Consider the following 57,671-nt stretch of genomic DNA (forward strand, 5'->3'; position numbering starts at 1 on the left):
CGGTAGCCGCTGCCATCAGTCAAGGTAGCGAGTTGACCTTAACACAAGTTGGTATTAACCCGACACGTACGGGTATTATTGATATCTTAAAGCTAATGAATGCTGACATTAGCCTAAGTAATGAGACTCATGTAGGCGGTGAGCCAGTCGCTGATATTACGATTCGTAGCTCAAACTTGGTTGGTATTGAAATTCCAGAGTATCTTGTGCCACTCGCAATTGACGAGTTCCCCGTATTATTTATCGCTGCTAGCTGTGCACGCGGTCGTACAGTATTGACTGGTGCAAAAGAGTTACGCGTTAAAGAATCAGATCGCATTGCGGTTATGGCAGAAGGGCTACAAACCCTTGGCGTTGATTGTACGGTTACTGACGATGGTCTAATCATTGAAGGGCAAGGTATTCAAAGTCAAAATGGTGAAGTAAATAATAGCCAACCTGTATTTGGTGGCGGACATATCACCTCGCATCATGATCATCGTATTGCCATGAGCTTTGCCGTTGCTAGTCTACGTGCCTCTCAACAAATTACCATTGAAGGGGTTGAGACGGTCAACACCAGTTTCCCAGGATTTGCTGAGCTTGCCAATCAAATCGGTATGTCTATTCAAGTTAATCAAGGCGATGCGTAACCATCTCTAAACTTAAGGTTTTATTTTGCTATTATTAAAAGTACTTAGACATTAATTAAATGTAGCAAAATATTAAACCTACTAAGAACAAACCTAAACGAGGATTAATTTGAAATATTTTTGACCTTTATACGCTATTTTAATATGCAGTCATCGTTAGCAATGTGTTGATACCTAAATGGGTAGAACGCATTGCTTTTTACTTTTATCCTACATGTAGTGACCCTGCGCTCTTACCACTAAATCTTTATAGTTTATAAAAATAGGTGAGGTCGCGCTTTGCTCTAATAAGTTGTCTTGCCTTATGACTACCCAAAATGTTGTTAAAAAACCAGTAGTCCCGATTAAAACTACGCGAAGCGGTATCGTCACTGCACTAATCGCTTTTTGTATATGGGGCGCGTTTCCTCTATATTTTAAACAGTTAGCGGCTTATAACGCGACAGAAATCATTGGACATCGCATTGTTTGGACATTTGCCTGTTTGCTAATCGTCGTGGTTGTGACCAAGCGCTGGCAATGGATAGATACCTTAAAGCAAAATCCAAGATGGATAGCGTTGACTTTTTTGTCAGGTATTATTATTGCGACCAATTGGCTCACTTACGTGTGGGCTGTCAACCACGATCGTATCCTTGAGGCGAGTTTGGGATATTTCATCGGTCCATTAGTTGGCGTTGCTTTATCGATGATTTTATTTAAAGAGCGCTTGCGATCCTTGCAGTGGGTAGCGATTGGTTTTGCGCTATTGTCTGTGATCATTCAAGTGGTCATGCTGGGAAGCTTACCATGGCTATCACTGATTCTCGCCTTTAGTTTTAGTACTTATGGTACTATTCAGCGCCAAACGCCTTTGACTCCTGTTGATGCAATGTTCGTTGAGACCACGATGCTCGTACCTATCTTTATTTGGTGGTTTTGGCAAGCTGATGTGGTCAGTAGCCAGCTTGGCTTTTGGTTTACGTCAAATATTTGGCTATTAATGTTGGCAGGTCCGATCACTTTGATACCGCTATTACTATTTAATAGATCGACAAAGCTGGTCGCCTATAGCATTTTAAGCTTTATGAATTATCTGACACCGACCTTTATTTTCTTTTTAGCGGTGTTTTATTACAAAGAGCCTTTTGATTTGCATCGTTTAGTAGTCTTTGGCTTGATCTGGCTCGGTCTGCTATTATTCAGCATTGACCTATGGCGTCATAGGCCTAGTAAGGTACTAAAAACCGAGCGTTTACGTGAAGAAGCTTTGCAACAAGCTAAATAAAAACTGAGCGAAACGTTAGAATCAATAACCTAAACGAAAAATTAGCGAATAAGGATGAAATTATGTTTCATACCGAATCTGATGTGGTATTTGTAAAGGGTCTAAAAGTAGAAGCAGTGATTGGTGTATACGCGTGGGAGCGCGCCATTACGCAGCCCTTATTGATTGACATAGCGCTTGAGACTGATATAAGTGCTGCCGCAGTCTCTGATGATGTCAAGGATGCGCTAAACTATAAAGCGGTCTGCGATGATGTTAGCGAATGGTGTCAAGATATTAGGGCGCAATTGCTTGAGCATCTGGCTGGGCAAATCGCTGATAAACTACTAGCAAAATACATCTGTCATAAATTAACGTTAAGCATTGCTAAACCTACAGCTATCAAGCCCGCTGATGCAGTAGGGGTACAAATCACCCGTTATGCAAAAGATAATAAAAACAAGCCCGCCGTAAGCAAGGCCAATGATACATAATATGCATAAGAAATTGACTGATTTGAACTTTGAAACACTAAAGGTTTGTGCACCCAAAGCGTTGCGAGCGCAGTCCGTGACGGCAGTATTATTGGCTTTGGGTAGTAATCATCAAGCTGAGTATTATTTGCCACGTGTTTGTGAAAGTCTAGCCGCGTTAGGCGACATGCAGTTGTCTACTGCGTTTCAAAACCCTGATTTTACCGCGACTCGAGAGCAACCCAAACCTGACTACACCAATCAATGTGCTTATCTTTCGCTCAAATCTGAGATGCCTTTATCGCAGCTGCAGCAAATTTTTAAGCAGTTTGAACGTGATTGTGATCGTCAACGTTTAATAGAAGCGCAGTCGTCAATAAAAAAGGTCACCATGGATATTGATGTCTTAATGATTAAACCCGCTCTCGTTAAAAATAGCCTAAGCAGTAATATAATATTTGAATGGCCAGAGCAATGGATAATAATGGCAGACCGTTATCCATTTAAAGAGCATGAAAATATAGGAATTAAAGAGTTAACTACAAATGTTGTTTTTAGTGCTGAATAGATCGGCTGAAGTATTGTTTGATGTGAAGAATAGTTAGCGCTAATACGCTCATAACACCTTAATCTTCGTTAGCAAGACTTATGGGGGTTTTTGTGGCCATAGCAGCTCGATAGGGAAGTGTAAATATCTTGTCAAAGAGCAAAGTGAAAACAAAGGTATATACTAAAAAAGAGAGAGTAAGAGAAATCTCCATGGTAAGAGCAGTCCATATGCCAACGCCATACCAAAACATATAAAGTGGTAAACAAACTAAAGTAAGCCCACCTTCAAATAATATTGCGTGGACACTACGTATCTTAAAAGTACGAACTTTGATTTTATTGCGTCGCTCCCAATATTCGAAGAGAGTGTTATAAATGAAATTCCAGACAACAGCGGTAATAGCTATGATCACAGCAAGTATCAATGACTGCTTGGTATCACTACCGCTTAATACGACGAGAATGAATGTTGTCAACATGACAGCAAATATTTCAAAAAGTGTGACATAAAGCACACGGCGTTTGATAGGACCTAAGGTAATCAATTCAAACTCCAGTGTGCTTTTTTAGGCTTTTAGATTCGATAACAAGTTATCAGCTGCTACTATTTATCTTTTGCCTCATCCATGTCTTCTTTATCGATAACATCTATATCTTCTAAACATAGTTTGTCATATTCTTTTTGACAAAAATCAGGATCAATTTTGCACATTGCTTTTTGCAGCTGATCTAAGCGTTTTTCAGACTGCTGGATGTGATTGAGCATCTTGGCAAATGCTTCAGCGACTGGATCTTGTGAAGAGGGGTCAATACCATAAGCTTGGAAAGCAGTGGCGCGTGCCGTGCTTTGCGTTGTAGGTTTAGATTGTGCCGCCTGCGCTGCTTTTTCTTGCTGCTTTGCATCATCTACTTTAGTTGTAAGTGGATTGCCTTTTTCATCATGATGCTCTGAAATCATGCGAGCTGCGCTACCGACCATCGTTGCACCTGCTGGCACAGTCTTTACGACTACTGCATTTGAGCCAATTTTGGCATTTTTGCCAACGGTGAATGGCCCCAAAACTTTTGCTCCAGCACCAACAATAACACCATCTTCTAAGGTTGGATGGCGCTTACCATTATTCCATGATACGCCGCCCAAGGTGACGCCATGATATAAAGTGACATCGTTACCAATCTCAGCAGTCTCGCCAATGACCACACCAACACCGTGATCAATAAAGAAGCGCTTGCCAATTTTGGCTGCAGGATGTATCTCAATGCCAGTCATAATGCGTGAGCCATAGGATACCACGCGGGCCGCGAGCTTTTGCTCATTTTGCCATAAGCAGTGGGCCCCGCGATGCAAAATAAGCGCATGAATACCAGGATAAGTTAAAATAACTTCCAAGCTGTTGCGAGCAGCAGGATCGCGATTGAACACTGCATCGATATCTTCTTTTAGGTCTTGTTTGATGCTAGCGAGCGATCTGAATAAGGCAGTTGGCAATGACATAAATCGTCCTATCTATTCTTGAATGAAATATATTGAGTGAAGTACAGTCAGCGGTAAGACAGTTATGCTACTTTTTTAAAGATTCATCTATAAGCATACACTTTTAATAGTAAGGTTTTTAGCCTGTTTGCTCACTCATCTTCAAGTTATACCAGCTTTGCATCCTAAAATATAGCGTTGAGCTATAAAATATCAATAAAAAAGTAAATCAATATTTGTTTGGATTTTTTAGACAGTTTTCAATCTATTGATAGTTTGGCAATAAGTGCGCTTAACAGCTGAAATTCTTTTTGATCAAGCTGTATGCGAGAGCCAAGTCGAGACAAGCGCGAAGGCAATGATTTTAAGTTTTCACTGTCAGCCAATTTGCGTTGAACCATTAATGCAGTGGTACGCTCAGTAAGCTGTTGCAATTGCTGTTGGGTAATCGCTGGCTCATCCCATTGCTGGCGCGTATAAGTATTGAGCATAGGGTGTCTAGTCGTCTCTAAACCGTCAGTCACATCTAATTGATCATAATCGGCTTTGTTGTCAGTTTTAACATGTGTTTGTGCGTAAGCGAAGATAAAACTGGCAATCACTTGGACGGCTGATGCGACGTTAAGCACTGGATAGGCAGGATTGGCATCTATTTGAATATGGTAGTCTGCATAAGCCAACTCTTCGTTGGTTAAACCTCGATCTTCACGACCAAATAAAATAGCGATATTAGGTTTATCAGTAGAAAAAGTGGACTGTCTATCAACAAAGTCAAACATGATTTTGGCGGCTTGCGTGGGAGTGACTACAGGGCGCGGTAAGTGGCGACTACGACTACTGGCGGCGAAGACCAACTGACAATCCGCTATTGCAGATTCTAGTGTCGGCGTAATAACTGCTGATGACAATAGATCACTGCCTCCTGCTGCATGTGAAACGCTGGTCTCATCGATTGGAAGTTTAGGATCGACGACTGTCAAACGTGACAGGCCCATGGTATGCATTGCTCGTGCTGCTGAACCGATATTAGCAGGTAAAGTGGTATTAACCATGACGACTTGCAAGCAAGACAAATAGTCAGCAGCGGTGGATGTTGAAGAATGGGATGATACGGTTAAGTCAGAGATGCTCATTATGGATTTAGTCTTTTATTGATTTCTAGTTCGACATGCTGCAATGCTAATGCAATGTCTTCTATTAGGTTTGCCTGTTGGTCAATTTTACGCTCACGGCAATGCTCTTGTAGCTTGTGACTCAAAACTATAAGCTGAGTTGCTCCTATATTAGCACTAGCGCCTTTTAGTGCATGGGCGATTTCAAAGCCGTTGGCATTGTCATCCGCTTTTTGCGCTGTACGTAGCGTTACAATACGCTGTTTGCTATCAGTAATGTAAGTTCTTATCAGTAATTCAAAATCTTCTTCGAACAAGTCACGTAAATCTTCGAATTGTTCATGATCGATAATATCGTTATCTAAGTCATTGTTTATAGTATATTTTTTAAGGTGGAATTCGGTCATTACTACATATCCAATGTCAAAATAATTGTTTTTAATTTTCTATATTTATAGTATTAACTATAATGAAAATGCAGGTTGTCTTCAGTTACCATGCTCTTTAACTGCTGTAAATTGTCGTCATTAGGATAGACGCGCCAGTGTTCAGACAGCCCTATATTAGCAATAGCATAACTTTCATAAATGCTCAAGCCAAGTGGTAAGCAATTATCATTGATTGAGTCGTCGGTATTGCTCAAAGCGTTGTTGGCATAGCTGCTGCCATTTTGTTGAAGTGTGTCTTGATTCATATCATTTTCTAGCGCCAACAAGTCGTTACCATCTTCATCATATAAGCTACCACCTATAATAGGATCATAGACACTAGTGTTATTACTGTCTTGCTCGTCCTGATCATTATTATAAGTCAAGCGCGGTGCTGGGATAATGTCAGCTTGTGCTGATTTGAGCAGTGGCTGCAAACGCGTGAGTAATTGAATATCACTACCGTGTATTTTAATACTGATTTTTTTGAGCCAACGCAGGCGCGCATCGACCATACTCATGGCGTTATCTAGACGGGCAAATAGGCGTCCATCACGCTCCCGGATGCTGCCTTTGATGATGACCACTTCATCTACCTTTAGCTGGTCTTTGACGCGATTAAAGCGTTCGGCATAGCAGCTGACCTCCAGTCGTGAGGTGCCGTCATCTAAGGTAATCACATTTCGGTTGCCAAAGTTGGCAATATCGATAATAAGGCCGGCAAAGTAGCAGCTGCCGTTGTAGCCTGTGTCTGTAAGCTTATCGAGACGAGCACCGGAGGTGTAGCGCTTTAATTCATCCAAATACTCATTAATAGGATGACCCGTCAAGTACAATCCCAACGTGTTCTTTTCTGCTTTGAGGCGGTGTTTATCACCCCAAATTAGATCGGCAGTCATTTTGAGCGGTGGGGCGGCGACCACACCGTCCATCTCACCAAACAAGTCCATCATGCCAAGCTCATTGTTTTGGCGGTCTTGCTCCGCGGCCTGTACCGCGCTTGGCAACTGACTCATCAAGGCGCCGCGAATCTCATAGGCGGCATCGCTTGGCAAATCAGGGCGCAGCGTCGCGGCAAAGTCATCAAAGCAGCCAGCACTGACCAATGCCTCAAGCGTACGTTTATTGACTTTTTTGATATCGACCCGGCGGCAGAAGTCATATAAGTCCTTAAACGGCCCACCGCGGCGGCGCGCATCGACGATAGACTCCACCGCACCTTCACCCACGCCTTTAATCGCGCCAAGTCCATAAATGATATTGGTTGGCGTATCAGCGACAAAGTGCCACTCACTGCGGTTTACCGATGGATTGTCTACAGTTAATCCAAAGTTTTCACGGCAGTCATTGATAAAGAACACCACGTTGTCAGTGTTGTTCATATCGGATGTCAGTACTGCGGCCATAAATTCGGCAGGATAATACTGCTTGAGATAAGCGGTCTGATAAGCGAGTACACCATAAGCGGCGGAGTGCGAGCGGTTGAAACCGTAACCGGCAAACTTCTCCATCAAGTCAAAGACGCCGCCTGAAGTCGCTTCATCGATGCCTTGCGCGGTAGCACCAGTGACAAAGATATCGCGCTGTTTGGCCATCTCTTCAGGTTTTTTCTTACCCATGGCGCGGCGTAACATGTCCGCGCCACCCAAGCTATAGCCCGCCATGACCTGCGAGATTTGCATGACCTGTTCTTGATAGACAATAACGCCGTTGGTGTTCTCGAGGATCGGCTCAAGATTGGGATGGTCATAGATGACTTCTTCGCGGCCATGTTTTCGGTCGATATACATCTCTACCATACCAGCATCGAGCGGGCCTGGACGATAGAGCGCACACATGGCGATGACGTCTTCGATATTAGTTGGTTGTAGTTTGGCCAAGTATTTTTTCATACCCATACTTTCTAGCTGAAAGACGGCTGTGGTTTTGGCATCTTGCAAGAGCTTGTAAGCCTTTTTATCATCTAAAGGTAAATCTTCTAAGACTAAGGCGTCTTTACCTTCTTTAGCACGGCGCAGGTTGATGTTTTCCACCGCAGCGTTAATAACCGTTAAGTTACGTAGACCTAAGAAGTCAAACTTTACCAGACCCACATCTTCGACATCATCTTTGTCAAATTGGCTGACACGGTGACCATCATCATCGCAGTAAATGGCGCTAAAGTCAGTGATTTTATGCGGGGCAATAAGGACGCCACCGGCGTGCTTGCCGACGTTACGGCACACGCCCTCTAATTTGACGGCCATCTCCCAAATTTCGATGGCATCTTCATAATCCATGTTGTCAGGGTTGGAGATTAAGTCTTTGAGCTGCGGCTCTTGTTCGAGCGCTTGAGACAGGGTGATGCCAGGCGTTTTCGGAATCAGTTTAGAGATTTTATTGGCCAAAAAGTACGACTTGCTTTGTACCCGCGCCACATCACGCACCACCGCTTTTGCCGCCATCGTACCAAAGGTGATGATTTGTGAGACCGCTTCACGGCCATAGGTTTGGGCGACATAATCGATGACACGGTCGCGGCCTTCAATACAAAAGTCAATATCGAAATCAGGCATGGAGACACGTTCAGGGTTTAAGAAGCGCTCAAATAATAGGTCGTAATGAATGGGGTCGAGATCGGTAATGTTGAGCGCATAAGCGACTAGTGAGCCGGCACCAGAGCCGCGACCTGGCCCCACAGGGACGCCATTGGCCTTGGCCCAGCGGATAAAGTCCATAACGATTAAGAAGTAACCGGGGAAACCCATGGATAAGATGATATCGAGCTCATACTCTAGGCGCTCATCGTACTGCTTACGAAAGTCGCTCCAGCTCTCGTCGCGCGCTTCTACAGGAAAGAGCTTGTCTAAGCGATGATTAAGACCGCGCTGCGACTCTGCCCGAAAAAAAGACTCAATGGTCTCGCCCTCTGGCACAGGAAAATCAGGCAATACATTAATGCCAAGGGTCAAGGTCACATTGCAGCGGGTTGCTAAGCGTAAAGTGTTGTCAACTACCTGCGGAATATCGGCAAACAGTTGCGCCATCTGTTCTTGAGTCTTCAAATATTGCTCATCTGAATACAGACGCGGACGATTTGGGTCAGCCAGTACATAAGAGCCTGCAATACAAACGCGGGCTTCATGAGCATCGAAGTCTTCTTGCTCTAAAAAACGCACATCGTTGTGCGCGACAAGGGGTAGATGATGCTTAGCGCCAGCGTGGATAGCGGCTTTGATAAAAGCATCTTCGCCTGAGCGATTGGTGCGCTTGATCGCAAAGTACAAGCGATCAGCAAAATGCGCCTGCCACTCAGCGATCAGCACATCGGCATTTTCTGGCATAGAGCTGACTAGCGCCTGTCCGACGTCTGATTTTTCACCGAATAAGACAATAACACCAGCAGCATGCTCTAGGATGTGATGACGCTTGATAACAGGCATGCCGTGATTATCAGGGTCGGCGCGGCCTTCGGTAAAGCCAAGCGAGACAATACGGGTGATGTTTTGATAGCCTTCGTTGTCCATGGCCAGCAGTGTCAGTCTGGTGTCTTCATCATCCATGATAACTTCGCTGCCGATGATAGGCTTGATACCAGCACCTAGGCAGGCACGATAGAACTTCACTGTAGCATAAAGGTTGGATAAATCAGTTAACGCCAGTGCACATTGAATATCGGCAGCAGCGGCTTTAATAAGCGGCTTGATGCGCACGATAGAATCAGTGATGGAGTATTCGCTGTGAATGCCAAGGTGTACAAATGCCATAGAGGACTCTTACTAATACAATCGAAAGGAGGTGAGCTGCTAAGAAAATAAATTTATTATTATCAATGCTTTGAGTGGATTTTTAAAAGTAATTAGAAGTAAATAAGACGTCGATAGCCATATTTATTCATTTTAAATTTAGCTGCTAATAATAGCATTATTTGGCACAGACAACCACTGATTCAGCTACTAGGTGTTATATGAGACAGAATGAAATCGGTTTCCAGATTTGCGTAAACTCTATGATATGATCATGATATAAAGACGTTTTCTAGGTCAGCAAAGACTATATTAAAGGTTTAATATTTTGCTTAGTCTTTGTCCATTTTATCATGTTTTAGCAACCTACCTAACTGAATCGAGCGAGCTGATAAGGTTTGGGATCAATAATATGACTTTCATCAAAATAGTATTCGGCAATCATTTTTGCACTTGTAACAGCTTGTGTTAAGCCTAAATGCTGATGACCAAAGTTTAAAAACACACGCTCAATCTTATCTATAACAGGTAGAGAGTCAGAGGTTGATGGCCGAAAGCCCATCCATGGCACATTATCGTTGGAATTTAGGGGAGTCTTTAGCATAGGCTGCGCATGCTGTAAGAATATGTGCGCTCGCTGCATATTGGCAGGAGCTTCAAGTCCTGCATATTCTACTGTGCCCGCCAAACGTAAACCCTCCTGCATCGGTGTCATCACAATGCGCCGATCTAAACTGGTTACGGGAGTCTGTATGCGTTTGCTTTCATGAGGTAACATCAAATGATAACCACGTTCGGTATCTAAAGGAACATTGACCCCCGTTAATTGTTTAGCCAAAGCTTTTGAATGAGCACCTGCTGATAACATCACTTTGGAGGCGGTGATATCCCCTTGATTGGTCTTCAAGCGAATGCCATCTACATCAGTGTGTGCTTCAAAAACCCGGCAATGTTCAACAATCTCACCACCAAGGTGTCTAAAAGTACTGCTAAGCTGAGTGATTACCGCTGTTAAATTGGTGATATGTCCTGTGTTTGGGAAAAACAACGCTGCTAATTGATTATTTTGTAAGGCGGGTTCATTTTCTAATAGCATCTCTTTGGTCAGTAGTTCATTGTTCACGCCAACATCGTTAAGACGCTGGCCTTGGGTCATGAGCAGATCAATGCCACTTGTTTTTTCAGTGGTCAATAACGAACCTTTTACTTCTATCCAATCGTCTAATTGCCACTGTTTGGCAAAGTCTAACCATGCTTGAAGGCAGTTAGTATTTAAGCTTAATAACGCTTGATGAATGCGCTCAAATGGTTCAGGACGCATATTCAGTAGTAACTGAATGGCCCAAGGCATCAAACGAGGTAAGTAACGCCAGTCTATGCGTAGCGGTCCTGTTGGATTCAATAACATGGCTGGAATATGACGGAGCATGCTGGCATCAGCTATGGGAAATACATGCTCCGGCGCGATATGTCCGGCATTGCCAAATGACGCGCCTTGTCCAACTTCATTTGCCTCCAGCAATGCTACCTTTACTCCTCGTGCTTGTAATGTCACTGCAGTCGCAAGCCCAATAATACCGCCACCAATAATGTGTAAGTCAAAATTTGAAGTAATCATAAAGACTCTCGATAGTGCTCATGTGCTCAGTTTAAAGAAGCCTGATTGGTTGATGTCATAAATGTTAACTGACTAAAACCAATATACTAAGTTCAGAAAATGTCCAAAGAATTCAGCTACTTTTATCTTCATTTATAAATAAGGATATTCAACTTAATTACCTATTGTCGTAAATCTAACTACTGCGGATCCAACAGTTCAATCCAGTGCTTCACTGGTATGCTTGCTCGGCTACTTAAGTGTAGTTGACAACCTATATTAGCGGTCACTATCTGCTCTGGATGACCAATCGTCAAGTCCGCAAGCTTATTGGTTAGTAACTGCTGGCTAAGCTCAGGCTGCAGTATCGAGTAGGTCCCAGCAGAGCCGCAGCATAAATGCTTGTCTTTAGTAGGCGTGAGCTCAACGCCGGCTTGCTGCAAAATTTGTTCAACTAAGCCGCTGAGCTTCTGAGCATGTTGTAATGAGCAAGGGCAGTGTACGGCTGTTCTGCGCCCTTTATCTTGCAATTGCAGCTGACTCAAATCCTCTTTAATCAACACCTCTCCTAAATCACGAGCAAGCTCGCTAACCCGCTGGGCTTTGGCAGAATAAGCACTATCGTGGCGTAGTTTTTTACCATAGTCTTTGACCATCGAGCCGCAGCCTGAGGCGCTAATAACAATAGCTTCTACGCCGTCTTCAATATAAGGCCACCAAGCATCGATATTGCGGCGCATGAATGCCAACCCTTCTTCATGGGCTGGCATGTGATAACTGACGGCACCGCAGCAACCGGCTTCGGGCGCAGTAAATAAGCTAATACCTAATTTGTCGAGCACGCGAGCGGTCACAATATTGGTATTTGGAGTCGCTGAGGGCTGCGCGCATCCTGCCAATACTAACATTCGGCGTGTATGCTGCTGGGTCGGCAAAGCGCGCTTGATTTGTTTGATGGGTACTTGTTGCTTTAAATCATGAGGTAAAAAGGATCGAAACAGTTGTCCTAAGCGTAATAAAAGCCCGAAGCGCTTCGGATAGGGCAAGATTTGGCGTATCAACCAGCGCAACATTTTTTGTTGTAGTGGTCTCTCTAGTTGCTCTTCCATGATGCCGCGGCCTATCTCAGCCAAGCGGCCATATTTTACGCCAGAAGGGCAGGTGGTTTCGCAACTACGACAGGTTAGGCAACGGTCTAGATGCGTTTGTGATTTTTCGCTAATGTCACCGGTCTCAAGCAGCTGTTTGACTAAATAAATACGTCCACGTGGACCATCTCTCTCGTCGCCCAATTCCTGATAAGTGGGACAGGTGGCATTGCAAAATCCACAGTGTACGCAGCTGCGTAAGATAGCATCCGCTTCTTTGATTTCTGGATGATCCAGATACTTTACATTAATTTGGGTACGCATAATATTTTCCTATTGCATTCAGCTATCATGTAAAGCTATTACGCTCAGATAGGGTATGCAGCCATTACATCCAACTATAGAGACGACCCGGATTAAAAATGCCTATGGGATCAAAAGCATGTTTGAGCCGTTGATGTAGCCTACGCAGCGGCTCGGGTTGAGTATGAAAAACATCCAGCTGCCGATCGCCTCCACGGTAACGGCTCACTTGACCGCCCATACTCTTGGCGAGTGCCTCTAGTGATTCAGTATCTAAATCACCGCGCAGCCAACGTTGGCTACCGCCCCAATCTAGCAGCCACTCTTTATCTGACAATACATGTTCAGCACTACTATTGACTGAGAACCGCCACAAAGGCGTATGACCTGAAAAATAATCTAGCTGCTGCTCGCGTAGCTGCGTCCATAGATTATCACCGTCTTCTAATACCACACCTTGCCACTGCTTAACGGTGCTGTCGACTGCACTACGCGCGCCTTCTAGACGTAGATAAAGCTGATTCTCAAACCAACAAGCAGCCGTCAATGGATTTGGCAGTCCTGCCAAGCGATTCATCTCCTCTATTGCCTGCGTTGCATCCATCTCGCGTTTGAGGGTGGTAGTAGCGGTAGGTTTGGGCATGACCTTTAGGCTGATCTCACTAATAACACCTAAAGTCCCCATCGCTCCAGCCTGCATTCTTGAGACATCGTAGCCGGCTACGTTTTTCATCACCTGACCACCAAAGCGTAGTGCTTCGCCTCGACCATTAATCAGGCGAATACCGAGGACGTAATCCCGGACTGAGCCATTCCAAGGACGTCCGGGTCCCGATAGATGACACGCTAGCGTACCCCCTAAAGTCGCTTGTCCATTAAATAGCGGCGGCTCAAACGCTAATCTTTGGTTGTGTTCACTCAAAGCGTTATTAATCTCGGTCAACGGCGTGCCAGCGCGTGCGGTCAACACCAGCTCAATCGGCTCGTAACTCACAATACCACTGTGCTCAGCAATATTAAGCGGGACACCCTCGGGCGTGCGACCCATAAACGCCTTGCTGCCACCGCCAACTATTTGTAATTTGCTACCATCAACACCCGCCTGTTTAACTCGCTCAATTATCTCAGCACTGATATCTTTCATGCTGGTGCTCCCTGCTGTAGTGGCTGACTCACTGAATCGTCCATTACCTTGTTAAGTGCTCGGTATTCCTGACAATTTTTTAGGACAGGAATACCTTTACCTGGATTGAGCGTACCAACAGGATCAAAAGCGGACTTAATAGCATGAAATTGGCGTAATTCCTGCTCATTAAATTGCACACGCATTTGGCGTATTTTTTCTATACCGACGCCATGTTCACCAGTAATACAACCGCCTACTTTGACACAAAGCTCTAAGATACGAGCGCCAAACTCCTCAGTTTTTTCAAGCTGACCTGGTATATTGGCATCGAATAATATCAGTGGATGCAAGTTACCATCACCGGCATGAAAGACATTGGCCACGCGTAAGTTATAGTGCTCCGAAAGTTTTTGCATTTTAGTCAATACATAAGCCAGCTGGCCACGAGGAATAGTGCCATCCATGCAATAGTAGTCGGGTGAGATGCGGCCTACTGCTGGAAAGGCGGACTTGCGACCTTTCCATAACAAAGCACGTTCCGCCTCGCTTTGAGAAACTCGAGTTGAGGTGGCTCCTAGTTGGGTTAAGAGCTGCTCAACTTCGATGATTTGCTCTTGAACTTCCGCCGCCGTACCATCTAATTCACATAAAAGTAGCGCTTCTGCATCGGTAGGATAACCTGCTTGAGCAAAAGCTTCGGCCGCTATAATAGCGTGGCTATCCATCATCTCAAGCCCAGCTGGGATGATGCCTTTAGCAATGATGCCGCCTACCGCATCACCAGCTGTCTGTACGTTATCAAAACCGGCCATGATGACCTGTGCCTTTTCGGGACTGGGCAGTAATTTGACCGTCACTTCGGTGACTACGCCAAGCAAACCCTCAGAGCCAGTTATCAAGGCCATAAGATCAATACCGTTACTGTCCAGCCCCTCATTACCAAGGCTAATCAAGTCTCCTTCGACTGTGACCATTTCTACTTTTAACAAGTTATGTACCGTCAGCCCGTATTTGAGGCAATGTACACCGCCTGAGTTTTCGGCGACGTTGCCGCCTATCGTACAAGCAATTTGGGAGGAGGGATCTGGACCATAATATAAGCCATGTACGGAAGCCGCCTCACTGATGGCTAAGTTACGTACGCCGGGTTGCAAGCGTGCCGTGCGTGCTAAAGGGTCTATCTCGAGGATATGCTTAAAACGCGACAGTACTAACAGCACGCCATCAGGATTAGGCATGGCTCCGGCACAAAGCCCGGTACCTGCTCCGCGAGCGACCACCGGAATCTGATAACGATGACAAATACGCATGACTTCTTGTATCTGCTCGACCGTATCTGGCAAGACGACTAGCAGCGGCATATCACAGTAAACAGACAGACCATCACACTCAAAAGGCTTTTGGGTCTCCTCATCACTGATTACGTATTCGGGCTCGATAAAATCGCGAAACATGCTCGCTAACGTGGCTTTATCAGGTCTTTTACTCTCAATCATATGGCCCTCCTTAGCTTAGGATCTGCTGAACACCCACTTTGTTACCCGATTTAATATCCCACCACTGCCGCATCGACAATGCGCGGATCAGAAGAACCATATACACCATTTGGCGTCAACATAATGGACTGCGTTGAGCCCATTGTGGCTTTTGGACTGACCGTATGTCCCATTGATTCGAGTTTTTTAACCGTGTCAATATTTAGTGCCTTTTCAGTGCGTATCTCATCAGGCAGCCATTGATCATGAATACGCGGTGCATGCGTGGCCTCTGCGATATTCATATCATGGTCGATGACATTGGAGATGATTTGGGTGACGGTAGTAATGATACGGCTACCGCCGGGGCTGCCAGTCACGATATAGGGTTTGCTGTCTTTGAATACTAAAGTTGGACTCATCGAGGATAGCGGACGTTTATTGGCTTCTACAGCATTTGCCTCACCGCCTAATAAACCATAGCCATTAGGCGTGCCTGGCTTCGCAGAAAAGTCGTCCATCTCGTTATTAAGTAATATACCGGTACCTTCAGCGACAAGTCCCGTACCGTATGAGAAGTTCAGCGTATAGGTATTGGAGATCGCATTGCCGTCTTTATCCACGATAGAGAAATGCGTGGTTTGATCGCTCTCGTAGGGCAGTGGATTGTTGGCTTTAATTGTGGCTGCTGGCGTGGCCTTGTCTGGATTAATCAAGGTGCGCAGCTTATCTGCATATGCTTGAGCGGTGAGACCGCTGGCAGGCACATCGATAAAGTCTGAATCCCCTAAATACTCAGCTCGATCAGCGTAAGCCAGCTGCATCGCTTCCGCCATTAAATGAATGGTTTGTGCGCTATTTTGTCCATAGTCTTTAAGCGGATAGCCTTCTAAGATATTTAAAATCTGCACGATGTGAATACCACCAGAAGAGGGTGGCGGCATCGAGACAATTTCATAGCCACGATAGTCCCCTTTGACTGGCTCGCGAGCGATGGCTTCGTAATTAGCCAAATCCTGCAAGCTCATGCTACCGCCAGCGTCATTAACGGCTTTGACTAATTTATTCGCGGTCTCACCTTTATAAAAGCCATCAGCACCTTGCGCAGCAATTAATTTCAGCGAGCGAGCAAGTTCGGGCTGTTTTAAGCGTTCCCCAGGCTGATAGGCGCTACCATTAGGTTTAAAGAATATCTTCTTGGTGCTGGGCCATTTTTGCAATCGATCGCTTAAGGCTTCTAGCGATTCCGACAAGCCCGCAGTGACTTCTATACCGTCCTCAGCTAGTGCAATTGCTGGCGCCATTACTTGTTCGCGGCTCATGGTGCCATGAGCTTCTAACGCTTTTAAAAGCCCTGCGACTGTCCCCGGCACACCAATAGCTAAACCATGAAAGCGCGATAAGTCGCTGACGGCGTTGCCTTCTTCATCGAGATACATATCACGCGAGGCACTACTCGGTGCTTTTTCACGGTAATCGAGCGCCACCGTTTTGCCCTTCTCGGCATCATAAATCATCATAAAGCCGCCGCCACCGATGTTCCCAGCGCGCGGTAAGGTAACGGCTAAGGCAAAGCCAACAGCGACGCCAGCATCAACGGCATTGCCACCGTCTTTTAGAATCTGTAAGCCAATGTCAGAGGCCAATGCTTCTTGAGTGGCGACCATGCCGTTCTTTGCCCAGACCGGATGATGGATAGCATCTTCAGAGTAGATGGCTTGATCGGCTTTGGCATTGCTAGTCGTTGAGGTAAGCGTATTGGTTTTCGCTCGGGTGATGCGCTGAGTCTCAAGTACGACCGTTGGGTTGTCCGTCATGATGGCGAGATTGATGGCGCTAGTATTGATCGAGGTATCATTTATCACATTGGCATCAGTTGGTGCAACGGGTTCAAGCGCATGAGCAGATACAGACAGCAAGATTGTACTGCTAATCAATAGCATCGCAGATTTTAATGTCGTTTTTAATACTATTTTACTTTGATAATTTTGGTGGTTGTGAGAGGAAGTAATATCGTTATGAGGTTGAGAAGGTATTTTTTGCATCGCAAATTCCTTTTTACGAGTAGGTGGGAAATCACACAAGAGTGATAAAAAAAACGGTTAGATATTTATCTATATATAGCAAGTTATATAGATAGTAACGAATATACAAGCTAGGTCAAAGCAGTTTATCAACTTTTATATTTTAATATTACTAGAGCGTGTCCTCAATCTGAACGAGTGAACTTCTAATGGGCTAAAAATGGCTATATTTCCGTACCATTCTCAGAGAAAGAATTTTTAAAGTTAATTAAAATATCAGATTGATTTGAATGTAAATGTGGAGAACTAAAAAGCGCACCGTTCATACGATGCGCTTTTTTGTGTCTGAACTAATACTTAGACTAACGAGATAGTCAGTATTGCCATAACGTTATAACGACTGACATATTTTAGTTCTGCATTTTTTGGCGCTCTGAGCCTTTATGACCTTTAGCCATTCTATCAGCCTTAATTGCTTCTAGCTTTTGGCGCTGCTCAGCGGTGAGTACTTGCATTATCGCGCTGTGGTTTTGCATACGATTGCCAGAATTGTTTTGTCTAATAGTAGCGATCTGCGCTTGCTGCGTTGCTGTTAGATTCAATTCTGATAAAGGACTGTTTTTACCGCCTTTATTATGCGAGCGGCGATGTCCTTTAGCTTGTCTTTCTGACTTTAAGGTTTCAAGTTGAGCGCGCTGCTCTGCTGTAAGTATCGCTAGCATTGCTTCACGATTTTGCATACGCTCACCGCGATTGTTTTGTTTAAGTGCTTGTAGTTGCGCCTGCTGCGTGGCTGTCAAATCTAGCTGCGACATTGGACCTCTCATGCCGCCTTTTTTCATACCATCTTTATGCTGCATTTTGCTGGTCGTTGGTGCTGTATCAGTGGTTGCGTTGACACTTGTACAAGCGGTAACTGCAAATACGCTAGACATTGCTAGTACTGAACCCATTAATAATTTTTTCATAAAAATATCCTGTATTTAATTCGGTTTGGTTAAATGAACATTAAGTTTTTATCTTGCAAGCATGATGTTTAGGGAGTTATAGATAAGTACTGTCAGCCAATCTATAAGCACGCTGTATAAAAGCAGTACTTGCTGTTGATAGGAGCTATCTTACGACAGTTAAAGGTTGCGAACATTTATGAAGTATTAAGAAAGGTAACGTTTATAGCGTATTGATAAGCACTTGCCTGATAATATGGGTGATAACGCTATTAAGGCTCAAGGAGACAGATGTGCCAAATATATTGTTAGGTGATGATGACGAAGAGTTGACCCAGTTATTACAAGAATACTTGCACAATCACGGTATTCAATGCGATTGCGTTCATGATGGTGAGGCGGTCTTACAGAAACTTAAAACCGCATCTAATGGTACTTCCGTTTATGATTTGCTGGTGCTTGATATTATGATGCCAAAAATCGATGGGCTTAGTGTGCTGCGTCAATTGCCGAATATTAGTGATATTCCAGTCATTATGTTGACGGCAAAAGGTGAAGAGATCGATCGTATCATTGGGCTTGAGCTTGGTGCTGATGATTACATTACTAAACCCTGCAATCCGCGTGAGTTGCTGGCACGCATCAATGCCGTCATCAAGCGCACTAATGCGGCAGCATCAGAGCATACGCCGCTACCAGAGAGTCGTTTGCATCTGGATCAAAATCAGCGGCTTTGTCAGATAGATGGTGTAGAGCTACAAGTGACGGGGACAGAATTTGATTTGTTGGTCGCGCTACTCAAACAAAAAGGCGAGGTGGTGAGTAAGGCGTGGCTATCAGAGCATGTGTTGCAGCGTGAACTGCAGCCGTTCGATCGTAGCCTTGATGTACATGTCTCGCGCCTACGCAAAAAACTCCAACCTTTCCACGATGAGCCTATCAAAGCTATCCGTGGTAAAGGCTATCAGCTGGTGCTGTAATGACGGACTCATCGATGAAACCTGCCAAGAAAGCTATTAACAATCAAAGTCTTAATCAAGCGCCTAAATTTAAGGTACGAATCACGCTGTTTTGGCGTTTGTTTCTAAGCCTGTTATTAACGATTCTGATCACCTCTATTTTATCTATCGTGGTGGAGCGCTGGCTGGTCGAAAAAGCACTGAATGCTCGCATGGATGTACAAATTGATAGTTTATTAATTAAGCGTCAAGAGATGGTTGAAGCCTTACAAGTGGGTGATTTAACTACCGTTAGGCAGATGTATCGTGAAGACCGATGGCTTATGAATCAAATCAGAGTCTACGACGAGCAAGGCGCCATTATATTTCCGCGTTATCGAGATAGAGAGGAGCGTAGGCAAGAACATAGGCAGGAACGGATGCCAGATGAAAGGCAGGTAATGAGGCCTTCATCAATGCCACCGATTCGAGCAAATATAGTTAATCCCGATAGTCGTCCTGAGTTGGCTGACGTGACGGTCGTCTTACCAGATGAGCAGGCAGTCATTGTACAATTGCGTCCGCATCTGCGTTTTGCCGACGTTGTAGCGCTGCAACGCGGTAATTTTCCGATACGTTTATTACTGATTATTGTTTTTAGCGTCTTAGTTTGTATTTTGCTGAGTCGTACGCTGACCCAGCGTATTCGCCGTGTACAAAACACAGTGCACCGTATGATTGACGGCGATTATCAGGCTAATCCAAATTTATCCAAAATGGGAGACGATGAGCTTGGTTTACTCGCGAAAGACGTGGCCAAGCTCTCAACACGACTGGCAGAGAGTGAGCTGGCACGCAAGCAGATGCTCAGTGACATCTCGCATGAGCTGCGCTCGCCATTGGCACGGCTTGACGTTGCGACTGAGCTGACGCGAGACTTTGCGCCGAATGCCAATCGTTACCTTGATCGTATTGATAAAGAATCTGCGCGGATGAATGAGCTGATTGAGCAAATCATTCATATTCAGTCCCTGCAAATGCAGCAATATACGATCGACAATCTAGAAAATGAAGTGGTTGATATTGCTGAGATTATCAGTGAGATTGGACAAGATGTCTGCTTTGAGTTTCAACAGAAAAACGTGCGCTGGCAATGGCAGCCGGATGAGTTATCATTGACAGATTCTTTATTAGCTACGCCTTTATCAACGACTTCTCCAGAAACTCCTTGGACAGTGCTGGGCAATCAAGAACAGCTACACAGTGCACTTGAAAACGTCATTCGTAATGCTTTTATGCACACTGCCGCTGATTCAACGGTTATTGCTGAGATTAAACAAGCAGAGATGGATGGTAAAAGACCTGCTATTCAAATCAGCATTATAGACGAAGGCGGCGGTGTTGCGGATAAAGATTTGGAGCGTATTTTTCAGCCGTTTGTAAGGCTTGATTCTGCCCGTCATCGCGAAACTGGCGGCTATGGATTAGGATTAGCGATCGTCCATGCAGTTGTGATGGCACACAAGGGTCAGATTCATGTCTATAATCGCCAAGATAATATCCAAGGGTTGGTGGTACAGATTGTGTTGCCTGCCTATTCTAGGTAACTTGCACAGCAGTTACCTGCACAGCAATATAAATTGTCTTAATAGCAGAACTTATGGTCATTTAATTGAATGGCCGTTTTAGATAAGCTATTTTGAAAAAGCTATTTAAGTGCAATCGTATAGCTCTGTGGCTTGTCTTGCAAATTGTAAGCTTCAATAGCTTGTAATTTGAATTCATTACGATCGTAAAGGCTAGGATCCTCAGCAGCTCTCGACTCGAGCAGATCCATGGTGGAGTAATAGTTTTCATCTGAGAAATCACCAAAAAGATTTTTGGCGATATAGTTTAAGTACTTTTTATTGTAGCCCCGTATCTCAAACTCCGTATAGTAGCTGTCTTTTTCACGACTGATGACGAGATTATCGGTTATCTCTAGACGTGATGGACAGTTAAAACATCCTGGAACAAACTGCACATCTTTTATATCGACTTGACTGAGTAAATCCTGTGTTTTGGTTGTTTGACTATTATAATTTACATTGGACTTAGTCGTATATTTGCAGGCCTCATTATCTATTATTCTAATTCGGTTAATCTGATTCTTCTTATCTGTTTCTACATGAAGGCTGCAATCCGCAGATTGTTGGTTGCTATAACCACCTAAACTCTGCTTTTTTAATCCCAAGTTATATTTCTTATTTAGGGTGTTTATGCTTTTACCCAAAGAGCTTGGTTTGATAAAGTTTTGATAGTCTGCTGCATGGACAGGTATAGAGATAGTAGCGATTAAGCTGGATATTAATAACGTTTTCTTCATAACTTATACCTAAATTTCGAGAGCATTAGTTCACTTAATACAACCATCAAAGACGGGCTCTAAGTCAACTTTGTAAGCTTAACGCAATTATAGTCAACTTGTTATCTGAATGCTATCACCATAAAAAAGCCCCAATACGGGGTTTTTGATTAATTATGGGGTTAGAGAAAGGGTTAAGACAATGATTAAAAACATAATAATCTCGCTTGTCATTAACGATACGGACTAGTCATTAGCAAAGTTAATGACCTAGTAGTTCATGAGCTTTGGTTTGGCAGTCATTGTATAAACAAGTATAGTAAATAATCAAACTACCTACAGTCAGTTCGAAATAAATTCGATACGTTAATAGCCAAGTGCTGCTGGGGTAAATTTTTTGCAGCCTCTGTCACGCTTGCGAACAGCACGCAAGAAAAATTTACCCCAGCAGCACTGTATCAGTTTTAAAGTGAACCAACTATAGCAACCTAAAACCAAGGATGGATCAATGACTATTGCATGCTTTAAGCCAAAATGGATGGATGAAGAGATTGAAATGCTGCATGAGAGTGCGCTCAAAGTATTTAGAGATTGGGAAGCACACGATGAGAAGTGGCGTGAAAACGGTATGCTCGATCGGGAGGCTTGGCTAGAAGCGGGCGAGATGGGGTTTTTATGTGCCTCAATGCCAGAAGAATACGGCGGGGCAGGTGGTGATTTTCGCCATGAAGCCGCGCTGATTTATGCGCAATCTGAAGCCAATCAAGCGGGCTTCGGTGGCTTTTTGCATTCAGGCATCGTCGCCCCTTATATTTTGCATCATGGTACTGAAGCGCAAAAGCAGGCGTGGCTACCCAAAATGGCAACGGGTGAGTTAATCGGCGCGATTGCTATGACTGAGCCGGGCACAGGCTCAGATTTGCAAAACATCAAAACCTACGCAGTCAAAGAAGGTGATGATTATATTATCAATGGCTCAAAGACCTTTATCACTAACGGTCAACTGGGTAATTTAATCATTGTTGCCTGCAAAACTGACCGATCTCTTGGCGCTAAAGGCGTATCGCTTATCGTTGTTGAAACCGATAATGCTCCGGGGTTTGAGCGTGGCAAAAAGCTCAAAAAACTTGGTATGGCATCACAAGATACTTCTGAGTTGTTTTTTAATAATATGCGTGTGCCGCAAGCCAATTTATTGGGTACGGCTGAAGGATTAGGTTTTACGCAATTAATGCAAGAATTACCGCAGGAGCGCCTAATCGTAGCGTTGGCAGCGATTGGGGCGATGAAGTTGGCTCTGGACTTAACTATCGACTATACCAAAGAGCGCACGGCTTTTGGCAAGCCAGTATGGAGCTTTCAAAATACCCGCTTTAAGCTGGCAGAATGTAACAGCCATTATATTGCCTCAAGTGCCTTGTGTGATGCCGCTATTGAAGCATTGGTCGAAGATAAGCTCACGGTACAGCATGCCGCTTTAATCAAATATTGGGTGACCGAAAAACAGTGCATCGTAATGGATGAGTGTGTGCAGTTATTTGGTGGTTATGGCTATATGATGGAATATCCGATTGCGCGTTTGTACGCTGATGCACGGGTTCAGAAAATCTATGGCGGTACTAATGAGATTATGAAAGAGCTGGCGTCACGCTTTATGTAAGCGACTTGTTTTAAATAATCGAAAATTTTATTAAGACTATTTCATTAAGACTATAAGGACATAGCATGATTCAGACGGCTTATATTTACGACGCCATTCGTACTCCTCGCGGTAAAGGCAAAGCAGGTGGCAGCTTAAATCAAGCGACCCCCATTTGGCTAGTACGCACCTTACTTAATGCCATGCAACAGCGCAATGATTTAGACACTAGCTTGGTCGATGATGTGGTGCTCGGCTGTGTGACCCCAATCGGCGAACAGGGTGCAGATATTGCCCGTATTGCGGTGCTTGATGCGGGCTGGCATGAAACGGTCGCTGGCGTGACGTTATCGCGGTTTTGCGCCTCTGGCCTTGAATCAATTAACTTGGCGGCGAGTAAAATCATGTCAGGTATGGAGGATATGGTCGTTGCAGGCGGTGTGGAATCAATGAGCCGTGTAAAAATGGGCGCAGATGGCGGTGCTTGGTTTATGGATCCGCGGATAAATTCAGTGACTGGCTTTGCTCCGCAAGGTGTTGGTGCCGATACCATTGCCACCCTCGAAGGGTTTAGTCGTACAGATGTTGATGCCTTTGCTACCGAGTCGCATCACCGTGCTGCTAACGCATGGGCTGCTGGTTACTATGACAATGCGGTGATACCTGTGCATGATTTAAATGGTCGCTTGCTTTTAGATAAAGATGAGACCATTCGTCCCGATACGACAGTCAATACCTTAGCAGGGCTCAAGCCTTCGTTTGCATCGCTTGGTGCGATGGGTTTTGATAGCGTCTTGTTGGATAAATATACCAGTATCGAGCGCATCAATCATGTGCATCATGCCGGTAATTCCTCTGGTATCGTTGATGGCTCTGCGCTTTGCCTTTTGGGGAGCGAAGCTGCGGGTAAAAAAGCAGGATTGCGCCCGCGTGCAAGAGTCATTATGGCGTCGGTTATTGGCTCTGAGCCCTCTATTATGCTGACCGGTCCGACACCTGCTTGCCAGAAAGCTCTCAAAAGAGCCGGTATGACGGCAGCCGATATTGATCTATGGGAGATTAACGAAGCGTTCGCTGCGATACCGATGAAGACGGCGAAAGATTTGGGTGTCTCACTGGACAAAGTCAATGTTAATGGTGGCGCTATTGCCATGGGACATCCGCTAGGAGCCACTGGAGCCATGCTGCTCACCACTGTGCTTGAGGAATTAGAGCGTCGTGATCTAAAAACGGCCATGATTACGCTTTGTGTCGGTGGCGGTATGGGTATCGCCACTATCATTGAGCGTGTATAAGCTATCTGTAAGACGATGGTTAAATAATAAGTTTGAATTTAAAAAAAGGAATAGTAATGAGCATGGATTGCACCCAAACGATTAATGAGGTGGCAGATTTTTCTGCTGAGCGTGACGATGACAATATCGTAACAGTCACTATCAACCAAACCGCGCGTCAGATGAATGTGATTGATGATACTTTTAATCAATCGTTTGCAGTATTGGTCGATGCTTTTATAAACGATGAGACGGCTAAAGGGCTTATCTTAACGTCAGGTAAAGACAGTTTTATCGTTGGCGCTGATATTGACCAGCTTGCGAGTATTCAAACCCACGAGCAAGCGTTTGAATTGGCGGAGTCGCTCAAGGCAAGCCTACGTAAGCTTGAAAAATCTGGCAAACCGGTCGTGGCAGCGATGACAGGTTCAGCGCTTGGTGGCGGGCTAGAGGTTGCGTTGGGCTGTCATTACCGACTCGCTATTGATTCAGCTAAAACCAAACTTGGATTGCCCGAGGTAAAATTAGGCTTGCTACCTGGCGGCGGTGGTACTCAGCGTCTGATGCGCCTACTCGGTATGCAAAAGTCGCTTGAGATGATGACCCAAGGTAAAATGGTTAGTGCTACCGCTGCCAAAGAGATTGGGTTTATTGATGCGATAGCCAGTGACACAGACGACATGTTAAACCAAGCTAAAGCGTGGATTAAAGCCAACCCCGATGCGCAGCAACCGTGGGACAAAAAAGGCTTTAGCATCCCTGGTGGCAATGCCAATCATCCAAAGAACGCGCAAATGCTATCTGTTGCCCCAGCTATGGCGTACCAAAAATCTCACGGTAATTATCCTGCCATTACCCATATTATGTCTTGCGTATTTGAAGGCAGCTTACTTGATATCGATGCTGCCCTTGAGGTCGAATCGAGCTACTTTGCCGCTTGTGTGCTCTCGCCTGAATCTAACAATTTAATCACTTCTATGTGGACGCAATTAAACCAAATTAAAAAAGGACAATCACGTCCTAACAGCTTTGATCGTGAAGAAGTAAATAAGGTTGCGGTACTTGGTGCAGGCATGATGGGTGCTGGGATTGCGTATGTCGCTGCCAAAGCGGGCATCAATGTGGTGCTATTAGATACCAGTATTGAAAATGCTAATAAGGGTAAACAGTATTCAGAAAAATTATTAGACAAAGCTATCAATCGCGGACGCTCAAACGAGACCAAAAAAGCAGCGTTATTAAGTAAAATTCAAACCACCATATCTTATGATGATATAGAAGGTTGTGATTTAGTCATCGAAGCGGTGTTTGAGGATCGCGATATCAAAGCCAAGTGTACTGAGCAAGCAGAAGCCGTCATCGCTGAAACGGTTGTCTATGCGTCTAATACGTCGACCATTCCCATTACGAGCTTAGCCACTGCAAGTAAACGTCCTTCTCAATTCATCGGGCTACACTTTTTCTCACCAGTCGATAAGATGCCTTTGGTTGAGATTATCATGGGTGAGCAGACGGATGATGCAACCTTAGCAAAAGCTTTTGATTTCGTCTTACAAATTGGCAAAACGCCTATCGTTGTCAACGACAGTCGCGGCTTTTATACCTCGCGCGTATTTGGTACGTATGTGTCAGAAGGTATTGCGATGTTAGGTGAGGGCGTGCATCCTCGTCGAATTGAAGTCGCTGGTCTCAAAGCTGGTATGCCGATGCCACCGCTTGCGCTGCAAGATGAGGTGTCGCTCGATTTATCGTTTCGTATCAAAGAGCAATCCAAAAAAGATACGCTCAGCGAGGGTAAAGAATGGGTCAGTCATCCGGCAGAAGCGGTGCTCAAAGTGATTGCAAAAGACCACGAGCGCTTAGGTAAAAAGGTCGGCAAAGGGTTTTATGACTATTCGAAAAACACAGAGGGCAAGGATGGTAAACAGTTGTGGCCAAAACTTGCTGAGCTATTTCCGCCTGTTGATGAGCAGCCAGATATGCAAGAGCTGATAGATCGGCTGCTCTATATCCAAGCCAACGAGTCAGCGCGCTGTTATGAGGAAAACGTCTTGCGCTCTGTCGCTGAAGGTAATGTAGGCTCAATCTTTGGTTGGGGTTTCGCCCCGCATCAAGGGGGTACGCTACAGTTTATCAATGCGACAGGTATGGAAAGTTTCGTTGCGCGTAGTCATGAGCTGGCCGCTAAGTTTGGTGCGCGTTTTAAGCCTGCACAAATTTTGATAGAGATGGCGAAAAAAGGCGAGGTGTTTTCAGATGGCTAATACAGATGTAGTATCGAATAACTCAATACCCAGTACAATGACAGACATGATGGCTGACTGTTTAAATGGTCTTAAAGTTGTCGATCTCACGCGTAATTTACCTGGTCCATTCGCGACGCGCTTACTTGCCGATCTAGGCGCAGAAATCGTTAAAATTGAACCAGAAAATGGCGATCCAGGACGTGCATTTGGTGAGTTATTCAAAGCGTTAAATCATGGCAAACATTGCGAAAAGGTGGATTTTCGTAGCGAAGCAGGCATTGAAGCAATAAAAGCACACATCAAAGATGCAGACGTGATGCTTGATAGTTTTCGCCCTGAGGTCCTCGTTGGCATGGGTTTAGACGCGGCTACCCTACATGCTATCAACCCAAAACTGGTGATGGTTTCTATCACAGGCTACGGTATTCCAGAGGCGCTTGATGCTACAGGTAAGTCTTGGGCAGCGAAGGCTGGGCATGACATCAACTTTATGGCAATGAGTGGCACCCTCTATCAGCTAAAAACAGAAACAGGCAATCAAGCCATGCCCAATATGCAATTTGCAGATTTGGCTGGTGGTAGCGATACCGCAGTGATTGCCTTATTAGCAGCGGTATTTGCCGCTAAAAATACTGGTCGCGGTCGACACATAGCCGTGAGTATGACGCATAGCTTGTATCATCATCTGGTTATGCCAAAAGCGACAGCTGATATGATGAAAAATATAAATGGACAACGCCCAGAGCCTCAGAATGACTTCTTGGGTGGATGGCTGCCGTGCTATCGGCTGTACAAAACACAAGATGGTCGCCATATGGCAGTCGGCTCATTAGAATTTAAATTTTGGCGATTATTATGCGAGACGTTAGATTTGTCTGAACATATCGATGCTCATTGGCAGCGTGGATCAATGCCAAATACAGCTGAGAGTAAACAAGCTGAGCAAGCAATGATAGACAAGTTTGCTAGTCAAACGATGACGTATTGGGAAGAATTGTTCGCAGAGGTTGATGCTTGCGTAACCCCTGTACTTAATTTGATAGAAGCTCAAAGCCATCCACTATTTGCGCATCAAGATGAGCATCAAGCGACTGCCAGCTGGCAGGTTACTGCTGGTGCATAAACTCAGTGGAACCCTGTAGCAAGGAGTCAACTATAAAAAGCCCCGCTAAGGGGCTTTTTCGCATCTTTAACAAAATTTCATGAAGTCATATCTTTGACTCCTATAAGAAAGCATAACTAACTTTTGATAGTCCAGATAAAAATAGAGTTATTTAAGCTTTCGGAATAACTTTGTTTTCCTCCATATAGTCTGATATTTATAAAAAATCATCTATAGGTATTAGCTGTACTTATACATAGTATTATTTTATATCGTTTGACTGCATCTATATGGGCCCATATATTAAGTATTAACCAGAAACAACTAATTTAAGAATTATAGTTAATATTTTATATAGATATTTATCGCTTTTTTATTAGTATTTTTAATATAAAAATAGCCATTAATCTAGATTAATGGCTAATAACTATTGTTTGTATAGAAATTATTTATAACAAAGGACTGTTTAAAATGAAAATATATAGCCATGAAAACCAAATGCTTCATCATCCAAAAACGTATTTTTCTCGTGGACAAATGCGAGAGCCACAAGAGAAGCCTGAGCGTTTAACGGAGTTGTTAAAAGCGCCAAAAGCGTTGGGGTTAGAAGTTATTACTGCCAAAGATAAGGGCATTGAACCGATATTGGCTGTACATGATTTTGATTACGTCGAGTTTTTGAAGTATGGGCATGATGCATGGATGGCTGTAGATGAAGATATGGGGGAGGAGATTCAAACCACTGTTTATATTCCAAATAATTCTGGACTTGGTATCTTGGCTAAAGCCGCTAAATATCAAGCCGATGGTAGCGCACCTATTGGTAAGCATTCGTGGACATCCATCTACTGGTCTGCCCAAACTGCACTCAATGCTGCAGATTCATTATTGGAAAATGCGACAAGTCAAAATGCTATTCAAGTCTGTATTACTAGACCTGCAGGCCATCATGCACGTAAAAGTGCCGCTGGTGGTTTTTGTTATCTAAATAATGCGGCGATAGTTGCTGAGCATCTTCGTCAAAAATACCAAAAAATAGCCATCATAGATACTGATATGCATCATGGTCAGGGTATTCAAGAGATATTCTATGATCGTAAAGATGTACTCTATACCTCAGTACATGGTAGTCCTATTAATTTTTATCCGGTTGTTGCAGGTCATGAGCATGAAAGAGGTGAGGGAGAAGGATACGGGTATAACATCAATTTTCCCATGCCTCATGGTACCGATGAAGCTGGATTTTTTGAATATGTTGATCAATCAATAGCATCTTTAAAATTGTTCAATCCTGATGTAATCGTCCATGTCTTAGGATTCGATGTTTACAAAGATGACCCTCAAGCCAAATGTGAAGTTAGTACGCAGGGCTTTAAAGTTTTAGCGCAAAAGCTCAAAGCATTAAACAAACCAGTCATTGTCTTAGTAGAGGGCGGTTACTGTATAGAAAAGCTGAACGAAAACCTACAGGCATTTTTGTCTGGACTCAGTGAATAAAAAAGTTATGTTTAATAAGTAAGTAAGAAACTACTGTTGAAAGGACTTCAACAAGCAAAATATGCAAGAAAGTACAGGGAGCGTTAAATATGTATGATTCGCAGGAACGTTTAATTTTAGGCTTTTTGATTGTTATATATTTCTTTTTCTTATTTGGCGTCTCGCTTTATATCAACAAAAAGAGCATTAAAACCTACGATGACTTCAACGTTGCAGGAAGATCGGTATCCCTATTTCCACTTATTTTGACCTTTGTGGGCACTGCGGTTGGTGGTGCCACTCTGCTAGGTTTTATGGAAAATGGCTTTTTATTTGGAATGGGTCAACAGTGGTTAAATTTTTCAATTTTCCTTGCTGGTGTGGTAATGCTCGCGTTTTTCTTAAAAAGAATTCGTGCGCTTGGTGAAAAGTATGAAATGGTCACTATTGCAGATTTTACGGTATTGAGGTTTGGCGAAGGTGCTAGGATTCCCACGGTAGCCAGTACCATGGTTGCCTATAGTGCGATAACAGGATTACAGTTCGTAGCCATCGCCACTATCATCAATTTAACCATGGGACTGAATTTAACCACGGGTATACTAATCAGTTGGGCAATGCTGACATTGAAGACCTATTTTGGTGGTATGAAATCAGTCATTTGGCAAGATGCATTCCATGGCACGATACAGACAGTTGGCGTTTTTATTCTATTTGTCGTCGTTATCATCGCTTCAGGTGGCTTAGAAGCAGTGCAGCTTAATGTAGCAGCGTCTGATCAACCTGATTTTTTAAATATTATGGGTATACCTCCTTCTGAGGTGTTCGTTTATCTGCTAACTATTGGTGCTTACCAGATGGTTAGACAGGACTTATGGCAAAGATTTTGGGCTGCTGGAAGTGCTAAAACAGCTAGAATTGGATATTGGATAGCGATTATCTTAGGGGCTGTCACTGCTTTTATGATTATTGCCATTGGCGTTATGGCCCGCTTCGGACTCAATTTGGGAGACATTGATTCAAACTTGACTTACTACGCAGTGATCGGTGATGTCTTTAGTTTTCCAATGGTGGTAGTAATGATTATTGCCTTATTTGCCACAGTTATTTCAACAGCCGATTCGTTCTTCATGGCCGGTGCCTCTTCAATTGCAAACGATATTATTAGACCCAAGCTCAAAGAGACACCAGATCTTGATAAGCGTTTATTAAAATATAGCCGTATATCTGTCATAGCAGTTTCTATCCTCTCACTTCTACTTGCTCTTTACATCCCTCAATTGGTTAACTTATTTGTGACAGGCGCTGCTATGTTAGTGTCGAGTCTATTAGCACCCGTTATCGCTGGTCTCTTTTGGAAAAGAGCCACTCGATTAGGTGGAACGGTGGCAATGTGGATTGGTCTAATTGTGGCCGTTATTTGGCAAGTGCTTGGTCATCCATATGGCCTACACCCTGTATTCATAGGTTTACCAATTTCGATGCTATTGGTTGTTTTTGTATCATTAGCGACCAGTGACACAAGTAGTGAGATTTAGATTTTCTAATTAAGTAAAGTTAGTTAAATTTTGTTTAATTAAAACAAGGATGTTTGGTATGAAAGTTTCGATTCTAAAAGTGTTCGGTTATGGCGACATCTATTTCAATGTAGCGAGTGCAGTCGTAAATGTGATTAATAGTCAGGTTCAATGCTCTATTATCAATGTGAGGTTTCTATGTCTAAACAATTAACTTCTACTCTAGATAATAGTGATGTAGAGAAAAGCTTTAGCTGGCGGACGCTCGGCCCTGGTATCTTATTAGCATCGGCAGCTATTGGCGGCTCACACTTAATATCCTCTACTCAAGCTGGAGCAACTTATGGTTGGCAATTGGCAGGTCTGATAATCATAACCAATCTATTGAAGTATCCGTTTTTTCGTTTTGGTACTGATTATGTTTATGGCACTGGTGAGTCTTTGATCGCAGGTTACTATAAAAAATCAAAAATTTATCTGGGTATTTATCTATTCTTATCAATGTTTGCATCGGTAGTAGGGACAGGTGCTGTTGCCTTGCTTTGTGCCGCTATTTTAGGATTTATGCTCCCTGCCAGCCTCGGGCTGTCGACCATTACACTATCTATTATTGTGATGGTTATCTCCTGGGTGTTTTTGGTTGCAGGACATTATAAACTGCTTGATAGTGTGAATAAGTGGATTATTATTGCTCTGACATTTGGCTCCCTTATTGCTGTTATTATCGCTGCGGGTAAGCCTACAGTGATGACAGCAGATTTTGTAGCAACGTCACCTTGGAGTTTAGCGACTTTAGGCTTTCTTGTAGCGCTAATGGGATGGATGCCTGCTCCCATGGAGTTTTCAGCCATCAACTCGATGTGGATATCAGCAAAAATCAAAGCTGAAAATACCACATATCGCCAAGGCTTGACTGATTTTAACGTGGGGTACTCTGTCTCTACAATTTTAGCCTTGGTATTCTTGGGATTGGGAGTGTTTGTTCAATACGGTTCTGGCCAAGAGATTCAAACAGCAGGCAGTGATTATGTAGGTCAATTGATCAATATGTATACCGCCACTATCGGTGAATGGTCCAGATTCCTTGTCGCTTTTGTGGCATTCATGTGCATGTTCGGGACAACGCTTACCAGCGCAGATGGTACCGCGCGTGCAAATTCTGAATGTTTGCGACTTTTTAAAGGTAATAAAGAGATTACCAATGGACAAATATTCTTTTGGACGAGCTATGCCATATTTGGCGGACTTATAATCATCCTTTTCTTTACTGGTCAACTTGGCTCAATGCTCAAATTCGCTATGATTGCCGCTTTTATTGCAGCGCCTATTGTTGGTGGTCTGAACTATGTATTGATTAAAGATCACAAAAAATTATCCACGCTCATGAATGTATGGGCAATTTTGGGATTAATATTCTTAACTGGGATTGCTCTGTTGTTCATCGCTAATTTATTAGGATTTTTTAGCTGAACAAATACATTTAGTTAACAGTATGCTTATGTGCAGTAAAGAGTAAAAATTAAGAAAATAGAAGTTAAGGAAATAAGAATGAAAAATACAAATCATGGTGGTCAAGCGATCGTAGATAGCCTGCAATTGCACGGAGTAAATCGTGCTTATGTCGTTCCAGGGGAGAGTTATCTTTCGGTATTGGATGGTTTATATAATGCTGATATCCAGACAGTGGTATGTCGTCATGAGGCTGCCTGTACTTATATGGCAGACGCCCATGGTAAGTTTACTGGTCAGCCAGGCATTGCTATGGTGACACGCGGACCAGGAGCGGCGCAAGCCTATACTGGCATCCATACGGCGTGGCAAGATGGGGTGCCACTCATATTATTTATCGGTTTAGTACCAGTAGCGGATAGGCAACGTGAGTCATTTCAAGAATTTGATCCTAATCAATGGTTCTCTAGCCAATGTAAGCGGGTCTTTATATTAGACGAAGTATCAAGGGCGTCTGAAATTGTAGCGAAGGCTTTTCATGCGGCATTAGAAGGACGCCCTGGTCCTGTTGTCGTAGGATTACCTGAAGATATTATTCAGCAAGAGTTCCATGGTCAAATGCATCCGGTGATACCAGTGGCTGAGGGCTGTATCAGTGCTGACAAGCTTGATATTATCAAAGATGCTTTGGCAAAATCTGTGCAGCCATTGATTTTTGCTGGCGGTCAGAATTGGTCTGATGACGCTACCAAGCAACTAACAACGTTTGCAGAAGACAATTATATTCCAGTGATACATGATTGGCGCGCCTCAGATCGAGTTACCTTTGATTCTCCGGCTCATGCAGGCTACCTGGGTTATGGACGTTCTGACGACTGTGCAGCATTAATTGAAAACGCCGATGTACTGCTTACGATAGGGACGGTGTTGGGTGACGTTGCAAGTGATGGGTATCGATTGCGTCAGTCTTTTGATAAGCCCAATTATATTGTCAATTTAGATACCAGCTTACGCGGTCATAGTGGTGCAGTGACTGAACATATTGTCGCTAGCCCCATTAGTTTCTCTAAAGCTATTAGTAAGTTAGAAATAGGAGGCTCAGATTCTCGTAAAGACTGGTTTAACTATTGTCATGAGCAGCAAAGAAAAGACTGCGCGTTTCCGAAAGTGCAGGCTGAGCAAGATGGTACTGCTTCGTCTTATGCCAGTATGACAGAAGTTATTCGAGAGCTTACCAAGCGCTTACCAAGAAATGCTGTGTATAGTTTTGGCGCGGGCAATCATTGTATATGGGCTCAGCGTTATCTACCCACTCATACCTTTCCAAGTCAGCTTAGTACCAGAAACGGTGCGATGGGTTATAGCCTGCCGGCAGGTATTGTCGCGGCGTTAGAGACGCCAGAGCGTCTGTCAGTCGTAGTAACTGGAGATGGTGAATTCATGATGAATGAAGCAGAGCTATCAACCTCCATACGATATAACGCACCTGTTTTAATTATTCTCATGGACAATCAGCAGTTTGGCACCATTCGCCAGCATCAAGAAGCACATTACCCTGATAGAGTATCGGGGACGCAGCTACAAAACCCTGACTTTGCAGCATTAGCAAATGCCTTTGGTGCGCATGGTATACGAATCGATAATAATAAGAATATTAAGTCCAGTGTAGATGAAGCAATGCGAGCAGTCTTAAAAGACAAAAAAACAGTGTTACTGCATGTGCTTACTGACCCTGAGGATCTTACGCCCTAAGTTTAATGTAGGATATTCCAGCAAAGACACAGGAGTTTTTTAGAAGATACTAGGATTACTTTCACTATCCAGCAGCTTATATTGTATTATGATTTGGACGTTATAATTAAAAGCTGACTATCTATATCTAGATAGCCAGCTTTTAACTCATATGATTACTGATATAGGCTGCAAAAGGTCATGATGCAGAAAAAATTAGCAGATAGTTTAAATTGGGCGCTACTTCATGTATTGATTATCATATATGAAGAGGGAAGTATTAGTGCTGCTGCCGATCGATTAAACATTACCCAGTCAGCTGTTAGTCAAAATCTCAAAAAACTTGAAGAACAGCTCGAAAGCCAGCTTGTTATCCGCAATACAAAGCCTCTAGAGTTGACACCTATTGGTCGTTATTGCCTTCAAGTCGCCCAGATGATGTTCACAGAAATTACCTCTATTGAGGCAATGAGGGGCAGTAATTCTCATCTTTTAGAAGGTGTGGTCAAACTATTGGTAGTCAGTCGCATACACAATCCTAAATATAATCAGTTTTTAGTGTATTTTAAAAAAAAGTATCCCAATATTACGCTAGATTTAACGGTCAAATCTAGTATGGATATATTAAATAACTTAAACCAAAAAACGCCTGCCATTGGTATTTGTTTGGCTAGACGTATTCCTGAAAACCTCAATAAAGAACTACTATTCAATCAACGTTATTATCTATACTGTGGCTACCATCATCCTTTATTTTTAGAAAAAGAATTGAGCTTTGATAGTTTATTAAAAGAAGACTTCATTGCTTTTAATAGTGAAGATATTGGCGATGTTCTCTCACCAATTACTGTGTTTAAAGAAAGTCACGATCTCACAGGCCGTGTTAGCGCCTATACTAATAATCTAGACGAGGCAGTTCGTCTGATTTATACAGGGTATGGTATTGGTGCTTTACCTGATCAATTTATTGCGGCTACTCACTTAGAGTCTAAGCTTAGACGTCTGCCACCTAAGAAGGGGATTGCCGATGTTCCAGTGTATATTTTTTGGCATGAACATCGGCCTTTATCCCTTCTTGAAGCAAAGTTTATCGAAGAGATTGTAGCGTTTGATATTTCTCTTTAGACGTCGCTTTAAACTAATTACTATTCTTAAATACCTCAAACATACTTACAAAGTGTGAGAGGTTTTGATACGACATTGGAATTAAGCGAGTTGATGCTTCTCCATGCTAACGATATTCCAGCGTATTTTCAGTGAGACTTGTTTCCAGCGAGACCTGCTTTGCAAAACAGGATGATATTATGAAAGACTTTCATTACCAAGCTCTACCGCTCGACGTTCATTTTGGGAACGGCAAATCAGCTGAAGCCAAAGATATTCTAATACAGCATGGTTATCGTAACGTTTTAATAATAACGACACCGGGCCAAAAACAAGCGGGTCAGAAGTTATCGCAGCAACTACAAGAGATCTCAGCAAGCGTGTATCCGCACGCTGTCATGCATGTTCCGGTAGAGGTCGCGAATAAGGCGGTAGAGTTTGTCCAATCTAACAACATTGATTGTTGTCTTGCTTTAGGCGGTGGCTCTACGGTTGGGCTTGCCAAAGCCATTGCCTTAAAGACGCATTTGCCGATAGTCGCTATACCTACTACCTATGCAGGTAGCGAGATGACGGCTATTTATGGCATCACTAAAAACAATCTAAAAACCACTGGTAAGGACATTCATATCCTACCCAAAGTAGTGATTTATGATCCAGAGCTAAATCTAACCTTGCCTGCGCAAATCTCGGCTTGCTCAGGTATGAACGCTATGGCACATGCGGTAGAGGCACTATATGCTGAGGATAAAAATCCAATCGTCAGTCTCATGGCGATTGAGTCTATCAAAGCATTGAAGTTTGCTTTGCCTATGATTGTAAAAGATTTGAGCGATATTTCAGCACGCCAGAAAGCAACCTATGGCGCTTGGCTTGCTGGAGTTTGTCTAGGGTCAGTTGGCATGGCCATTCATCATAAGATTTGTCATACTTTGGGTGGCACATACAATCTTCCACATGCTCAAGCACACGCCATTACGCTTGCGTATTCGGTGCATTACAACCGCAATGCTGATATTGACGCTATGGATCGATTGGCAGAGGCGTTAGGTGTTAATAGCCGTGAAGAGGTTGGTTTAGCAATCTACCATTTAAATCAATCTTTAGAGATTCCGTTGGCATTAAAAGACATTGGCTTACCCGAAGAGGGTCCATCTGAGGTGGCACAAATTATTTGTGATAGTCCTTATTATAATCCTCGTGATTATGACTATGAGGAATTAAAAGATTTATTAAATAAAGCGTATCAAGGACTGCCTCCTGCTTAGAACTTTTATAAACGACGTTTGAGTGTTTTTACAGTCAATACTTACGACCTTACCTCCTTAAAACGCAGTAAACGCAAAGCATTGAGCGTGACCAGAACCGTCGCGCCAGCGTCAGCCAGTACCGCAATCCAAAGTCCTGTAATCCCAAACACAGTAGTAATCAAGAATATGCCTTTTAGTCCGAGCGCAAACATCACATTTTGATGAATATTGGTCATCGTGGCACGCGATAGCGCAATAAGATTGGCAACGTCCATCACGCGGCTTTTTAACAGCGCAATATCAGCCGTTTCGATAGCCACATCTGTACCACTACCCATAGCAATACCGACATCTGCCGTTGCTAGCGCTGGTGCATCATTAATACCGTCACCAATCATTGCTATTTGATTGTTGTCTTTCATCTCGCTTAGCAGACGTAGCTTGTCTTCAGGTAACAGTTCAGCCTTCCACTCTATATTTAACTGACTGGCAAGCGCTTTTGCTGTACGTCTATTGTCACCTGTGAGCATGACAGAGCGCACGTTCATTGTGTTCAGCATTGCCACAGCTTGCTTCGCATCCTCTCGCAGCTCATCACGCAGCGCGATCAATCCAAGCGCCTCTCCGTGTTGCTCATCAAACAAAATCGAAACCGTTTTTCCCTCATTTTGTAGGGTCTCGATTTGCGTTTGCTGCGTCATCGGCAACGTAGTTTTCTCTGCTATGTAGACTGGGGAGCCAATGCTCAAAGAGCGCCCAGTGACCGTAGCATGTACGGCTTTACCCGCAGTAGCAGTAGTATCAGTGGCGTCAAGGATAGTTGCCTTAACGGCTTTGGCATGATCTACGATAGCTTTAGCAAGTGGATGATTAGAAGCCGAATCTACGCTTGCAAACAGTGCCAATAACTTGTCTTGACCTTTAGCGTCCGTATACGCTGAGGTAAAGCCGACAATATCGGTTACCTGTGGCTTACCTTCGGTTAGCGTACCTGTCTTATCAAAAGCGACGGTACTGACTTGGCCAATCAACTCCATGACATTACCGCCTTTGATAAGCAGTCCGTGACGTGCGCCGACTGCCAACCCTGAGGCGATAGCGGCTGGTGTCGAGAGTACCAACGCGCAAGGGCAGGCAATGAGTAATAGTGCTAGACCACGATATAGCCATGTCATCCATTCTGCGCCCATAAATAGCGGCGGAATGACAATAACCAGCGCAGCAAGTGCCATTACGATAGGCGTATAGTAGCGGCTAAAGGTCTCAATAAAGCGTGCGGTCGGGGCTTTAGATGCTTGCGCCTGCTCTACAAGCTCGATGATACGTGCAATCGTATTATCAGCTGCTGTTTTCTTCACGCGTATGTGTAGTACGCCATCGACGTTAATCGAGCCAGCAAAGACATCATCGTCTATGGTCTTAGCAACAGGAACGGATTCCCCAGTCACAGGCGATTCATCAAGGCTGGACGTCCCTTGAATAATGACGCCATCGGCAGAGACTCTATCTCCAGGACGCACCAGCACCTTATTATTTACCTGTAGTGAAGCTGCTGGTACCTGACGTTGTTGACCCTGTGCATCTAATAAAATGGCAGTCTTTGGCACAAGCGCCGATAACGCTCTAATACCAGCGCGAGCATGATCGGCCGCTACGCTCTCTAATAGCTCACCAACAGAGAACAAAAAGACCACCGCAGCCGCTTCTTCAGCTTCACCGATGATAAGGGCGCCAATAGCCGCGACGGACATCAGCATTTCAATTGAAAAAGGCGAGCCTGTCAGCGTTAATGCAAGCGCTTTGCGAGCAAATGGTATGATGCCAATAACGACAACGGCAATAAAGACCCATATGCCGTAGGCGGGAAAAACCAATGATAAGACGTAAGCTGCGCTCATTAACAGGCCAATACCAATGACTTGTTTGCCCTTTAACGTTTGCCACCAGCGCTGATTATTTACTGTTGTTTGATGCTCATTGATGTCTGCCTCATTTTGTTGGTCAGTGAGCTCTGACACACCAAACCCAAGACGCTTGATGTTTTTTTCGATATCTTTGTCTTTGGTTGCCGCATTAGGCGCTAAGGTTAGCGCAAGCTTTTGGGTGGCAAAGTTTAGCTGAACGTCAGAGACACCAGGCATACGGGTTAATGCTGTTTCAATCTTGCCCACGCAACTGGCACAGTCCATACCTTCAATATGATATTGCATAATATTTTATCCTCTTATTAAAGGTATTATGAACCCTATAGTGGCTTTAGGGTCAAGGCCTTGATTAACCAGTTTGTTTGATTTTTCGCTTACTGAACCTTATAGTTACTTTATGGTCTAAATTTTAGAATCACTATTGATGACTATAGCTATTTAAGGAGACAAACGTGCTTATCAAAATTGGCGAGCTGGCCAAACGTACAGGGGCAACGGTAGAAACCATTCGCTATTACGAAAAAGAAAATTTATTACCAGAGCCTACGCGCAGTCAAGGGAATTATCGTTTGTACCGTGAGGAGCATATTGAACGTCTGCAATTTATCCTACATTGCCGTACGCTCGATATGACTTTGGAGGAAGTACGAGTTTTGCTGCAGTATTGGGATACGCCTGATAAAAACTGCGGAGAGGTAAATATACTATTAGATGAGCATATCAATGCGGTAGAGACACGTATGAAAGAGTTGGTGCAATTAAAGCAGCATCTGTTGGATTTGCGGCAAAAATGTGCCAAAGAAGCACCAGCTGAATCATGCGGGATACTACATGCGTTGGCGGACAATTCTTGTCATCTCTCTTCAGGCTAGCTCAAATCATAGGGTTGCTAGATCTATAAAGGCTAAATCGCTGGTATCAAAATGAATACTATTGCTGGCATGCTCTTTATTTGCTGAATTAACGCTTTTCGTCTAAATGTTTGATGTCGTCCGGGCTGGCGGCGTAGATAGCGTCAAGCTCGTGCTGCGTTAAATATTTTTCGACAATAGGAAAGAGCTCTCGCTCTTCGAAACGTAAATGATCATACAATAAGTTACCAAGTTGTTTGACTTGTCCAACAGTGATTATAGTCTCTTCACAAGTTTGAGTAGTTTGGATTTCCGTCTTCATATTGTTCAACAGTCTATGCTGTTCTTTCATTGTATTAAGTACAGAAGCAACCTCAGGTTGATTAGCTTGATGAGGTAGTAATGCCTTTGTGATTAAATTGTCCTCGATACTAAAATGAGCGTGCATATCATCAATATAAGAGGACAGCGCTTGCCAATGTGCAGTAATTGCTTGCGGATTGTCGGCACACTCTTTAGCATGACGTCCTATGTGTAAACCAAGATGATGCTGGCGTGATAATGGCTGTAATTGAGGGGCGCGTTTCATTAGTAATCTCCATTTCATAAAATCTGTAAATTTAATGGACGATCTATTATATAATTAATGATAATCATTCTCATAATATAACAACTTATAGGCTATTTTACTATCGTCATATGACTTCAAGTATTAATCAATATACAGTCATCACCTAGATAAAATTGGTGATTAAACTTTTTAGGTTATAAAATATAGGGTTTGAAAGGCTTTATTATATTTTACGGTTGATAAAACACTTCTATATTTAAAATTAACTTTAAGACTCTTAAAATCTCATTAAGGAGAGGTTATGCATATCACTGCCAATTTTGATGCAGGTAATATCGACATTATTAACATGGAAAATAAAAAAGATATCCAATTGGCTATTCGTCCAGATGTTGGTGACGAGTTTTTCCAATGGTTTAACTTTCGTCTATCAGGTGAGATTGGCGAGCAATATGTTCTTAATGTTGTCAATGCAGGGGAGGCGTCATACGTTGCAGGGTGGGAGAATTACCAAGCAGTTGCTTCCTACGATCGGGAGTATTGGTTCCGTCTGCCTACCACTTATAAAGACGGCAAATTAACTATAGTGGCAGATTTAGAATGTGACACCATTCAAATTGCGTATTTTGCCCCTTATAGCTATGAGCGCCATCAAGATTTACTGGCCGCTGTACAAACGCATTCATTAGTGACACTAGAGCATTTAGGCGAAACGCTTGATAAGCGTGACTTAACCTTAGTAAAAATCGGTAATGGCGATAGCAGTAGTGAGGTAAATAAACGCAATATTTGGATCACTGCGCGTCAGCACCCCGGTGAGACGATGGCAGAGTGGTTGGTTGAAGGTCTACTATACAGCTTATTGGATGAAGACAATGCTACTGCTAAGATGTTATTAGAAAAAGCAAACTTCTACATTGTACCTAATATGAACCCAGATGGGAGTGTGCGCGGACATCTGCGTACTAACGCTGCTGGTACCAATTTGAATCGTGAATGGTCAGATCCAAGCTTAGAGAAAAGCCCTGAAGTGTTTCATGTCATTAATAAAATGGAGACGACCGGCGTTGATCTATTTTATGATGTGCACGGCGATGAAGCATTGCCTTATGTGTTTCTTGCCGGCTCTCAAGGGACACCAAGTTATAACGACCGCCTAGCACGTCTGCGTGATAGATTTTCAGACGTGTTGAAAATGGCCAGTGCCGACTTTCAGTCCGAATATGGCTATGATATTGATGCGCCAGGTAAAGCGAATATGACGGTTGCAACTAATTGGGTAGCTGAGCGCTTTGATTGCCTTGCCAATACTTTGGAGATGCCTTTTAAAGATAACAATAACCTACCTGATGCAGACATGGGCTGGTCACCAGAGCGTTCTATCAAATTAGGTGAAGCATCGTTGATGGCGATGTTGGCAGTGGTAGATGAGTTAAGTTAGTGATTAGTTTGAGCTAGCCAAGATTGTTCACGTTATCAGGTAGTTGGGTGAACCATAAATCTTGGTTTAAATGATTGATGTTTATAATTGTAAGATTTTTGACAGTTTTTATTTTATAAAATAAGGTAGAGTGGTTTTTCGGACCATTTGGAGCAAGTTGCTTAAAATCGAACACTTAAAACGGACTATCTACAATGTTAAAGGAATTTACCATGCAAACTGACTCAAGCACGAGTGTATAACATAAAAAAGTGGTTGAATGTAGGCTGATGCTTTATCTCCCATGCGGTGATGGTCGTTAAAGGTAAGGCAGCAGCTTCGAGAAATGATAGCGATTTAGGCATGTGCCCGACGATACGCTCATCGACCAGTTGGTACTCAGAATTACTACCTGAGCGAGTCAAATCCCCTGCGTAATACACACGGTCACCTACCGAAAATTGGGTGCTGCGCTTAATAAAATGCTGATGCAAAACTAGCTAGACTGTTAATATGTCCTGGGTGTGTTGTATAAGCTGTGCGATGGCGGCTTTGTTTAACGCATCGCTATGTGGTTTGCCAAACTCGCCTCGTTCATCGCCATACTCGCCTTTGATATCATTATCAAAATACTGATCAGTCTCATTCGCAAACTCATTGGCCACCGCTAAGGCTACCAAAATACCAGCCCCTTTATCAGCAGATGACCAGTGTTGTCCATAAGCTTCGTTTGCCATACGGGTATTGAGTAATGAGCCAGGGTTGACGGCAATCACGTTGATATTATGAGCAGCTACTTGCTCAACCAAAGCCATGCTCCACATGGTTAACGCCAATTTGCTTTGCGCATAGGCATCTTGTTCACTTAACCCCTTTTGTCCCGCCAAAGCTTACTGCGCCGCTATCATAGTAATAAAGTCCATTCGCTATCACCAGTAGCTACAACAGAAAACACTTTCAATATTTTTTTGAAGGTATAGGGTTTTAAAGGGATGAAATTCTGCTTTTTAGCTATACTTCTACCTATGCTTGCTCAAGTGATAGTTGTATTTGACCAAGGCGATACGATGAAAAATTTGCAGGATTTACGTATTTTTATTGAAACGGCTCGTTTGGGCAGTTTGTCGGCTTGTGCTCGGCATTTAGATTTATCATCTGCCGTGGTTAGTGCCGCAGTGAAACGACTAGAAGCTGAGATTGATACTGTGTTATTTATTTGCTCAACTCGCAGGTTGCGTCTAACCGGTAAAGATGAGCAATACTTAAAACACTGCCGAGATGCTGTCGATATTTTGGACAATGCTTATGCAGGTTTGCATGACAATGATGCTGATTTGACAGGCACAATTCGCTTATCAGCTTCTTCAGATTTGGGTCGAAACTTAGTATTACCATGGTTGGATGATTTTATGCAGATTCATCCCAATTACGCATCATACTGTCATGTAACCACTTTTTTTGGAGCCAGTTATAGTTATCAATGCCAATCTCATCATCTTTTAGGGCACCGCTTTCTTCCTGTTGCACGACACCTTTACAGCGCCATGCAGATTAAAACATCATTAATGTCTTACAAAAAAATCATTTTGGGTGGCTCGTGCATTAAGAAGTTTTGGTGAGATATATTCCAAGCGTAAGCCCCTGCTAGGGTAAAAACTAAGTAGTCGCCGATATGCAGCGCGTCAATCCACTGGTCCCTTGCCAGTATGTCTTTGGGTGTACAAAGCTGACCGACAAGGGTTGCCTTGGTGCCCGTGATGGCGGCTTGCGTTATCAGATTTTCTTGCGGTTCGGCTTTTATTGCGTGACTGGTGCGGTACGGCACGATACAAAAAGGATGGTTGTGCTGCTGGGCGGCGGGCGTTCTAAAATGATGGGTGCCGCCATGACCAATCACAAATGTCTCGCCAAGATTTTTTTTGATATCCAATACTTCCATTACATAATAACCACAGGGCGCCGTGATAAACCGTCCAATCTCAAACCTCACCATAAACTGCGGGTTTTTCGTTAAGATACTGGCAAGCTGCTGACAAAATACTTGCCACTCAAAATGCTGCGGCTGCTGATCATAGTGAATACCAATGCCGCCGCCCACGTTGATGGTCAGTTGTGAGGGCAGCGATGGATAATCCTGCTGCCACTTCTTGACCATCTCTATATAGCGCTGCATTAACAACAGGTGACGCTCGACTGATAATTGATGCGACATCAAGTGAAAATGAAACCCACGAAACTCAATAAATGGACTTGAGTCAATGATAGATAGCGCTTGCTTGAGGTGAGTTTCATCCAGCCCAAAAGGGGTAGGCTTACCGCCCATGACCAGCTTACTGCTGCCGATGTCACCAATATCAATATTCATTCGCAAAAATATACGGACGGGAAGCTGTAAGGACTGACTCAAGGTTTGGATGCGAGTCAGCTCGACCAGACTCTCTACATGAATGGTATCGATTTGCTGTTGTATGGCTTGCTGCAGATCTGAGGTCAGCTTACCCGGTCCACCAAAAATAATAGGATGGTTCGGCTGGTGGGTCTGTAGCCAGTTGAGCTCGCCTGCTGAAGCGGCCTCAAACCCATCGACATGCTCTGCCAAGGTGGATAGTATTTCAGGCTCTGCGTTGGCTTTGATGGCATAAAATAGCTGCGTGTTAGCAGGCAAGCAATGCTTCATGGTTTTTATCCGCTCTGCTAAAGCGTCTAAATCATAAATATAAGCACACAGCGGTGTCGACTGCGTACTATGTTCATAAATAATATTTATAATTTTTGCAGGTAATAGGTGGTTGTCTGCTGGTGCTGAATGGCTTGTCGTCATGTCAGTTGTCATTTTGCGAGTGCCTTTTAGTCTGGTTGTTAGTCTGATATGGAAAGATGGTGGGGTTTTATAATAGCGTCATTGTTTGGCTGGCCGTTTTGGCACCGGGCGTAGAGGGCTGCCACGGGCAAGGCAGCATGACGTAGGCAGAATGCTTATCAGCAAGCGTGAGCAATCGAGTCTTATAATTGGTCTTGCTGGGTAAGCTGCCACCGTCCAACAAATCCTGAATTTCGGGCTGAGTACCATATACCAGTTGCCAATTGATCAATATCTCTTTGACATGCTGCCAAAGTCGCGCCTCTAACGTCTTAGCTGATTGCGCGCCTCGGCATAAATAAAAGATGGCCTCACTAAGATTATTGACAAAAACGCAATAAGCGATACGTGACCATCCTGCCGCTCTAGAATAGCGGATGGACTGTTTGCAGCGCTCAGATAAACCGGTCGCGTCAGCAAGCGACCACAGGCTATCCACCAGCTTGGTGCCTTCCAAATCTCGAATCCACACGCATGTCGGCAGGCCTTGATGAAAGCCAATCACCGTGTTTTGTAAATGCGGCTCGAACACAACGCCATGGTTAAAAAAGTAATCAAACGTGCCGTCAATCAAAATATTGGCATAACGTCTGAACCATAAGCAGGCTAGGGTGTCATAGGATACGCGCTCATTATCATGCTGATCACGGCGGTTACAGCACTGCTGTAGCTGACGCTTGATGACACTGTCTCCAAACCTATCCTCGGTAAATAAGGCGGCAGCCACTTGCGGCGTTAGGTATGTAATATCATCTGTCGTAAATGACTCTCGGAACAATAAACCAAAAGACTCAGTAATAAACTGAGCCGAACTGGCATTGCCATCGGGGAATTTGGCGCTCATATCAAGGGTGGCAGCCCCTGGCTCCAACATCAGCTTAAAAGCGGGCGCAGTCAGGCGCTTGCTGCGATCAATTTTTTCTAAAATATTATTTAGATAAACGGCACTGTGTAGCTCGTACCAAGCGTTTTTGCGAATGCAATTGGTCAGACGAACATGGATGGAACACTTTATAAAATGCGTCAGCTGATCATGATATAAGGTGCGCACCGACGAGGTTGGGGACACAGCCTTACCCGTCAGACCAAGCGGTATCATATGACCTGATGTGATTGCTCGCTTAATGGTCGGATTTGCCAAGATGCCATCGGCTTCCCACGGATGACAAGGGTAGTAGACCCAGTCGGTGTCGCTATCGGTATTTAAACTATCATTATTTAAACCGCCAGTATTTAAGCTGTCAGTGTCTGAATTTACGGTCGCTAATAATTCATCAGCAAGTAAGGTGCGCGCGATATTGCGCAGTATGGCTTTGGTATCTTTGCCAATATAGCTGACGAGGGAGGGATTAACCTTAAACCAAAACAAAGCAAACTGGCTTTGGGTTTCAGGCGAGTGCGCCAACAAAGACGCCATATCGACCCCTTGCCGGCTTTTCGGCGACGGATGATATGCATGACCCCAAAGTAACGCCTGTTCGCTATCTATATAGCCATTAACGTTTGTTGTATTTTGCTGTATATCTTGCTGGTAGCTAGTGGCGTGGGTGCTCGAGGTCTGCAAAAAGGCGGTGGTTACGCTGATGCTATTATCAATCTGATGCTTTAGCTCTTGGTTGATATCGATTTGATAGCGCGTCGCAATATAACTGTGCAGATAATCGACCAATTGATGAATATCAAGGCATGTCCATGATTGACCATGCGCTTTTAGCCAAGGTGCGCCGCTCGGCTGGCACTTGCCTAAATGACTAAAGTAGGCCACAGGCAATACGATTTTTGCAGAAGCAGTCTCATGAGCGATAGGAAATCGAATCGTCAATAGTTGTGCGCTCAGGCCAGCGCGGTTATCACGTAGACAAAGTGGTAAATCGTCATCAGACTCATCAATGCTTAGGTCTTGATTGGGAATGGCGAACTCACGAAGATAACAATTGATGATGTTTGTCAGTGCATGCTGCTCAGACTTGTACTGATGGTACTGCGACAGTAGGCTTGGCACTGGGGTGTTTTTGACTGATGTACTGGGCCACAAAAAACTTGACATCGTATCGTTTGGTAGTGAATAGTTTGGTTTCATAAGTGATCTCTTCTTTTATGTTTTAAATGTTTTTAGAGTAAGTATGGTTTTGGTGCTTTCTACACCGTTTTGCTGCATGTTGCTTGATACATGCTAATGGTTATTATCGCGACGGCTGCCATCATAGCTGAGAGCATAAACGGAGAGAGCAGACCAAATATCGGTACAAACAAAGTAACTGACAGTCCTGCTAGCACGCCGCCCCATTTTGCCAGTGCATCGTATCTGGAGAATATTTTGCCGCTATGCTTGGACTGGTTGGTATTCGCCATTTGCGCATGCAGGCTTTGGTAACACATAAACATGCCTACGCCAAACAGCATTCTCGCCAGCCAAATCAAGGCAAGATAGTCTGTCAAGTGCAGCAAAACCGCGCTTGTCAATACTGCAAAACCAAGGCTTAAGGACATGGCTGGCAGGTACTGGCTGATGCGTCCATAGAGCAGGTGGCAGATCAGATATATGGCATGAGGCATGGCATATAACTGTCCTATTTCAGCGCTGCTAAGCCCAAAGGTTTTGGCAAATGGCAAAAAGTATGGAAAAGTCGCTACCATACAAAAGGCTAAGAAAAACTGCAGCAGCGATATAAACAGATAAGGATTGGCGAAAAAAGCGGCACCCGTTAGACTTTGCGCGGGGTACAAGCTCTTATTTTTATCGTTTCTGGATTTTTTACTGCTTTTGGTGTTTGCAGGCACTTTAGGCAGTTGGACAGTATTGGCGGTGGTACCGATATTACCTGCCGTAATGATGTCTTTTTTTAGCAAAAAACTAAGTAGTAATGCTAAGAGCGGCAGGATGGCAAGCACGCGATACAAACTTAACACCTCGTAATGTTGTACCAAAAATCCCAGCCCAATCGGGGCAGTAATCAAGGCAAGCCGCGCTGAAAACTGAGTAAAATTCAGCACCTGTTTTAAGGTGTTTTTATCAGTGATACTGGTGGCTAAATAAGCGTTTGAGGCTGCCATTGTCCCGCCAAACAGCCCCTGAACGCTCAGTCCTATGACAAGCTGCCATAAAGACTGAGAAAATCCGCATATCAAAAACCCCACCGCCAAGCCAAGCTCTGCCCGCAATAAGGAGGTCTTGCGGCCATACGTATCGGCAAAACGTCCCCAGTATCGGGCAGCGATGGCGGTCATGAGGGTCGGTAGTATAAACAGCAAGCCAACCCAGCCTGATTGCAATGGCGCATTTAGCTCTTGGAGCATGATTGGCAAAAACAACGGCATACCTAACGCAGAAAAGGCGGACAGGTAGTGACAACATAGGACGATTGCCACCATCATTCGATAGTTCATTACGAGTCCTGCTTGTGTCGCTGCATAAGCTTTAAGGTGTTGGGTGCTGATTTGCCATAAAACTTATTGATATCAGTCGCGCCAGACTGCTCTTTTGACAACAGACTGCCAGCAGACAGCAAGTATTTGATATACCAGTGCTGGCTCTCTAATAAGACTTGCTGTGCAAGATGAGTGTCGTAACCTTGTTTGGATAGGCTGCGTAAGGTCGTATCAATACCGTTTAGAAGAGTTTGGTAAGCCTGATGACGGTCGAGGATGGCATAGGTGCTCATCATCTCGATAATGGCGGTGATGTCGAGCTGGAGCGTGATGGTCAAAAACATCTGCGCCAACGCCAATTCATCGTCAACGACGATACGTTGGTCTTTAATGCTCTTGATGTCTATCAAGTTGTCGAGGCCAGCTTGCGCTATAGCTGCGTTAAACCTTGGTGGATAAAGGCGTGCAGAGTCATTGTCTTTCATGAGCAAGGTCATCGTGCGGCTATGGTGATCAAAGACAATGATGGCATTTTGCTGGTTGGCTTCTAACGCAATGCCGTATTTTATCCAAAGTGTCAAATGGACATGGCACAACAGGCCAATGTAGTCTTTTAACCAACGCTGACTATTGCCATCATAAAAAATATCAATTAAGTGACTGACAAAGGGGCGACCATCCGGCATGACGCTGCCAAACGCTGCTACTGGGACAGGAGTTTTACCCATTAGATTGATGTCATCATAGCGTCTGACGATAAAGGCGAGTGTTTTGTCATCGCCCATATGACCACCTAGGCTTTCGTCGCAATGAGCGTAAGACCCTTGCAGTGCGGCATCGTTTTTTTCAATCAATTGCAAGGTACGTTGAAACCAATGACCATCATAAATAGTTGAGGGTTTGATTAAGCGCACGTTTTTATTGCCCAAGGTGCGGGCGATGAGCGGTACTTTGATATGGATATTTGGTGCATCGCAGCACACCACCGTGCGCACAGATAAGGTAGGTTGTACGCTGAGCGCAGACTTGGGTGCCAATATCATTTGTAGCGACGCCTCCTTGAGAGCATGCTGTTGCAGCAGCGGCAAGGTGAGCGGATGTACTGGAAATAGGTAATGCGTCTGTTGGAGGTCAGGACTGAGACCGACGTCGGCAAAGCTTGGCCAAATATCAGGCAGCTTGGTGCTGACAGTGGCTAATGCTTTCGAGATAGCAACCCAATGTAGGCGAAAGATTGGTGCAAATTCTGGACTATATGCTGCAATATCAGACGCGTCTAAGCCAAGCTTGGCTCGGGCAGTCGGGTAATAAGGATGATCCAAATACGAGGCGACTTGATCGGCGTATAGCAACCGCTCAGACCAGTTTGGGTATTGAGTGATATTACGCGCCAGATGGCGACACTGAGACTCAAACCCTCGGCGCGCTAACGCTCGGTGTTCAGTGGCACAGTCCAGCTCAAGCAGATAGCTATCAAGCACAGCCTCAGAGGCCTTTGATAATTGTTTGAGGATGGCGACAAAATCTTGATAGTCATGCTTGATGAGGTACTCGCCTGAGTTTTTTTGTAGCCACATTGGGCTGGTAAGTTGCCAATATTGCATATAATCACTGGCTGCAACGGGCAACCAATTGGTCAGGTAAGGTTATCTCTAGCCACAATGTTTGCTGTTTTAACTCTTCTGGCAGATGAGGAAGATCAAATTCTGTTTCTATAATGGTGCTATCTGATAGCAAGCCATAGATGTCTTCACGAATACAAGTATTGATAAAGCGTTCAGTGATATATTGTTTGTTCATTATTAGCTCTCAAAATGTAACGATGTAAATAGGTAAGCGATGTAAATAGGTAGCAGGTAGATCCCATGTTTATGCGTCAAACTGCCATTGCAAACTTGCGATGGCCTCGCTTAGTACGTCATCCATGGTGTTTTTGCAATCAGAATAAGCCAGTAGGCGGCTTAAATAGTCTTTGTTAGAGTGGGTCAGCTGGATGGTTTGATGTTGTTGTTTTAGCGGCTGATGAATGATAGTCGTCTGCTGCATTTGCTTATTAAAGGGGCTGGGTGCTGTGCAAATGGTGCCAGATTGAGGGGCAACAATATAATGAATGCGTGCATGGGTGCTGATGGTAAGTGCTCCGTACTCGGCCTCTAGCTCAGCAATACTGACCCCTTGATGCAGTCGAATAATGGTATCAAACCAAGGGTAGTGCGCCATATCATCTAATAAAAACTCTCTACCATCGCCGATGCTGCGATAGTTAATTTCAACCAAATGTATCTCGCCTGTTGGAGTAATAATAAACTCACTGTGACAGACGCCAAGCCCCACACCGATATCTTGTAAAATTGATAAACAGCGCTCACGGTACTGGACGCATAAGGGCGTGTTCCACACCGCATCCAGCTCTACAAAATGTGGCGGTTCGGTCAATGTCACCTCAAAGCCGCCTACCGCCACCAAGCGCTCACCATCGCCAAGCGTCTCTAACGTCATTAAGCGTCCAGCCACATAAGACTCAACCAAAATCGGTATGGTTTTTGATTGCCAAAAATTTTGGCAATAGTCAATCAGCTCATCTTTATCCATACAAAGCTGCACATCCATGCTCGCGACGCCTTGCTTGGGTTTGGCGACTAAGGGGAAGCTGATAGCTAGATTGTCGATGGCAAAAGTGTCAAGGTGTAAATCCTTGGCGTTTAGCAGCTGATAGCCAGCTTGGTATAAATGAGCAGATTGTAGCTGTGTTCTCATTAAGTACTTGTCTTTAAAGACTAAGCAATGACGCCAGTCTTTGCTAGGCAGATGGAAGAAGTCAGCGACGATGGCGGTTGTCCCTTGTAGATGGTCGCTATTACTAAAGACCAGACTGGGCAGGATATGATGATTGTTTAAAGTATCAATGATTGCTAGCGGGTTGAATACATCGCATTCCAGAATGCTGATTTGCGCCCCTAGAGGCATTGCTATTAGTGCATCCATGTGTGCGTCTTTATCATCGGTTATGATAATTAATTGACTGTTAGGTGCGTGCCTAGATTTTAATAACGCGGGGATAAAACCTTCAATAACTGCATCATTGACCACATGAGTGATAAGAACGGTCGCATAGGACATAATGCTTTCCTTTTTTGATGAACCACAAATAAAAAATAAACAGAGAGGTTATTTTTCGTGCCCATGATATTAATGATAATGATAATCATTTGCAAGTGGTTATTAAAATATTGTTCAATTAATGGTCCAGGTTCGCTCGTTTTTTTTAGGAAGGTGGTGAGTTTGCATGACTCAGCCGTATGCTGTGGGTGACGTGCAAAGCGATGGGGTGGTGTGCTGCGTTTTGTAGTTGCTTTGATAAAAAAAGAAGCAAACCTATGACAGGTTTGCTTCTTTTGTTGCGAGGTATCGGACAATGGGGACTTATGAACCATTAAAACTGATAGTTAAAACCTAATTTATACGAGCGTCCCGGCGCAGGATAGCGACCGACAGGACTGGTATCGATACCGCGGAAATAATACTGCTCATCAAATAAGTTATTGATACCAAACTGCACAGACAGCTTTTCGTTATCGGTATCTTGCAGCGTTTTTTGTAGGCTCAAATTCCACACTTGGTAAGCAGGCGTCTCGCCGATAGCACCGTCTGCACTTTCTGCCACTGTATTGGCATTGTCGGTGTAGGCTTTGTCATAGTAGACCCCAGATAAGGTGGCGCTGTAATCTTGATGGTCGTAACTGGCATGCCAGCCCAACTGGTGCGGCGAGCTGTAGGGCAGCTGATTGCCTTTATTTGCGCCTTCTTGTAGCGTGGCATCGAGATAGTTGTAGCTCAGACCGACACTGAGATTGTCGTATTTTTTCGGGGTGTAAGTGATAGCCGTCTCTATCCCTTGGTGCAGTGTCTCTCCGACATTGTCAAAGCTTTGATCGCGGCTGTTCCATTGCAGCTGGTCTTTAAAGTCTATGCGATACAGTCCCAAGTTGGCTTGCAGATTATCGGTGGTATAGCGCGTGCCGACTTCATAGTTCCATGCAAGTTCACTGCCTTCTTCTCCATTGCCGCGAATATTGGCAATTTGCGGTGTTCTGAGCGACTTTTGCGCATTGGCGTAGACCAGCCAAAGCTTGTCATCAGACTTGGTGAGCGCATATGAGGTGGTCAGCCCAGGTAGCCATTCTGTGATGGTATTGTCTGTTTGTGTGTTATTGCCAGCGTCATTAAACGTCATTTTGGCATTCTCATAACGAATGCCAGGCGTCACCTTTAGGCGCTCATCCAAAAAGCTCAGCTCATCACTTAGATACGCCGCCCATGCATCGGTCTGTAGGTTCCAGTCGCGCGGCGTGCTTGTCGTACCATCTGCCAGCTTGGTTTGGGTGAGTTTATAATCGATGTCTTCATTGACGTAGCGCACGCCACTGATGAGGTGGTGCTTGATATTGTCATCGTCGCCAAGCTTTATAGAAAACTTTGGCTCCACGCCATATACGTCAAACTCACGCGGGGAGGTGCGTAGGCTGTCTGAGGCAACTGCTGGGTCTGCCCAGTGCACGCCGTCATTGTTAAATTGTGAGTTAAACCCCCATTCAAAGTTACGCGTGGCATGATGGCCAAAGGTAGTGAGGTCTAACACTGCTTCGTCACCGATATTTAAGTAGTTTTTGTACTTAGCATGCCAGCGTGTTGATTTGCCTTGATAGGCTTCATACGGTCGCTGGCTTTGCTCGATATCTTGCTCGTAGGCGGCGGGCGAGAGTGCGCCTGGCATTTCTGTATCGGCATCATAATATTGCAAAAACCCTTCAAGCTCTTGGTTTTCGTCGATATACCAAAGCGCTTTGGCCTGCAAGTTGGTGACTTCGGTGTCTGAGTGATCTCTAAAGCTGTCGCCTTTGATACTATTGGCTTCTAACTGTACGCCAACGTCATCATTTAACCAGCGGCTATGGCGCGCGTATAAGCTGGTCAATGGCTTACCGTTTTGTTCAAAGACGGTCAAATCAGTACCAATCTCAGTTTGTGTCTCATTGGCAATCGGTTTGGTGACGAGGTTAATCACGCCGCCGACATTGTTTGGACCGTACTGGGTCGCCGCGCCGCCGCGTACCACATCGATACGCTCAATATTGTCGAGGGTCGCTGGAAATATAGACTGACCCGTATGACCATAAGGTGCCAAGGTCAACGGAATGCCATCCATCAAAAACTGCGCCTGTCCACTGCGGCTGGCATGCAGACCACGGATAGAGATGTTAGGTAGCACGCCTGTGCCTGTTTCATCATCAATCTTAGCACCTGGGATAAACTGCAATGCACCGTCAATGGAGTTGCTCACGGTTTTTTTAATAAAATCGTTATCGATCACTGTGCGATTACCGGCAAAGGCTTTTACCTGATTGGCACTAGAGTCACCAAGCGTTTCTGCTGTGACGATGATGGGCGCTGCAGTAAAAGAGGGGGTCGCAGTTTTTGTTTTGTGATTAATAGTGCTGGCTGTAGGGGAGGCATCCAAATCTGAATTTAAGTCCGAATTTACGTCTAAGCCTGTGGGCGACTCAATACTCGCCTCCTTGTCGGCAGGCGTCAGCTGGGCATAACTTTGCTGATAAATACAAAGCATCGCCAGGCAAAGTGTCGAACGTTTAAAAAAAATAACCATATTTATTCCAAGTAGTTAGCGTGTATTTGCAGGGGTCAAGAATGAACAGTGTTGCTAAAGCGTTGCAATTATAAACAGTAATAGTTATCATTTGCAAAATTATTATCATTTAAAAGTAGGGATAGTGCAGACATAGGCAGCCACTTTTGTTTTAAATATTCCAGCATAAGATGATCAATAGGCAGTCGTTACTTTAAGAATCAGCACCTTAAACGCTGATCTTTATGAATTGGTTTTCTCACTCCTCACACACTCTATGGATCCAAATATGTCTCCTCATCAACATAAACGCCTAGTGACGGCGGTTCGCACTCAATTATTATTAACCATGATGACGACTGGTCTAACCATGGCGGTGAGTCAACAGGTTGCTGCCCAAGAGACGCCTATCCAGTCATCAACAACAGAGCCATCCGTAACGCTAGCGCCCATCATGGTCACGGCCAAAAAATATGAAGGTTATGCTGCTTATAATCCAACATCAGGCACCAAAACCAATACCGAATGGCTGGATGTGCCGCAGTCGGTATCGGTGGTCACAAAGACCGAGCTGGAGGATAGGGGCGCGGTACGGGTTTTGGACGCGGTCAAAGGCGTTGCTGGTCTCAATAACACGCTGGGTGAGGGCAGCCGAGATGAGTTTGTGCTGCGCGGGTTTAATGGCTTAAACGATGTGTATAGCGATGGCATGCGTGATGATGGCAAACTGCAGTCCTATCGCAGCCTCGCCAATGTCGAGCGCGTCGAGGTGGTCAAAGGCCCAGCAGGCGCTTTATATGGTCGCGGCAGTGCTGGTGGTATCATCAATCTTGTTAGCAAAAAGGCAGAAGGCGATGAGTTTAATAAGGTGCAAGCGCAAGTAGGTAGCGATGGCTTGGCCGTGGCGCGTGTCGATAGTTCCCATAAGCTCTCAGATACTCTCAACGCGCGACTCAATGCTGAGTATCGTCGTAGTGATTCTTTTGTCGATCATGTAGACTCAAACGATGTGTTTATTGCGCCGACAGTCCGCTGGCAGCCAGATGATCAGCAAACGCTAGATTTCTCTTTTGATTTTACGCGTCAGCATCTTGTGCCTTATCGCGGCGTGCCCGCCAAAGATGGCAAGCCTGTGGATGTGCCTGTCCATACTTTTTATGGCGGTACCAACGATTACCAAGATTCAGATACTTGGCATGCGAAGGTCAATCACGAGTTTGCGATCAATGATGATATGACATGGACCAATCGCGCCTCATACAGCCATATTACTTTAGAACAAAAAGGCACCCGTCAGTCGCCAGCGGAGGTGACTGACAACCAAGTTGGCCGAACTGTAAATAACTTTGGTTATGACCCACGCACCAGCAAGACGGTACAGTCAGAGCTGGCTTGGAATACCGGCAACCATGAACTGCTCTTTGGTGCCGATTATAATGATATCGACATTGACTTGACCCTTGCTACTGATAAAAATGTACCGCCCATATCTGCCACCAATCCAAGCGCTGGTGCGACACCCAACCCAGGGTTTCCTAAATTTCGCAAAAACAGCACCCAAAGTGTCGGCGTCTTTGCCCAAGATGTCTATCATATCGGCGACTGGTCGCTGGTCGGCAACGTCCGCTATGACAATATCCAGCTGGATCAACGCTTTCAAGGTCAAGACAGCGAGCTAAATGATGATAAGTTCAGCTACCGCGCAGGTATCGTCTATAACTTTACCGATGCCACCTCCGCTTATGTGACTGCCGCGCGCTCGTGGCAGCTGCCTTATTCAGGCATTTATATCAATCCAAAGCTTGCTGCGCTGTATCAGACTGATCTCAAAGAGATAGGCGTTAAGACGTATCTGCACAATGACGATATCATGCTCAACGCTGCCGTCTATCAGATTGATAAAGAAGACCCAAAAACCAATGACAACCGAGAAGTCATTGACAAAGATGAGTTTCGCCATCAAGGCCTAGAGCTTGAAGCGCGCGGCAAAATTCGGGACAACTGGGATATATCGGCAGGCTATAGCTATCTGGATGCAGAAGATAAAAAGACTGGCCTTGTGCCAAACGATGTGCCAAAGCAAACCTTCTCACTATGGAGCGCCTATCAGCCCACTGACCAGTGGCGCGTGGGCGGCGGTGTCAATTATGTCAGTGATCGCTATGCAGGGGATGCAGAGGCAGTAGAGCTTGATGGCTATACCACGGTGGATTTGATGGCCGCCTATAGCGCAGGTCAGCACAATGTACAGCTCAACCTAAACAATGCGTTGGATAAAAAATATGCCTTTGGGGCGACCAATGGCAGCTCAGGCAAAAACCAAATCGGCTTTGGCGCACCCAGAACGTGGCTGTTAACGTATAACTATGAGTTTTAACGCCCAACCCATTTTATGATAGTAAGACAGGTTATTTATGAATCAACGCCCAAAGCTCACGCTTATTTTGCCTTTATTGGTCATCGTATTGATTGTCGTTGGCGGTATTGTTTTTATTATCACTCAAAAAAACAATATGACGGCCACGCCATCATTGAGTGCTGATAATGACACATCGGTAGCAGCCACTCAGTCAAATGTCAGTAGCAGTAATAGCAGTCGCGACAATCATGCTGTGCAGCTGCTAACCGACACAGAGATCAAAGCGCGTTTGCCCAATCTGAGCGACTATCCGCAGAATCCAAAGCGCATTGTGGTTTTGGAATACTCATTTTTAGGGGATGCGTTAGCATTAGGTTTGCCGCCAGTGGGTATTGCTGATGATAATAAGCCTGACAGTATTATTACCGAGTTTACTCAGCAGCTATCTGATTATACCTCGGTCGGTTCACGCTATCAGCCAAGCCTTGAGGCTATTGCGGATTTACAGCCTGATCTGATCATTGCTGATGATGAGCGTCATACGGTCATCGCCGATGAGTTAAATCATATTGCACCATCGGTCGTACTAAAGAGCCGCGGTGAGAGTTATGCAGAAAATATCCAGACGGCGCAATTGGTCGGGCATATCGTTCACCAAGATAAAAAAATGGCGCAAGTTATCAATACGCATCTAAAAAAGATGGCAGATCTACAGTCGCAGTTGGCAGCCACTCCGCTTGCTAGTCACAGCGTTCAATTTGCCATTATCAGTGATAAGGGCATGTGGCTGCATGGTCCAAGCTCGTATGCTGGTAGTTTGCTTGATTATCTAAATATCAAAAGCCCCATTCCTGAGCAAACGGATGAGGCGTATATTGCAACCAGTCTTGAGCAGTTGTTGGCAGCCGATCCCGATTGGTTATTGATTGGGCGTTATAACGAGCACACCATTTATGATGAGTGGAAATCCTCGCCGCTGTTTCATCAGCTAACGGCGGTCAAAAACGATCAAGTCATCGAAGTCGATCCAAACTATTGGGCGCTCAATCGCAGTATGCAGTCTGCTGAGCACATGGCTGCTAAGCTGCTTAAGATTGCATCAAGCTCAGGCAAAGAAGGTTTAAGCCCTTCTGTAAAAGAGTCCAATTAATGCGCCATTACAAGACTGTCTGTTTAAAACAGGGCGGCTTTTATGGTTGAGACAAAACTGAGCCGCTCCTCTTCTAGATCGCCAAAACCCTCTATTGCAAAGCGTCCGATAACACGGGTGCTATTGTGGTGCGGATTGTTCATTATTTTGCTAATAGGCTGTTGGCAAGGGTTAACGGCGTATTCAAAATTCTCCCTGTCGATTTTGGATGCCTTCTCTTTATTGGCTCAGTCGAATGCTAAAGCCTCATTAGCCGCGCAATTATTAATAGAGATACGTCTGCCACGCGTGCTTGTGGCGATGATAGTCGGTGCCAATTTGGCGGTAGCTGGGCTGCTGATGCAGGTGATGACCCGTAACTCGCTGGCCTCTCCTGCGGTATTGGGTATCAATGCTGGGGCGGCCTGCGTGGTTGCTCTATCCTCCATTGGTTTAGGGTTTGCCTTTTTAACCTCGACCTTTTTACAAGCGCTGGTCGGATCAGTGTTTTCTTGTGCCCTTGTTGCAGGACTGGCAGGATATTTCTCCGGTCGTCCGGTGCATCCTGTGCGTCTGGTTTTATCAGGCGTTGCTATCAATGCGCTGCTGGTCGGTATGACGCGAGCGGCGCTGATCACCACCGATGAGCAGGCGTATGGGGTACTTTATTGGCTAGCTGGCTCTATTGCCAATACGCGCTGGGAGTCTATTCCAATGCTCGCGGTGATATCACTGCTGGCCTTGGGTTATGGCTGGTGGCTGTCGCCTAAGCTAAATGTCTTGGTGCTGGGCGATGAGGTGGCAAGTAGCCTTGGGGTAAACTTGCGAGCATTGCAGTGGTCGTGCGGGGCATTGATTACCATACTCACGGCGATCAGTGTGGCAGTCGCAGGCCCCATTGCCTTTGTGGGTTTGATTATCCCGCATGTTGCCAAGCGTCTGTTGAAACAAGTGTCCAATATGGCTTATGAGCAGCTTTTGCCCTTATGTATGCTACTTGGCAGTATCTTGATGGTATGGGCAGATGTCCTATCAAGGGCTATCGCTTATCCAGCAGAGACGCCAGTGGGGCTGTTAACCGCGCTGATTGGTACGCCAGTTTTTATTGCGCTGGCATGCAGGCGGCGGCTTGATAGCTAATTAAGACCGTGAAATCAAGCAACCCTTCATCAAGCAATAAAAGTAAGCAACAGATGACCATAAAAACCAACGCCTCTGCACCGCTCTTACACTCATTATTTGCTCGTAAATCGGCAAGTAGAGCAGTGATGCTC

At 44.5% G+C, this 57,671-nt stretch carries 45 protein-coding genes and 1 pseudogene (2 of these 46 only partly in view); 23 read left to right on the forward strand and 23 right to left on the reverse strand.

Going from position 1 to position 57,671, the window contains the following annotated elements:
- From BTV98_RS06130 to BTV98_RS06145, 4 genes are all read left to right on the forward strand, one after another.
- Nucleotides 1-632, forward strand: partial view of a bifunctional prephenate dehydrogenase/3-phosphoshikimate 1-carboxyvinyltransferase gene (locus BTV98_RS06130; RefSeq protein WP_075103170.1) — the 3' end only. It extends 1,711 nt beyond the left edge of the window; the window shows 632 of its 2,343 coding nt (coding positions 1,712-2,343); the start codon falls outside the window, past its left edge; the stop codon is at nt 630-632.
- Between the two features lie 304 nt (nt 633-936).
- Nucleotides 937-1,899 (forward strand): EamA family transporter RarD, encoded by a 963-nt coding sequence (gene rarD, locus BTV98_RS06135; protein ID WP_058368702.1) that lies wholly within the window; start codon nt 937-939, stop codon nt 1,897-1,899.
- Between the two features lie 62 nt (nt 1,900-1,961).
- Nucleotides 1,962-2,372, forward strand: coding sequence for a dihydroneopterin aldolase (gene folB / locus BTV98_RS06140; protein WP_058368703.1), 411 nt, complete (start codon nt 1,962-1,964; stop codon nt 2,370-2,372).
- A 1-nt stretch (nt 2,373) separates the two neighbouring features.
- Entirely contained in the window at nt 2,374-2,919 is a 546-nt protein-coding gene (locus tag BTV98_RS06145; RefSeq protein ID WP_058368715.1) for a 2-amino-4-hydroxy-6-hydroxymethyldihydropteridine diphosphokinase, read from the forward strand.
- A 58-nt stretch (nt 2,920-2,977) separates the two neighbouring features.
- On the opposite strand, the gene BTV98_RS06150 is transcribed toward BTV98_RS06145, so the two are convergent.
- The 11 genes from BTV98_RS06150 to BTV98_RS06200 all read right to left on the reverse strand — a co-directional run bounded on the left by BTV98_RS06150 (nt 2,978) and on the right by BTV98_RS06200 (nt 18,220).
- Nucleotides 2,978-3,445, reverse strand: coding sequence for a PACE efflux transporter (locus BTV98_RS06150; protein WP_058368704.1), 468 nt, complete (start codon nt 3,443-3,445; stop codon nt 2,978-2,980).
- A gap of 59 nt (nt 3,446-3,504) precedes the next feature.
- Entirely contained in the window at nt 3,505-4,395 is an 891-nt protein-coding gene (cysE, locus tag BTV98_RS06155; protein ID WP_058368705.1) for a serine O-acetyltransferase, read from the reverse strand.
- Between the two features lie 239 nt (nt 4,396-4,634).
- Nucleotides 4,635-5,507: an RNA methyltransferase gene (locus tag BTV98_RS06160; protein ID WP_058368706.1), complete on the reverse strand. Its 873-nt coding sequence runs from the start codon at nt 5,505-5,507 to the stop codon at nt 4,635-4,637.
- Nucleotides 5,507-5,893: an Hpt domain-containing protein gene (locus BTV98_RS06165; protein ID WP_058368707.1), complete on the reverse strand. Its 387-nt coding sequence runs from the start codon at nt 5,891-5,893 to the stop codon at nt 5,507-5,509. The genes BTV98_RS06160 and BTV98_RS06165 overlap by 1 nt, the downstream gene beginning before the upstream one ends.
- 53 nt (nt 5,894-5,946) lie before the next feature.
- The gene (dnaE, locus tag BTV98_RS06170; protein WP_075103171.1) at nt 5,947-9,660 is read right to left on the reverse strand and encodes a DNA polymerase III subunit alpha; all 3,714 of its coding nucleotides are present in this window, start codon (nt 9,658-9,660) and stop codon (nt 5,947-5,949) included.
- 349 nt (nt 9,661-10,009) lie between these two features.
- A complete protein-coding gene (locus tag BTV98_RS06175) occupies nt 10,010-11,257 on the reverse strand; it encodes an FAD-binding oxidoreductase (RefSeq protein ID WP_075103172.1) in 1,248 nt (415 codons plus the stop codon).
- Nucleotides 11,258-11,436: 179 nt separating this feature from the next.
- Complete coding sequence (glcF, locus tag BTV98_RS06180) at nt 11,437-12,648, reverse strand: glycolate oxidase subunit GlcF (RefSeq protein WP_075103173.1); 1,212 nt, start codon at nt 12,646-12,648, stop codon at nt 11,437-11,439.
- A gap of 64 nt (nt 12,649-12,712) precedes the next feature.
- The gene (gene glcE, locus BTV98_RS06185; RefSeq protein WP_075103174.1) at nt 12,713-13,771 is read right to left on the reverse strand and encodes a glycolate oxidase subunit GlcE; all 1,059 of its coding nucleotides are present in this window, start codon (nt 13,769-13,771) and stop codon (nt 12,713-12,715) included.
- Nucleotides 13,768-15,249, reverse strand: a complete 1,482-nt coding sequence (locus tag BTV98_RS06190; protein ID WP_075103175.1) for an FAD-linked oxidase C-terminal domain-containing protein — start codon at nt 15,247-15,249, stop codon at nt 13,768-13,770. The genes glcE and BTV98_RS06190 overlap by 4 nt, the downstream gene beginning before the upstream one ends.
- Before the next feature lie 50 nt (nt 15,250-15,299).
- Nucleotides 15,300-17,273, reverse strand: coding sequence for a gamma-glutamyltransferase (ggt, locus tag BTV98_RS06195; RefSeq protein WP_075103176.1), 1,974 nt, complete (start codon nt 17,271-17,273; stop codon nt 15,300-15,302).
- A gap of 389 nt (nt 17,274-17,662) precedes the next feature.
- Nucleotides 17,663-18,220 (reverse strand): hypothetical protein, encoded by a 558-nt coding sequence (locus BTV98_RS06200; protein ID WP_058368959.1) that lies wholly within the window; start codon nt 18,218-18,220, stop codon nt 17,663-17,665.
- Between the two features lie 272 nt (nt 18,221-18,492).
- Here BTV98_RS06200 and BTV98_RS06205 point away from each other — a divergent pair, with 272 nt between their 5' ends.
- Together BTV98_RS06205 and BTV98_RS06210 are read left to right on the forward strand one after the other, a co-directional pair.
- A complete protein-coding gene (locus tag BTV98_RS06205; protein ID WP_058368960.1) occupies nt 18,493-19,179 on the forward strand; it encodes a response regulator transcription factor in 687 nt (228 codons plus the stop codon).
- Between the two features lie 14 nt (nt 19,180-19,193).
- Nucleotides 19,194-20,744: a cell wall metabolism sensor histidine kinase WalK gene (locus BTV98_RS06210; protein ID WP_143505664.1), complete on the forward strand. Its 1,551-nt coding sequence runs from the start codon at nt 19,194-19,196 to the stop codon at nt 20,742-20,744.
- 101 nt (nt 20,745-20,845) lie between these two features.
- Here BTV98_RS06210 and BTV98_RS06215 read toward each other — a convergent pair whose 3' ends face one another.
- Nucleotides 20,846-21,502: a hypothetical protein gene (locus tag BTV98_RS06215; protein WP_058368962.1), complete on the reverse strand. Its 657-nt coding sequence runs from the start codon at nt 21,500-21,502 to the stop codon at nt 20,846-20,848.
- A gap of 487 nt (nt 21,503-21,989) precedes the next feature.
- Between BTV98_RS06215 and BTV98_RS06220 the strand changes: the two genes are divergently transcribed.
- The 10 genes from BTV98_RS06220 to BTV98_RS06265 all read left to right on the forward strand — a co-directional run bounded on the left by BTV98_RS06220 (nt 21,990) and on the right by BTV98_RS06265 (nt 36,287).
- The gene (locus BTV98_RS06220) at nt 21,990-23,141 is read left to right on the forward strand and encodes an acyl-CoA dehydrogenase family protein (RefSeq protein ID WP_058368963.1); all 1,152 of its coding nucleotides are present in this window, start codon (nt 21,990-21,992) and stop codon (nt 23,139-23,141) included.
- Nucleotides 23,142-23,209: 68 nt separating this feature from the next.
- The gene (locus tag BTV98_RS06225) at nt 23,210-24,415 is read left to right on the forward strand and encodes an acetyl-CoA C-acetyltransferase (RefSeq protein ID WP_256713862.1); all 1,206 of its coding nucleotides are present in this window, start codon (nt 23,210-23,212) and stop codon (nt 24,413-24,415) included.
- 56 nt (nt 24,416-24,471) lie between these two features.
- Complete coding sequence (locus BTV98_RS06230) at nt 24,472-26,658, forward strand: 3-hydroxyacyl-CoA dehydrogenase NAD-binding domain-containing protein (protein ID WP_075103177.1); 2,187 nt, start codon at nt 24,472-24,474, stop codon at nt 26,656-26,658.
- Nucleotides 26,651-27,763 (forward strand): CaiB/BaiF CoA-transferase family protein, encoded by a 1,113-nt coding sequence (locus BTV98_RS06235; RefSeq protein ID WP_218612949.1) that lies wholly within the window; start codon nt 26,651-26,653, stop codon nt 27,761-27,763. The genes BTV98_RS06230 and BTV98_RS06235 overlap by 8 nt, the downstream gene beginning before the upstream one ends.
- A 450-nt stretch (nt 27,764-28,213) precedes the next feature.
- Nucleotides 28,214-29,239, forward strand: a complete 1,026-nt coding sequence (locus BTV98_RS06240; RefSeq protein ID WP_058369845.1) for a histone deacetylase family protein — start codon at nt 28,214-28,216, stop codon at nt 29,237-29,239.
- An 89-nt stretch (nt 29,240-29,328) separates the two neighbouring features.
- Nucleotides 29,329-30,756 (forward strand): sodium:solute symporter, encoded by a 1,428-nt coding sequence (locus BTV98_RS06245; protein ID WP_058369844.1) that lies wholly within the window; start codon nt 29,329-29,331, stop codon nt 30,754-30,756.
- A gap of 177 nt (nt 30,757-30,933) precedes the next feature.
- Complete coding sequence (locus BTV98_RS06250) at nt 30,934-32,205, forward strand: NRAMP family divalent metal transporter (RefSeq protein ID WP_058369843.1); 1,272 nt, start codon at nt 30,934-30,936, stop codon at nt 32,203-32,205.
- A 78-nt stretch (nt 32,206-32,283) separates the two neighbouring features.
- Nucleotides 32,284-33,936 carry a thiamine pyrophosphate-dependent enzyme gene (locus BTV98_RS06255; protein WP_075103178.1) on the forward strand — a complete coding sequence of 551 codons (1,653 nt, stop codon included), beginning with the start codon at nt 32,284-32,286 and terminating at the stop codon, nt 33,934-33,936.
- A 180-nt stretch (nt 33,937-34,116) separates the two neighbouring features.
- Nucleotides 34,117-35,040, forward strand: a complete 924-nt coding sequence (locus tag BTV98_RS06260) for a LysR family transcriptional regulator (protein ID WP_083606117.1) — start codon at nt 34,117-34,119, stop codon at nt 35,038-35,040.
- A gap of 179 nt (nt 35,041-35,219) precedes the next feature.
- The gene (locus tag BTV98_RS06265) at nt 35,220-36,287 is read left to right on the forward strand and encodes a maleylacetate reductase (RefSeq protein WP_075103179.1); all 1,068 of its coding nucleotides are present in this window, start codon (nt 35,220-35,222) and stop codon (nt 36,285-36,287) included.
- Between the two features lie 41 nt (nt 36,288-36,328).
- Here BTV98_RS06265 and BTV98_RS06270 read toward each other — a convergent pair whose 3' ends face one another.
- The gene (locus BTV98_RS06270; protein WP_075103180.1) at nt 36,329-38,479 is read right to left on the reverse strand and encodes a heavy metal translocating P-type ATPase; all 2,151 of its coding nucleotides are present in this window, start codon (nt 38,477-38,479) and stop codon (nt 36,329-36,331) included.
- 173 nt (nt 38,480-38,652) lie between these two features.
- Between BTV98_RS06270 and cadR the strand changes: the two genes are divergently transcribed.
- The gene (gene cadR / locus BTV98_RS06275; RefSeq protein ID WP_178379365.1) at nt 38,653-39,066 is read left to right on the forward strand and encodes a Cd(II)/Pb(II)-responsive transcriptional regulator; all 414 of its coding nucleotides are present in this window, start codon (nt 38,653-38,655) and stop codon (nt 39,064-39,066) included.
- 88 nt (nt 39,067-39,154) lie between these two features.
- Here the strand turns inward: cadR and BTV98_RS06280 are convergent, their stop codons facing one another.
- A complete protein-coding gene (locus tag BTV98_RS06280) occupies nt 39,155-39,634 on the reverse strand; it encodes a hemerythrin domain-containing protein (protein ID WP_058368735.1) in 480 nt (159 codons plus the stop codon).
- Between the two features lie 283 nt (nt 39,635-39,917).
- Between BTV98_RS06280 and BTV98_RS06285 the strand changes: the two genes are divergently transcribed.
- Entirely contained in the window at nt 39,918-41,057 is a 1,140-nt protein-coding gene (locus BTV98_RS06285; protein ID WP_075103182.1) for a M14-type cytosolic carboxypeptidase, read from the forward strand.
- A gap of 278 nt (nt 41,058-41,335) precedes the next feature.
- Here BTV98_RS06285 and BTV98_RS13530 read toward each other — a convergent pair.
- Both BTV98_RS13530 and BTV98_RS06295 read right to left on the reverse strand, forming a co-directional pair.
- Nucleotides 41,336-41,509: pseudogene (locus BTV98_RS13530) on the reverse strand (zinc-binding alcohol dehydrogenase family protein); the annotation flags it as partial.
- A gap of 27 nt (nt 41,510-41,536) precedes the next feature.
- Nucleotides 41,537-41,923, reverse strand: a complete 387-nt coding sequence (locus tag BTV98_RS06295; RefSeq protein ID WP_075103184.1) for an SDR family NAD(P)-dependent oxidoreductase — start codon at nt 41,921-41,923, stop codon at nt 41,537-41,539.
- Between the two features lie 180 nt (nt 41,924-42,103).
- On the opposite strand from BTV98_RS06295, the gene BTV98_RS06300 reads away from it, so the two are divergent.
- Nucleotides 42,104-42,655 carry a LysR family transcriptional regulator gene (locus BTV98_RS06300; protein ID WP_083606136.1) on the forward strand — a complete coding sequence of 184 codons (552 nt, stop codon included), beginning with the start codon at nt 42,104-42,106 and terminating at the stop codon, nt 42,653-42,655.
- Here the strand turns inward: BTV98_RS06300 and BTV98_RS06305 are convergent.
- The 7 genes from BTV98_RS06305 to BTV98_RS06330 form a co-directional block, all read right to left on the reverse strand.
- The gene (locus BTV98_RS06305) at nt 42,607-43,869 is read right to left on the reverse strand and encodes a type III PLP-dependent enzyme (protein ID WP_075103186.1); all 1,263 of its coding nucleotides are present in this window, start codon (nt 43,867-43,869) and stop codon (nt 42,607-42,609) included. The genes BTV98_RS06300 and BTV98_RS06305 overlap by 49 nt on opposite strands.
- Before the next feature lie 55 nt (nt 43,870-43,924).
- Nucleotides 43,925-45,976, reverse strand: a complete 2,052-nt coding sequence (locus BTV98_RS06310) for an IucA/IucC family siderophore biosynthesis protein (RefSeq protein ID WP_075103187.1) — start codon at nt 45,974-45,976, stop codon at nt 43,925-43,927.
- A gap of 59 nt (nt 45,977-46,035) precedes the next feature.
- A complete protein-coding gene (locus BTV98_RS06315) occupies nt 46,036-47,283 on the reverse strand; it encodes an MFS transporter (protein ID WP_075103188.1) in 1,248 nt (415 codons plus the stop codon).
- Nucleotides 47,283-48,869: an IucA/IucC family protein gene (locus BTV98_RS06320; protein WP_256713848.1), complete on the reverse strand. Its 1,587-nt coding sequence runs from the start codon at nt 48,867-48,869 to the stop codon at nt 47,283-47,285. Before BTV98_RS06320 ends, BTV98_RS06315 begins: the two co-directional genes overlap by 1 nt.
- A 4-nt stretch (nt 48,870-48,873) precedes the next feature.
- Entirely contained in the window at nt 48,874-49,065 is a 192-nt protein-coding gene (locus BTV98_RS13755) for a hypothetical protein (RefSeq protein WP_256713849.1), read from the reverse strand.
- 69 nt (nt 49,066-49,134) lie between these two features.
- The gene (locus BTV98_RS06325; RefSeq protein WP_075103189.1) at nt 49,135-50,385 is read right to left on the reverse strand and encodes an acetyl-CoA carboxylase biotin carboxylase subunit family protein; all 1,251 of its coding nucleotides are present in this window, start codon (nt 50,383-50,385) and stop codon (nt 49,135-49,137) included.
- Between the two features lie 313 nt (nt 50,386-50,698).
- Nucleotides 50,699-52,930: a TonB-dependent siderophore receptor gene (locus BTV98_RS06330; RefSeq protein WP_075103190.1), complete on the reverse strand. Its 2,232-nt coding sequence runs from the start codon at nt 52,928-52,930 to the stop codon at nt 50,699-50,701.
- 268 nt (nt 52,931-53,198) lie between these two features.
- Between BTV98_RS06330 and BTV98_RS06335 the strand changes: the two genes are divergently transcribed.
- The 4 genes in view from BTV98_RS06335 to BTV98_RS06350 are tightly spaced (at most 53 nt apart) and all read left to right on the forward strand, a layout consistent with a single transcriptional unit that may run on beyond the window.
- Complete coding sequence (locus BTV98_RS06335; RefSeq protein WP_075103191.1) at nt 53,199-55,286, forward strand: TonB-dependent siderophore receptor; 2,088 nt, start codon at nt 53,199-53,201, stop codon at nt 55,284-55,286.
- A gap of 37 nt (nt 55,287-55,323) precedes the next feature.
- On the forward strand, nt 55,324-56,418 hold the full coding sequence (locus BTV98_RS06340; RefSeq protein ID WP_075103192.1) for a Fe(3+) dicitrate ABC transporter substrate-binding protein: 1,095 nt from the start codon (nt 55,324-55,326) through the stop codon (nt 56,416-56,418).
- Between the two features lie 42 nt (nt 56,419-56,460).
- Entirely contained in the window at nt 56,461-57,537 is a 1,077-nt protein-coding gene (locus BTV98_RS06345) for an iron ABC transporter permease (protein ID WP_075103193.1), read from the forward strand.
- 53 nt (nt 57,538-57,590) lie between these two features.
- On the forward strand, nt 57,591-57,671 hold the beginning of the coding sequence (locus tag BTV98_RS06350; RefSeq protein ID WP_256713850.1) for an iron ABC transporter permease. 951 nt of this gene lie beyond the right edge of the window; the window shows 81 of its 1,032 coding nt (coding positions 1-81); its start codon is at nt 57,591-57,593; its stop codon lies beyond the right edge, outside the window.

The sequence above is a fragment of the Psychrobacter sp. Cmf 22.2 genome, from assembly GCF_001921745.1.
GTDB lineage: Bacteria > Pseudomonadota > Gammaproteobacteria > Pseudomonadales > Moraxellaceae > Psychrobacter.

Bases quoted from the DNA above. Each gene is read 5' to 3' on its own strand.
- BTV98_RS06280 (WP_058368735.1), bottom strand. From the start codon at position 39,634: ATGAAACGCGCCCCTCAATTACAGCCATTATCACGCCAGCATCATCTT.
- BTV98_RS06285 (WP_075103182.1), top strand. From the start codon at position 39,918: ATGCATATCACTGCCAATTTTGATGCAGGTAATATCGACATTATTAAC.
- BTV98_RS06310 (WP_075103187.1), bottom strand. From the start codon at position 45,976: ATGAAACCAAACTATTCACTACCAAACGATACGATGTCAAGTTTTTTG.
- BTV98_RS06260 (WP_083606117.1), top strand. From the start codon at position 34,117: ATGATGCAGAAAAAATTAGCAGATAGTTTAAATTGGGCGCTACTTCAT.
- BTV98_RS06345 (WP_075103193.1), top strand. From the start codon at position 56,461: ATGGTTGAGACAAAACTGAGCCGCTCCTCTTCTAGATCGCCAAAACCC.
- BTV98_RS06240 (WP_058369845.1), top strand. From the start codon at position 28,214: ATGAAAATATATAGCCATGAAAACCAAATGCTTCATCATCCAAAAACG.
- BTV98_RS06190 (WP_075103175.1), bottom strand. From the start codon at position 15,249: ATGATTGAGAGTAAAAGACCTGATAAAGCCACGTTAGCGAGCATGTTT.
- BTV98_RS06340 (WP_075103192.1), top strand. From the start codon at position 55,324: ATGAATCAACGCCCAAAGCTCACGCTTATTTTGCCTTTATTGGTCATC.
- BTV98_RS06145 (WP_058368715.1), top strand. From the start codon at position 2,374: ATGCATAAGAAATTGACTGATTTGAACTTTGAAACACTAAAGGTTTGT.
- BTV98_RS06245 (WP_058369844.1), top strand. From the start codon at position 29,329: ATGTATGATTCGCAGGAACGTTTAATTTTAGGCTTTTTGATTGTTATA.
- BTV98_RS06160 (WP_058368706.1), bottom strand. From the start codon at position 5,507: ATGAGCATCTCTGACTTAACCGTATCATCCCATTCTTCAACATCCACC.
- BTV98_RS06250 (WP_058369843.1), top strand. From the start codon at position 30,934: ATGTCTAAACAATTAACTTCTACTCTAGATAATAGTGATGTAGAGAAA.
- BTV98_RS06210 (WP_143505664.1), top strand. From the start codon at position 19,194: ATGAAACCTGCCAAGAAAGCTATTAACAATCAAAGTCTTAATCAAGCG.
- folB (WP_058368703.1), top strand. From the start codon at position 1,962: ATGTTTCATACCGAATCTGATGTGGTATTTGTAAAGGGTCTAAAAGTA.
- glcF (WP_075103173.1), bottom strand. From the start codon at position 12,648: ATGCGTACCCAAATTAATGTAAAGTATCTGGATCATCCAGAAATCAAA.
- cysE (WP_058368705.1), bottom strand. From the start codon at position 4,395: ATGTCATTGCCAACTGCCTTATTCAGATCGCTCGCTAGCATCAAACAA.
- BTV98_RS06315 (WP_075103188.1), bottom strand. From the start codon at position 47,283: ATGAACTATCGAATGATGGTGGCAATCGTCCTATGTTGTCACTACCTG.
- BTV98_RS06230 (WP_075103177.1), top strand. From the start codon at position 24,472: ATGAGCATGGATTGCACCCAAACGATTAATGAGGTGGCAGATTTTTCT.
- dnaE (WP_075103171.1), bottom strand. From the start codon at position 9,660: ATGGCATTTGTACACCTTGGCATTCACAGCGAATACTCCATCACTGAT.
- BTV98_RS06320 (WP_256713848.1), bottom strand. From the start codon at position 48,869: ATGCAATATTGGCAACTTACCAGCCCAATGTGGCTACAAAAAAACTCA.
- BTV98_RS06325 (WP_075103189.1), bottom strand. From the start codon at position 50,385: ATGTCCTATGCGACCGTTCTTATCACTCATGTGGTCAATGATGCAGTT.
- BTV98_RS06255 (WP_075103178.1), top strand. From the start codon at position 32,284: ATGAAAAATACAAATCATGGTGGTCAAGCGATCGTAGATAGCCTGCAA.
- ggt (WP_075103176.1), bottom strand. From the start codon at position 17,273: ATGCAAAAAATACCTTCTCAACCTCATAACGATATTACTTCCTCTCAC.
- BTV98_RS06215 (WP_058368962.1), bottom strand. From the start codon at position 21,502: ATGAAGAAAACGTTATTAATATCCAGCTTAATCGCTACTATCTCTATA.
- BTV98_RS06220 (WP_058368963.1), top strand. From the start codon at position 21,990: ATGACTATTGCATGCTTTAAGCCAAAATGGATGGATGAAGAGATTGAA.
- rarD (WP_058368702.1), top strand. From the start codon at position 937: ATGACTACCCAAAATGTTGTTAAAAAACCAGTAGTCCCGATTAAAACT.
- BTV98_RS06165 (WP_058368707.1), bottom strand. From the start codon at position 5,893: ATGACCGAATTCCACCTTAAAAAATATACTATAAACAATGACTTAGAT.
- glcE (WP_075103174.1), bottom strand. From the start codon at position 13,771: ATGAAAGATATCAGTGCTGAGATAATTGAGCGAGTTAAACAGGCGGGT.
- BTV98_RS06270 (WP_075103180.1), bottom strand. From the start codon at position 38,479: ATGCAATATCATATTGAAGGTATGGACTGTGCCAGTTGCGTGGGCAAG.
- BTV98_RS06235 (WP_218612949.1), top strand. From the start codon at position 26,651: ATGGCTAATACAGATGTAGTATCGAATAACTCAATACCCAGTACAATG.
- BTV98_RS06200 (WP_058368959.1), bottom strand. From the start codon at position 18,220: ATGAAAAAATTATTAATGGGTTCAGTACTAGCAATGTCTAGCGTATTT.
- BTV98_RS06265 (WP_075103179.1), top strand. From the start codon at position 35,220: ATGAAAGACTTTCATTACCAAGCTCTACCGCTCGACGTTCATTTTGGG.
- BTV98_RS06175 (WP_075103172.1), bottom strand. From the start codon at position 11,257: ATGATTACTTCAAATTTTGACTTACACATTATTGGTGGCGGTATTATT.
- BTV98_RS06305 (WP_075103186.1), bottom strand. From the start codon at position 43,869: ATGACAACTGACATGACGACAAGCCATTCAGCACCAGCAGACAACCAC.
- BTV98_RS06335 (WP_075103191.1), top strand. From the start codon at position 53,199: ATGTCTCCTCATCAACATAAACGCCTAGTGACGGCGGTTCGCACTCAA.
- BTV98_RS06300 (WP_083606136.1), top strand. From the start codon at position 42,104: ATGAAAAATTTGCAGGATTTACGTATTTTTATTGAAACGGCTCGTTTG.
- BTV98_RS06330 (WP_075103190.1), bottom strand. From the start codon at position 52,930: ATGGTTATTTTTTTTAAACGTTCGACACTTTGCCTGGCGATGCTTTGT.
- BTV98_RS13755 (WP_256713849.1), bottom strand. From the start codon at position 49,065: ATGAACAAACAATATATCACTGAACGCTTTATCAATACTTGTATTCGT.